Annotated in this window: 42 protein-coding genes (2 of these 42 cut by a window edge); 15 read left to right on the top strand and 27 right to left on the bottom strand. The window is 60.4% G+C overall.

Annotated elements, in window-relative coordinates:
* Positions 1-1,401: the 5' portion of a hypothetical protein gene (locus tag HUU46_13640; protein ID NUM54682.1), read on the bottom strand. Its footprint begins 204 nt before the window's first position; the window shows 1,401 of its 1,605 coding nt (coding positions 1-1,401); it begins with the start codon at positions 1,399-1,401; its stop codon lies off the left edge, out of view.
* Positions 1,402-1,653: 252 nt separating this feature from the next.
* Positions 1,654-1,938: a hypothetical protein gene (locus tag HUU46_13635; protein NUM54681.1), complete on the bottom strand. Its 285-nt coding sequence runs from the start codon at positions 1,936-1,938 to the stop codon at positions 1,654-1,656.
* 473 nt (positions 1,939-2,411) lie between these two features.
* On the opposite strand from HUU46_13635, the gene HUU46_13630 reads away from it, so the two are divergent.
* Positions 2,412-4,031 carry a tetratricopeptide repeat protein gene (locus HUU46_13630; protein NUM54680.1) on the top strand — a complete coding sequence of 540 codons (1,620 nt, stop codon included), beginning with the start codon at positions 2,412-2,414 and terminating at the stop codon, positions 4,029-4,031.
* Positions 4,028-5,470, top strand: a complete 1,443-nt coding sequence (locus HUU46_13625) for a hypothetical protein (GenBank protein NUM54679.1) — start codon at positions 4,028-4,030, stop codon at positions 5,468-5,470. Before HUU46_13630 ends, HUU46_13625 begins: the two co-directional genes overlap by 4 nt.
* Positions 5,471-5,476: 6 nt before the next feature.
* Here the strand turns inward: HUU46_13625 and HUU46_13620 are convergent, their stop codons facing one another.
* The 4 genes from HUU46_13620 to HUU46_13605 form a co-directional block, all read right to left on the bottom strand.
* Positions 5,477-6,265 carry a sugar phosphate isomerase/epimerase gene (locus HUU46_13620; GenBank protein ID NUM54678.1) on the bottom strand — a complete coding sequence of 263 codons (789 nt, stop codon included), beginning with the start codon at positions 6,263-6,265 and terminating at the stop codon, positions 5,477-5,479.
* 66 nt (positions 6,266-6,331) lie between these two features.
* A complete protein-coding gene (locus HUU46_13615; GenBank protein ID NUM54677.1) occupies positions 6,332-9,718 on the bottom strand; it encodes a PQQ-like beta-propeller repeat protein in 3,387 nt (1,128 codons plus the stop codon).
* A gap of 78 nt (positions 9,719-9,796) precedes the next feature.
* The gene (locus HUU46_13610) at positions 9,797-10,936 is read right to left on the bottom strand and encodes an exo-alpha-sialidase (GenBank protein NUM54676.1); all 1,140 of its coding nucleotides are present in this window, start codon (positions 10,934-10,936) and stop codon (positions 9,797-9,799) included.
* A gap of 33 nt (positions 10,937-10,969) precedes the next feature.
* Positions 10,970-11,359 carry a hypothetical protein gene (locus tag HUU46_13605; protein ID NUM54675.1) on the bottom strand — a complete coding sequence of 130 codons (390 nt, stop codon included), beginning with the start codon at positions 11,357-11,359 and terminating at the stop codon, positions 10,970-10,972.
* Positions 11,360-11,461: 102 nt separating this feature from the next.
* Here HUU46_13605 and HUU46_13600 point away from each other — a divergent pair, with 102 nt between their 5' ends.
* The 6 genes from HUU46_13600 (at position 11,462) to lpdA (ending at position 20,603) form a co-directional block, all read left to right on the top strand.
* Positions 11,462-13,297, top strand: coding sequence for a PAS domain-containing protein (locus HUU46_13600; protein NUM54674.1), 1,836 nt, complete (start codon positions 11,462-11,464; stop codon positions 13,295-13,297).
* 9 nt (positions 13,298-13,306) lie between these two features.
* The gene (locus HUU46_13595) at positions 13,307-14,227 is read left to right on the top strand and encodes a diguanylate cyclase (protein ID NUM54673.1); all 921 of its coding nucleotides are present in this window, start codon (positions 13,307-13,309) and stop codon (positions 14,225-14,227) included.
* 78 nt (positions 14,228-14,305) lie between these two features.
* Entirely contained in the window at positions 14,306-14,821 is a 516-nt protein-coding gene (locus HUU46_13590) for a peptidylprolyl isomerase (protein ID NUM54672.1), read from the top strand.
* Positions 14,822-15,143: 322 nt separating this feature from the next.
* Positions 15,144-17,828: a pyruvate dehydrogenase (acetyl-transferring), homodimeric type gene (aceE, locus tag HUU46_13585; protein ID NUM54671.1), complete on the top strand. Its 2,685-nt coding sequence runs from the start codon at positions 15,144-15,146 to the stop codon at positions 17,826-17,828.
* A 20-nt stretch (positions 17,829-17,848) separates the two neighbouring features.
* Entirely contained in the window at positions 17,849-19,132 is a 1,284-nt protein-coding gene (locus HUU46_13580; protein ID NUM54670.1) for a 2-oxo acid dehydrogenase subunit E2, read from the top strand.
* 43 nt (positions 19,133-19,175) lie between these two features.
* Positions 19,176-20,603 (top strand): dihydrolipoyl dehydrogenase, encoded by a 1,428-nt coding sequence (gene lpdA, locus HUU46_13575; protein ID NUM54669.1) that lies wholly within the window; start codon positions 19,176-19,178, stop codon positions 20,601-20,603.
* A gap of 5 nt (positions 20,604-20,608) precedes the next feature.
* Here the strand turns inward: lpdA and uvrA are convergent, their stop codons facing one another.
* The 4 genes from uvrA to HUU46_13555 form a co-directional block, all read right to left on the bottom strand.
* The gene (uvrA, locus tag HUU46_13570) at positions 20,609-23,464 is read right to left on the bottom strand and encodes an excinuclease ABC subunit UvrA (GenBank protein ID NUM54668.1); all 2,856 of its coding nucleotides are present in this window, start codon (positions 23,462-23,464) and stop codon (positions 20,609-20,611) included.
* Positions 23,465-23,620: 156 nt separating this feature from the next.
* Complete coding sequence (locus HUU46_13565; GenBank protein ID NUM54667.1) at positions 23,621-24,931, bottom strand: BNR-4 repeat-containing protein; 1,311 nt, start codon at positions 24,929-24,931, stop codon at positions 23,621-23,623.
* A gap of 13 nt (positions 24,932-24,944) precedes the next feature.
* On the bottom strand, positions 24,945-25,718 hold the full coding sequence (locus tag HUU46_13560; GenBank protein ID NUM54666.1) for a 3-ketoacyl-ACP reductase: 774 nt from the start codon (positions 25,716-25,718) through the stop codon (positions 24,945-24,947).
* A 24-nt stretch (positions 25,719-25,742) separates the two neighbouring features.
* Complete coding sequence (locus tag HUU46_13555; GenBank protein ID NUM54665.1) at positions 25,743-26,030, bottom strand: hypothetical protein; 288 nt, start codon at positions 26,028-26,030, stop codon at positions 25,743-25,745.
* A gap of 125 nt (positions 26,031-26,155) precedes the next feature.
* Between HUU46_13555 and HUU46_13550 the strand changes: the two genes are divergently transcribed.
* A complete protein-coding gene (locus HUU46_13550) occupies positions 26,156-26,932 on the top strand; it encodes an ATP-binding cassette domain-containing protein (GenBank protein ID NUM54664.1) in 777 nt (258 codons plus the stop codon).
* 47 nt (positions 26,933-26,979) lie between these two features.
* Entirely contained in the window at positions 26,980-28,959 is a 1,980-nt protein-coding gene (locus tag HUU46_13545; GenBank protein NUM54663.1) for a CPBP family intramembrane metalloprotease, read from the top strand.
* 31 nt (positions 28,960-28,990) lie between these two features.
* Here HUU46_13545 and HUU46_13540 read toward each other — a convergent pair whose 3' ends face one another.
* Both HUU46_13540 and HUU46_13535 read right to left on the bottom strand, forming a co-directional pair.
* Positions 28,991-30,301, bottom strand: a complete 1,311-nt coding sequence (locus tag HUU46_13540) for a Gfo/Idh/MocA family oxidoreductase (GenBank protein NUM54662.1) — start codon at positions 30,299-30,301, stop codon at positions 28,991-28,993.
* Between the two features lie 87 nt (positions 30,302-30,388).
* Positions 30,389-31,648, bottom strand: coding sequence for a diaminopimelate decarboxylase (locus HUU46_13535; protein NUM54661.1), 1,260 nt, complete (start codon positions 31,646-31,648; stop codon positions 30,389-30,391).
* 131 nt (positions 31,649-31,779) lie between these two features.
* Here HUU46_13535 and radA point away from each other — a divergent pair, with 131 nt between their 5' ends.
* The 4 genes from radA (at position 31,780) to HUU46_13515 (ending at position 35,363) form a co-directional block, all read left to right on the top strand.
* Positions 31,780-33,141, top strand: coding sequence for a DNA repair protein RadA (radA, locus tag HUU46_13530; GenBank protein ID NUM54660.1), 1,362 nt, complete (start codon positions 31,780-31,782; stop codon positions 33,139-33,141).
* Positions 33,142-33,183: 42 nt separating this feature from the next.
* The gene (disA, locus tag HUU46_13525) at positions 33,184-34,269 is read left to right on the top strand and encodes a DNA integrity scanning protein DisA (protein NUM54659.1); all 1,086 of its coding nucleotides are present in this window, start codon (positions 33,184-33,186) and stop codon (positions 34,267-34,269) included.
* A complete protein-coding gene (locus HUU46_13520) occupies positions 34,238-34,432 on the top strand; it encodes a hypothetical protein (GenBank protein ID NUM54658.1) in 195 nt (64 codons plus the stop codon). The genes disA and HUU46_13520 overlap by 32 nt, the downstream gene beginning before the upstream one ends.
* Positions 34,433-34,553: 121 nt before the next feature.
* Positions 34,554-35,363: a dihydroorotate dehydrogenase electron transfer subunit gene (locus HUU46_13515; protein ID NUM54657.1), complete on the top strand. Its 810-nt coding sequence runs from the start codon at positions 34,554-34,556 to the stop codon at positions 35,361-35,363.
* A 160-nt stretch (positions 35,364-35,523) separates the two neighbouring features.
* Here the strand turns inward: HUU46_13515 and HUU46_13510 are convergent, their stop codons facing one another.
* Complete coding sequence (locus HUU46_13510; GenBank protein NUM54656.1) at positions 35,524-36,441, bottom strand: hypothetical protein; 918 nt, start codon at positions 36,439-36,441, stop codon at positions 35,524-35,526.
* Positions 36,442-36,480: 39 nt separating this feature from the next.
* Entirely contained in the window at positions 36,481-36,942 is a 462-nt protein-coding gene (gene bcp, locus HUU46_13505; GenBank protein ID NUM54655.1) for a thioredoxin-dependent thiol peroxidase, read from the bottom strand.
* 188 nt (positions 36,943-37,130) lie between these two features.
* Here bcp and HUU46_13500 point away from each other — a divergent pair, with 188 nt between their 5' ends.
* A complete protein-coding gene (locus HUU46_13500) occupies positions 37,131-37,988 on the top strand; it encodes an HDOD domain-containing protein (GenBank protein NUM54654.1) in 858 nt (285 codons plus the stop codon).
* 11 nt (positions 37,989-37,999) lie between these two features.
* Here HUU46_13500 and HUU46_13495 read toward each other — a convergent pair whose 3' ends face one another.
* From HUU46_13495 to HUU46_13435, 13 genes are all read right to left on the bottom strand, one after another.
* On the bottom strand, positions 38,000-41,032 hold the full coding sequence (locus HUU46_13495) for a hypothetical protein (protein NUM54653.1): 3,033 nt from the start codon (positions 41,030-41,032) through the stop codon (positions 38,000-38,002).
* Between the two features lie 177 nt (positions 41,033-41,209).
* On the bottom strand, positions 41,210-43,678 hold the full coding sequence (locus HUU46_13490; protein NUM54652.1) for a hypothetical protein: 2,469 nt from the start codon (positions 43,676-43,678) through the stop codon (positions 41,210-41,212).
* Between the two features lie 10 nt (positions 43,679-43,688).
* Entirely contained in the window at positions 43,689-44,225 is a 537-nt protein-coding gene (locus tag HUU46_13485; GenBank protein NUM54651.1) for a hypothetical protein, read from the bottom strand.
* A 237-nt stretch (positions 44,226-44,462) separates the two neighbouring features.
* Positions 44,463-46,487: an ABC transporter ATP-binding protein gene (locus tag HUU46_13480; protein NUM54650.1), complete on the bottom strand. Its 2,025-nt coding sequence runs from the start codon at positions 46,485-46,487 to the stop codon at positions 44,463-44,465.
* Positions 46,488-46,564: 77 nt separating this feature from the next.
* On the bottom strand, positions 46,565-46,918 hold the full coding sequence (locus tag HUU46_13475; GenBank protein NUM54649.1) for a DUF2752 domain-containing protein: 354 nt from the start codon (positions 46,916-46,918) through the stop codon (positions 46,565-46,567).
* 172 nt (positions 46,919-47,090) lie between these two features.
* Positions 47,091-48,557 carry a trypsin-like peptidase domain-containing protein gene (locus tag HUU46_13470; protein NUM54648.1) on the bottom strand — a complete coding sequence of 489 codons (1,467 nt, stop codon included), beginning with the start codon at positions 48,555-48,557 and terminating at the stop codon, positions 47,091-47,093.
* A complete protein-coding gene (gene glnD / locus HUU46_13465) occupies positions 48,554-51,250 on the bottom strand; it encodes a [protein-PII] uridylyltransferase (GenBank protein ID NUM54647.1) in 2,697 nt (898 codons plus the stop codon). The genes HUU46_13470 and glnD overlap by 4 nt, the downstream gene beginning before the upstream one ends.
* Positions 51,247-52,026, bottom strand: coding sequence for a tetratricopeptide repeat protein (locus HUU46_13460; protein NUM54646.1), 780 nt, complete (start codon positions 52,024-52,026; stop codon positions 51,247-51,249). Before HUU46_13460 ends, glnD begins: the two co-directional genes overlap by 4 nt.
* On the bottom strand, positions 52,023-53,741 hold the full coding sequence (locus HUU46_13455; protein ID NUM54645.1) for a protein BatD: 1,719 nt from the start codon (positions 53,739-53,741) through the stop codon (positions 52,023-52,025). The genes HUU46_13460 and HUU46_13455 overlap by 4 nt, the downstream gene beginning before the upstream one ends.
* Positions 53,741-54,742 (bottom strand): hypothetical protein, encoded by a 1,002-nt coding sequence (locus HUU46_13450; GenBank protein NUM54644.1) that lies wholly within the window; start codon positions 54,740-54,742, stop codon positions 53,741-53,743. Before HUU46_13450 ends, HUU46_13455 begins: the two co-directional genes overlap by 1 nt.
* An 85-nt stretch (positions 54,743-54,827) precedes the next feature.
* Positions 54,828-55,940, bottom strand: a complete 1,113-nt coding sequence (locus HUU46_13445; protein NUM54643.1) for a VWA domain-containing protein — start codon at positions 55,938-55,940, stop codon at positions 54,828-54,830.
* Between the two features lie 3 nt (positions 55,941-55,943).
* Positions 55,944-56,996 carry a VWA domain-containing protein gene (locus tag HUU46_13440; protein NUM54642.1) on the bottom strand — a complete coding sequence of 351 codons (1,053 nt, stop codon included), beginning with the start codon at positions 56,994-56,996 and terminating at the stop codon, positions 55,944-55,946.
* A protein-coding gene (locus HUU46_13435) for a hypothetical protein (GenBank protein ID NUM54641.1) crosses the window boundary here: on the bottom strand, positions 56,993-57,671 show its 3' portion. It continues 263 nt past the right edge of the window; the window shows 679 of its 942 coding nt (coding positions 264-942); its start codon lies off the right edge, out of view; it ends in the stop codon at positions 56,993-56,995. Before HUU46_13435 ends, HUU46_13440 begins: the two co-directional genes overlap by 4 nt.

Raw genomic sequence — 57,671 nt, 5'->3', positions numbered from 1 at the left:
TGAGGAAGGAGTGTCGGCCCACTCAACAAAATGAACGATGATTGGGGCTGTTCCGCTTTGTGGAACGGCGCGGACCGACATGAAAACCGACTGCGAGTCTCCGTCCAGCCGTACCGGGGGTGCGTTTGATTGCGCCCCCTCGGCGATTTCAATTCCAGCGCCACTCGCGAATACTTCTTCATGATCATCGAGCAGCGCGCGGTTGTCGGCGATGCCATTGAAGAGACCGCCGAATTCATCGATTGTGCCGAAGAAACGCGGTGTGCCTTCGCCGCGGCGCCAGACATCCCATGGGACGAGAGTGGCGGAGCCGCATGCATAGCTCATTGCGATGAGTTTGCGGGTAATCGAGACATACGCTTCGCGCGTTGGGATGATATCGGGTCCGTCGTTTGGGGGGCTGAATACCTGCACTTTGCCGAGCTTCTCGGCGTTGCGGACCTTTTCATAGATTCGTTTGGCGGTTGGCGGGCCGAATTTCAAGCTGGTCTCGCCAACCCAGAAGTCGAAGTGTTCGCGGAAGGGAAAGGCATCCTGCTCGTTTGTCGACCAGTTGTTGCATGAGAAGGGAACATGGCGTCCCGCGTACGCGTCGATTTCGGAACGAATGCGATCGTAGAAGTTCGTCAACGATTCGCGATGAAATGCGACGAACAGTTCGCGCACCGCAGCAGGCGCCGTGTCGCTACGTTCGCGCACGTAGTTGGCGTAATTGAAATCGGAGATGTCCTCGGGAATGCCCCATTCGACGCGCTGGTGTGGCATTGAATGCAATGCGAGGTATTCCCGGAATCGTTTCATGCTTTCGTCGCCGTAGCCCCCACCAAGATGGAGCGTGTTGTGGTAGGTCATGCCGGGGTCGTCAACCTGGACGCCATCGGCGCCCCCGTCGATAAGGCGTTTGAGATGGCGCATGACGATTTGCGCGTATGCGTCGCTGTTCACGTCGCCGCGCGCGACCATATGAGACAGTTCCGGGTTTCCAATGATTTCGCCCGCCGCGTTCTTCTCGCGGCCCCTGCCGTCCGCGCCTCCCTCCAATTCCGAGGATATCGCGCCGAAAAACGTATAGCCTGCCGCCTTCACGTTCCTGATGTATTCAGTGTCTGGCGCGTAACACCAGTCGAACCGTGTAGCACGAAATGCCTTCGCGGCGGCGAACGTATCGTGCGGGTCCCTTGGAGATTCCGGCCGTGGCCACCGGCTGGAGAAGCAGATGTCGCCCTGCTGCGGTGCGCCTGGGGGGCGGTTAAATGGCACCGCCACGCGGGCGAGGGGTGGAACGTCCTCGTTTGCGGTGGCAACGCATGCCGACCCTGCGGCATACGTCACCGCCAGGGCGAACACGATACAGGCGGAACGCCGCATGCCGGACGGAAACTTCAGTTCAAGACCTTCCAACTTCGTTTGCTCTCTCCTTATCGCTGGTTAGGCGATGCCCTCACGTGCTTGATCCAATGAGCCGCACACCCAGAACGTGCGAGAGCATGATAGCTTGGCACCAGTGCGCGGCACATACCCCGGTCAGCGCGTACGTAATGCTCGATATCGTCACCCCGTCTTGGATGTTGGGGTTTTTCAGTACGTAAAACCTGTCGTCATACGTGTCGATGAAGCCGTTGGAGAGCGATCCGGCAAAGGTGGCGAAGGTAATTATTGCCAAGCCGGCGGAAACCGCAATGGCACGCCGCCGTTCCGCCGCGGGTCCGCCAAGGTCAGACTTTGTTCGGGATCGCTTCGCATTCGGATGCCGCTTGTCCCCATGCATTGATTCTCGACTCCTGCCGTCCGCAACGCAGGCGTCGGCACAACGTCCTGCGTCCGCGCCATCGTAAAGTCCGGACCGCCGCCGCCGCAATGGAACGAGGCGAATTGGGTTGCGCTGCTGCCGACTGCGCTGGCGCCACGGTACTGGAGCGGGGCAAGCATTTTCAGCATTTTGCCCTGGACGCCTAAGCCTTGGAAGTGTCCAGTGATACTGACGGGACGACGGGTTAATCATTGACACTTGTTGGCCGCGTCGTTAGAATTGCGGTATAATGAGTAGGCAACGCGCCGAGTTGCGGTGGCCCAAGGCAGTTGGACTGGATGGGCGATGGACAAGACCATCTATCTTGCTGTGATGCTGGGCGTTATCGCAGTGATGTGCGCGGTGACAATACCGTCTTTGTTTCGCAAGAAGTGTTCTGAGTGCGGGGCCAGAAACTCGCTTGATGCAAAGGAGTGCGCTCGTTGCAGAGCGCCTTTCCGGGATGACGACTAGCGGAAAGCGTAGGCCGGGTCGAGACATCGCGTATCTTACCGCACTCATAACCCTTCGCAGTAATCCGGTCATGCATTGTGACATGCGGCCGGCGCATACGTCGTGAATTGGCGGGCCGTGTGCCCGGCAACCGAATGAGGTGCTTAGCGTGCCAACCATGATCAATTGCCCGTATTGCGGCAAGCTTACCGACCCGCAACTCGATAGTTGTGTGCACTGCGGTGGGTTTCTGAAGAAGCAAACGGGCCCGAGGCCTGCGCGCCGCTCGTCGGCGTCCAGCCAGACCTGCACCAACTGTGGCGCGCTCATTCAGGAAGGCGACATTATTTGTGTCGCGTGCGGGACGAACCTGCTCACGGGGCAGAAGATAGCGGACGAACGGAAGCAGCAGGCGGCGAAGGCGCCGGTCGTGCAGAGCAATACGCGATACTACGTAATCGGCGGCGTGCTTGCCGCGTTAATCATTCTGGTCGCGATCATCGTGGCCATGTCGATGATGGGCGATCCAGTCGCACGCGCGAAACGGCTCGCGAACAGCGGCAGGACGCTCGATGCGATCCGCTTGTTGGAGACGCACACCGCGAAGAACACAGGGGATGCGGCGGCCTTCTTCGAGATGGGCAAGCTGTTCTGGTTGTCGAACGACATGGCAGCGGCGGCGCAGAATTTCGAGAAGGCGGCGCGGCTCGATTCGTCGGACGGTGAAGCGACGCGGCTTGCGGTTGTGAGTTACGCGCAATCGAAAACGCCGGGAAGCGCAAGTTCGCAGATCGATTTGCTCGAGCGGGCGGTGCAGGCAAACCCGGGCGACGGAGACCTGCAGTACCTGTTGGGGCTCGCGCGCGGCGTGAATAAGGACGTCGCCGGGCAGGCGCAGGCGCTCGAGGCCGCGCAGGGTCTGGCGGCGGGCAATCCGGACGTGCAGCGTGCATCCGCCATTGCGAAGGCCCTCCAAAACGATTTGCCCGGCGCCGAAGCCCAATTGCTCAGCGCGGACCCATCGTCGCCCGACAGCCTGGCGGCGGCGGGTATTGTCGCCTCGTTGAAAGGGGACAAGGCGTCCGCAAGCAGGAATCTTCAGGACGCAGTCGCAAAAGGTACGGTAATCGAAAACGAATCCCTTACGCGGCTTGGCCTGCTGCTTATTGAAGAGGGTAATTACGGAGAAGCGCTCAACAAGCTGAACGATGCGGCGACCAAGAATCCAGCGAACGATACGGCGAAGTATTTTCGCGCGATCTGCCTGGATCGTCAGCGGTTGACGGCGCAGGCGCTCGCCGACTACGAGTCGCTCGCGGAGCAGGCGGGTCCGTACCAATCCAAAGCGGCGGTACAAGCTGCGCGCCTGTACCTTACGCAGCAAAATCCCGATCGCGCGCTGCAAATCCTGGGTCGAGTGACTGCGCCGACCATTCCGAGCGACGTTGCGGAGTTGGAGACGGTGCGTGGCCGCGCCACCATGCTGTTGAACGATCCGGACGGCGCGCAGGCGTCGTTCCGCAAGGCCACGCAGGCGGACCCGAATTACGCGCCGGCGCATTTGGAGACGGGGCTGCTGCTGATTCAACGGCAGGACCTCTCGGAGGGCATCCGAGAATTGGATCGGTATTTGAAACTTGTCGACCAAAACGACCCTGATGCCGGCGCATCGCAAGTGAAGGCGCTTATCGAGCAGTTGCAGCGGTCGGTCGATTCGGGACGAACGGCGGGCGGGCCCGGCGTCGCCATTGAACCCGCTGCCAGCGCGAACGAAAGGGGCGTCTCATGAAGAGGGCTGTAGTCGTCGCAGTAACCGCTGCGCTGTTTGCGGGCGGAGTGGTGCCGGCGTGGGCGTGGGGGCCGCGCACGCGCGTTGCGATCGTGTCGATGGCGTCGCGCATTATCGCCAGGGAATCCGGGGCGAATCTGACCAAGCTCGACAAGGACATCCGGGCGGGGGCCTCGATTTCGCCCAGCGATCTGACTACGCTCGTTCCGGTTGCGATTACCGACCCCGTCGGGGCAGTCGAAACGGAAATGTATCTGTTGCAGGCGGTGGGCGGCGGACGCGTTGACCCGTATTTCGCGTACCGGCTTGGCGTCTTGGGCATGCTCGTGGCCGAAGTTTCCTCGCCGCTTGCCGACGCCGATCCGTCGGTCCGCGATGTCTATTACGCGGACGTGGAAGGCATAATCGAGAAGGTGCAGATGAAGCCGGCCCCGAGAACGAAAGTCGATCCGGTGACGTACTTTGCCGAAGTGCGATCGGACGCGGCGGACCGCCGCGACTTGATCATTACCGATTACCGGTCGGGCATCGGGTTCGACGGTACGGCGCGTTCGGCGATTTCCGACGACGCGAGCCGTTCGGTAAATTCCGTCGCGGACGTGTACCAGAGCGTGCTCACCGGCCGGGTCACATCCGCGAACATCTCCCCGTCGCAAATTCGCGATTACATCCTTCGCGCGATCCAATTCTACATCAAGCGCGGGAACGACGCGGAGACCGAGTCCGCGTATAAGCGGTTAACCGATTTGAACGTGTCGACGGTCGATTTGCAGAAACAAATCGGGGACATGTTCTACGACGCAGAAAAATACGAACGCGCGATGCAGGAGTATCAGGCGGTACTTGCGCTCGATCCCGCGAGGCGCGACGTGACGGAGCGCATCGCCGCCTATTACGTCAAGCTGGGTGACGACGCGCTGGCCGAGCAGAAGCTCGAGGACGCGCGTGAGGCGTATCAGAAGGCCTTGGACGCCGACAAACTGCAACCCAACGCGCAACGAAAACTGCTCGATGCGGAGAAACTGATCACAGAGCGCGACGCGCGCCTCGAGGATACGCGCGAGACCTTGACAGCCGCCGACGAGAAGTTGAACCAGGCGGACCAACTTGCGTTTCGTAAGGACTACGGCGGCGCGATCGCGCTGCTGTACGAGGCGCAGAGCGGCTACGGCAAGGTCACTGATGAGTTCGCGAGCGAATACAGGATCGCGCAGAATGGCATGCTGATGGCGGAGTCGAAGTTGACCCAACTGCGCCGAGACCTCGTCAGCAATGCTCCGTCGCTTAGTGGACTTGGCGCGGGGTATTCCACTCGCGAGCAGGCCGAGAGCGCCGCGAAATCGCTGGATGAACAAGCCCTCCGCGCGTTGCTGGACCGTCAGTACGAGAAAGAAATCGAGAAGATCAAGAGCGAAAAAGCGGGGTCGATCATTCCGTAGTTCCTGTCAGGGATCGACACCCTCCTGGCGCTTGAGCCAGGTAACGGCTTCGACCGCGTATGCCGCAAGGTCTTCGTCGCGGTCATACGCGACCGTAAGATACCCGTCGTACTCCGCCTCGCGCAGGCGAAGGAGGGCTTCCTCGATTTGTGCGTCGCCCTTCGTCAAGCCGCATTCGGCGCCGGGCTCCGCCGTGGCGCCGCGTTGCGCGTCCCTCGCGTAAACATGCGCGATGAGCCTGCCGATGGTGTCTACCTGTGAAACCGGATCGTTGCCGACCCTGCGCAATCCCGCGGGATCATATGTGATACGCAGTCCTTCGCTTTTGACATGGGCGACAAATGCTGCCAATCGCGACACATCCTCCGTACCGGTCGTCAACGCCAGGCGCACATCGCGCTCGATTGCGTGCTGGGCCAGTGCGCGCACGGTGTCTGTCAGTACGTCATATGGACGCGAGCCCGCATCCGGAATCGCACCGGCGTCCGCGGTCAGCAGTGGAGCGCGAAGTTCGACGCACATATCCAACATGTCTCGCGTCCGGCTGACCCGCTCGTCGACGGCCGAGGAGTCGCCAAAGCCGCCGAGTTCTCCTGACAACGCAGCAACGTCAAATTCGAACGAATCGATGTAGTCCGCCAACTCTTCGCGGCCACTGCGCGACAACGTACGTGGATCGATCTCGGTGTCGACCACGCGCAATTGGACGCCGTGCACGCCGATCGCCAATGCACGTTGCAGGTCTTTCTTGAGACTGCCCGTTCCCAACGATCCCAGGCGTATACCGACTTTCATGGTTCCCCTTCGGTGTGGTGTGGCGCGCGATCGCCCGTGCCGATACGCGCATGAGAATAATACGGCCTAACCGGACGACGCACTTCGCATTTGCACGATCAACTCCGCGATTCGCTCACGGTAGTCCAGGAGCAATCCATAGTCGAGTTCGTAGTCGCGGGTGAAGCGTGTGATCTCGTCGATAGCGCCGATTTGCCAACCGACTACTTTCGATACCGCTTCGTCAATGAGTGTTTCCGCCTTGATTGCTTCCGCGTTCCGCCCAGCCGCGCGTGCTTTCTTGGCTTCTTCGCGCAAGAGGTACAGCGCGCGGTAATCTTCGACGCCGTCGCGGTCCGCTTGGAAGCGCCGCGAAGGGACGACGAATTCGTTCGACTGGTAGACCGCGGACCAGTCGCCGCCGCCCACCGGCCACCATGTGTCTTCTCCGCGGTACACCCAATACCCCGCGCCCTCGGTGCCCAACGACCATGCCAACCACGCGTACGCCCGGTAGTAGCCGAGCGGTAACATTTCTTTGCCTGGCCCGGTGGCCTCGTAAGCCCAGAAGTGTTTCGAGTTTTCCTGGAACCACTTCACGAGCGCCGGGTCGCGTTTGAGGATATTCATCTCCGGCTGCCAGACGTCAATTAGCCCTTTGAACTCGGACACATACTCGATGCGCGTGCTGCCCGCCGGATCGGCGTAAATCTGCGCCGATGGCTCGGCCTTTTTCACGCGACTGCAAAAGGCCTTGAGTTCGGGGATGCCGGTGAAGCCTGTGTTCCACGGCTCGTCCATCGGGTAGAAGGCCCACTGGTCATACCCAAAGCCCAACGGATCGAGATGCCTGTTCATTTCGTGGATTGCAGTTCGTATGCCGGCGATGTGTGTTTCGCTGTCCACAGCCGGTACATCGCCCGGCCACTTCAACGGGGCCGGACTTCCCCACATGAGAAAGAAATGCTTCGGAATGCGCGACATGACCGCATCGAATGCACTCCAATCAATTTCCCCTGCGAGTTCGCCGGCCGCGTTGACGGGAATGGTGGGGAGTCCGGGGCCATAGATTGTGTTGATGCCATGATCGATCATGTCGCGTATGGCTTGATCGGAGGCGTCCGAGAAATTGAAGTTGCTCCAATTCATCTTTCGATACACCGTGCCGGGCAACGCGACGGGCCAAACCGTGAATTCGATGGGCACCTGCCGCGTGAACGGTTCTGTGCCCAGGGTCGAGAGATATAGCGTGAAGGTCTGCGTGCCCGGCTGCATGCCGTGCGTGTTGAGCGTCAGCCAAAGTTGGCGGCCTTCGCCACCGGGAATGGTCAAGGAGCGCGAATGGTCCAGTTCCGGCAAGGCATCCCATACGCGATCGCCGGAGGCCGTTCGGATAGGCAACGCGCGCCGCAACGTAACGGCGCGGGTCTCCTTCGGGTCCCCGGGCGGACGGCCCTGCGATGTTGCGGGTTCAAAGAATTGGCAGCGCACATCCAACGATTCTGATGTCAGGTTGAACAGGGACAAGGCGGCGTCCTCGAACTCGTCCTGATACGCTGTAATGCGAAGGACCTCGGATTCGGCGTGTGGCGGCGTGGGCGTTGTATGGTCAAACGTGTCCCACGGGTTCTCGTCTATCGAGCAAGTGAACGTGGCGGGATTGTCCGGACCGAGTGCGTCAAATGCCGCGATGGTTGAGCGCAACGCTTCGGCGCTGCGGCGGAGCGCCGTCGCGGCGTCAGCAAGTTCGTCGTATGGCGCGCGCGCACCGGCACGTTGCCGTACCGCATCGGCTTCCGTCCGAAGGCTTGCCAGCTTGGCCGACACGAGGAGTGCGTCCAGTCTCGCGCCTATGCGCGCCTGCGAAACACGGTCGGCTTCCTTAGCGAGTTCCTGCAAACCACACGCATCAACGGGTCCGGGTATTACGTTCGCCGTGATGATGAACCGCGACTGGTCCCTGTCGAAGTGGCGTACATCGACGAGCGCCCGCTCACCGTGTGCGTACGACCAGCGTAAATCCACCGCGGTTTGTCCGGGCTTGATGTCGTAGACGCGCGTAGTGTGTGGCTGGCCTTCCGCCTGAACGGCAATTTCAATAAAGGTCGACGATGACGCGGGGAACGGCAGATCGACGTGCCACGTATTGTCTCCCCACACGACGCTGCGCTCTTCGCGGGCCCGGCGGTCTTGCGGAGTTCGCAAAGGCACGTCCGACGGCGCGCCCAGCGGAACGCTCGAATTCGCGGTCATCGCGGACTTCCCGCGGATCGATGGCCATCCGATCGCACCGGACTTTCCCCAACTGTAGCATTGGACTTCGTTCTTCGGGCCTTCGGCTACGACGATGAGCTCGATAGCGCCATCACTGTCGATGTCGGCGAGCGCGGGCGAGGCGTTCGTCGAGCTGCCGGCTTTGATGGTCGATTCAATTGCGCCGTCCGCGCCAATAACGAAAACGGTTGCCCCGGTCTTCGCGTCGGTGCCGCGCATTCCCGCGACAATCTCCGGTGAGCCGTCGCCATCTACGTCGCCAACCGCCGGCGCCCAGAACAGCCCGCGCCCGCCCAACTCCACCTGCCAGCGGCGCGAGCCGTCTGCGTTCTCGCAATAAAGAAAGTTGCCTTTGTCTCCATGAAGTATCTCCGACTTGCCGTCGCCATCGAGATCGACGATGGCGTTTGAGACATAGCCCTGCTGAATATCCTTGGAGCGCCATAGGAATGCTCCGGTCGCCGCGTCAAGCGCCATAATGCAGGTCGCGTTCCCGACATTGCTGCGAGTGATGTAAACCTCCGGCTTTCCGTCGGCATTCGCGTCGGCAATGTTTGGTCCGGAACGTCCGTAGGGCGCGAGTTCGTCGTAACGCCACTCGACGCGCCCATCGCCGGTGAGACAATACACGTGTCCGTTGTCCGTCCCGTACACGATTTCGGGGGCGCCGTCTGCGTCCACGTCCGCTGCCGCGATTCCGCCGACGCGGCCTCTATCGCCGAAGAAGCGCCACAGCACGTCGCCTTTCGCGCCAACGCAATTGAGCCAGCCATCGTCAAACCCGATGACGAGTTCCATGCCCGGCGCGGCCACTAGGTCCGCCGCGACCACATTCTTGAAACCGCCGGTGGGCGTATTGAAGTCGCGCTCCCACAGTGGTTGTCCCGTAGCGGTTAGACAGATGAGCTTCCCATTGACAGACATGACGAGCAGTTCGGACTCCCCGTCGCGGTCGATATCCGCGACGGTCGCAGGCCCCGCGAGATCGTCCGCAAGGTCCGCCGTCCATTTTGGCGCGCCACGGCCGTCGAGCAGCGCAACGAGTCTGCCAGCGACCACGGCGATGCCGGTCGGCCCAGCTTCGTTTGGATACAGTGTCGGCGCGGAACCGGGCGCGTCAAGAGGAAACGTCCATTCGAGTTCTTGCGCTAAACCGCATAGGCACAGAAACGACGCGGCAAGTGTTGCAGCAATTCGCACGGAACAACTCCCAGTCGCACGGTTTGGAGGTATCGGTATCGATGATTGTGTCACCCTACCCGCCGGTGCGCGGCAAGATCAACGGTCGAGCCAGCCCAGCGAGAACCGAGCGAAGTAGACGCTTTCGTATGGGCCCTTCTTGCCGCGCTCGTACAGACATCCAATAGTGCCGTCGCTGAGTTCCGAGAGATCGGAATAGGCTGAAGGGCCTTCGTGCAGCACCCTCCCTTTTGACCATGTCTCGCACGCGTCCTGGCTCACGCGCACGGTCATGCGCTCGCGTTTCGTGCTGGCCGGGTTGCTGAACAGGAACCGCGGCTTTCCGCCTTCGAGGTCGAGACGAAGGCAACCCGCCTGACACACCGGCTCTACTAACGCGCTGTCCGGTTCGGGTTCGCTCCAGGTAACGCCACCGTCGGCGCTGCGCGAAATGTGCCTGCGGTTCTTTCCATGATAGCTCCTCATGTTGAGGTAGAGGCCGCCATCGGGAAGTTCGAGCAGTGTGGATTCGTTGCAGTGCGGTCCGGCTGCGCCAAGCAACGTCCACGTCTCGCCCATGTCGTCGCTCGCGATCGCGTGCGAATACCACGTTGAAGGGTTTGGCGCCAGCGAATGGTTGCAGGGCACGACGATGCGCCCATTGCGTTGCGTTCGAATCCCGTGACATGGGCCTGTCGCATACCACCGCCATTCGGGTTTGCTAACTTGTTGCGTGATCTCGCGCGGCGTTGTCCACGTGTTCCCGTCGTCTACGCTTTTCATTGTCCATACGGTGCATGGCGCCGCGCTGCCGTCGAGGATTTCGTCCTCCCGGTCGTCGCCCGGATGTTTCGTAAAGACCAAGATGACCGTGTTGCTCCTTAGATCGACAATTGGGGCCGGGTTGTTGCAGGACATTGTGCCGTCGTCAACGATGACCTGGTGTTGCGACCATGTCGCTCCTTTGTCATTGCTCCGTTTCAGTACAATGTCGATATCGCCGTAATCGCTCGCGCTGTTCCTACGCCCCTCGCAGAAGGCGAGCACCGTACCATTCGCAGTTGTGACTACGGCGGGAATGCGGTACGTGTCGTACCCTGCATCGCCTGCGACGAAAACGGTGACTTGGACAGGTTCGTGTTTGGGGCCGCCGGCATGTGCAGCGGGAAGAGTAATCACAGCCACTGCGAGCAGCAGGGTGAGGCAACGTTCGAAGCGGGAAAAGGCACGCGTACTCATGCGGCGAAGATTAGCATGATGACATTGCAGAACTCACTCCGATGACGCGCCCGGCGCGAGTGCCTTGCGGTGCGCGAACGATCCGGTCGCGACGCCAAGCGCGGCAAGAATCGTCATGATTGCCATGAGAACCAAGATGACTGGGCTTTTGCCAAACGCTGCGTCGCCCCTGCGAATGCCGTCGAGCGTCGCGAATAGCGCAATGTAGAACACTCCGAATGCGAATGCCCACGCCGTGGTTAGCGCGTGGGCCCGGCGCGGGTCACGCGATGCCACGAATCCGTAGAGCAGCCAGACCACGATTCCGTAATCCACGACCCAGAGGGGCCACCATTGCCAATGGCCCCAGTTGATTACGGCCTCGCCGATCGCGAGACCTATCGCGAATACCAGTGCTGTGTAGCGGCTCCATGCAAGCGCCATATCGAAAACTCCTTGGTCAAGCCGGGACCATGCATACTTCGTTTATCTCGCTCCCCGGATTAGGGTACAGTGTGGCATCTGAGGGGTTCACACGGAATTGTCATGACGAAACGCCGTTCGCTTCCGCCGATTGATCAACACAGCCCGATACCGATATTGCGCGTCGACGAGAGCGGCATTATCTGCGACCACAATGCCGCCGCCGCGGCACGGTTTGGCCTCAGCGGACATCGCCGCCGCCGCGCCGTCTCGCTTATACCCGAGCTGAAAACGATTTCGCTTGCCGAGATTATCGAGAACGGCGTGGAAACCGAGTTGACGGCGACCGCGGGTCCAGGCGCGGCGCATCTAACGATTGTTGGATATCCCGCGGATCGCGTGCTACAGGTGTATTGCGTTTCAAGCGGAACTTCGCGCGCTCTCGACGAGGCATCAGGTGAGTCCGGAGGCCAAGCCCAACAACTGCTCCTGTCATACCAGCAGCAACTGAAGGAGTTGTCCTGTATCTACGGGCTGGCCGAACTGCTTCGCACGCGGGACACCATCGAGGAAATATGCGAAGAGCTTGTGCGCCTGATTCCGCCGGCGTGGCGGCACCCGGATTGGGCGCGCGCACGAATCTTGTTGGATGGCCGCGAATACGTGAGCCAGCAGTTCGAGGAGACGCGGTGGGGACAGTCCGCCGCGGTGGTCGTCAACAATCGCGCGCGCGGCATGGTGCAGGTGTTCTACGTGCGCGAAGTGCCGGGCTCGCGCGAACACGGCCCGTTCCTCGCCGCGGAGCGCAAACTGCTCGACGCCGTGGCGCGGACGTTGGGGGAGAGCATCGAGCGGCGCGAGTTCGAGGCCGATAACCGCCGCAAGGCTATCATTCTGGCGCAGGAGCGTAACCGCCTCGAAACAATCCTGCGCGGCATGGGCGAGGGCGTTGTCGTTTCCGACACAAACGACATCGTTCTTATGATGAACGCCGCGGCCATCGACTTGCTCGGCCTTCCCAGGCGCGAACCAATTGCCAAGGACTTCCTGTCCTTGCTCACCGACCGTGATTTTTGCGCCGCGTGGCGCGAACGGGGAAGCGACGGGGAAGATTTTGCCAAGCTCGATTTGCGCGTGGGGGACCCGCCCGTCCGCACGCTGTCGGTCTCCCGTGCACGCATCCCCGAGTTGGTGCAGGGGGAAGACTGCTTCGTTACGATTCTCCACGACGTGACGAAGGAGCGCGAGATCGATCAGATGAAGACCGATTTCGTGTCTGCCGTCTCGCACGAACTGAGGACGCCGATGACGTCCATCAAGGGATTCGTGCGCACGATTCTGCGCGATCCCGACATGTCCCGGGACGTACACGAACATTTCCTCACCATCATCGACGAAGAAACCGATCGCCTGATGCAACTCATCGAGTCCCTGCTGGAAATGGGGAGCATCGAATCGGGGCGTGCCGTGCTCGACCTTGCGCCGCTCGATCTCGCGCGTCTGGTTGAAACCATCGTGTTATCGCTCAAGCCCGCGATGGTCGCGAAACGCATTTCGTATACTTCAAACTTCCCGGACGATCTCCCCGCGATCAGGGCGGACGCGAAACGGGTGTATACGATTGTCTGCAATTTGCTCGAAAACGCAACCAAGTTCACGCCGGAAAAGGGCAAGATTTCGTTGTCGGCTTCAAAAGAAGGGGACCATGTCGTGATTCGCGTCGCGGACACCGGGCCGGGCATCCCGGCCGAACACGCGGAGCGCATCTTCGAGCGGTTCTATCAGGTCCGCGGTGGCAGCGAAAAGGCCCCCGGCGCCGGCCTCGGATTGTTCCTCGTGCGCGAAATGGTTACACTGCATGGCGGCACGGTCAGCGTCGAAAGCAAACCGGGGAGCGGCGCGACGTTTACCGTCCGCTTGCCCATTGGCGGGCCCGACAGCGGCGGAACTGGGTCATAGGGGACGAGGATGAGCACCGACTTGCCGGACGAACCGCGGCACTATGCCGTGCTGGTGGTCGAAGATGATCCGCATACCGCAGAGCTGCTTTCGTACACCCTTTCGTCCGCCGGTTTCCAGGTGTTCACCGCCGCCAGCGGTCCCGAAGCCCTGAGGAAGCTTGAGATTGTCATGGTCGATCTCATTGTTTCCGACGTCATGATGCGCGATATGGATGGGTTCGTCATGCGCGAACGGATTCTTCAGGACGGCGTTTTGCGCGACATCCCGTTCGTATTCCTTACGGCAAAGGGAACGTCCGAGGATCAGATTCGCGGATTGTCCACCGGAGCGGACGAATACGTGACGAAACCGTTCGATCCGCAGGTGCTGGTTGCGCGCATCAACGCCATTATGCGCCGCCGCGAGAATTTCTCGCGCGTCGCGCGCCTGGACACGCTTACGGGACTGCTGAACCGTCAAACGTTGGAGCGCGATGTGCAGCGTGAACTCGCCCGCATCAAACGTTACCCCTCGCACGGCTCGCTGGTCTTCCTCGACATCGACGGGTTCAAACAGGTCAACGATCAGTTCGGGCATGCGGCGGGCGATCGCGCACTGTTGCACCTTGCGTCCGCGTTGACGAAAGACATCCGCAGCGTCGACATCGTCGGTCGATACGGCGGTGAAGAATTCGTGCTCTACTTTCCGGAAACGCCCGAGCCCGTGGGCGTTCGCATTGTCGAACGTATGATGGCCATGTTCCGCAATCTCTCGAAAAACGAACTCAACGGTCCGCTCACGTTCAGTGCGGGCGTGGCCGAGGCGCCGCGCGACGGCGCCGATTTCGCCACACTCGTCGAAAAAGCCGACCAGGCGATGTACACGGCGAAACGCCAGGGCAAAGCCCAGGTGATTGGCTGGCGGCCGGACATGGTGCCGCGCACCTAACCGGAGAGCGGTCAGTTCCCCCGGACAATCGACGTCCCGATTCTGTTACACTGCCGAGCCGGAGGGTATTTCATCACCATGCAAGCAAACATTCGTACAAATAAGGGCACTATTCGCCTGGACCTCTTCGCGGAGCAGGCGCCGATCACCGTTGCGAATTTCGTCAATCTCGCGCAGCGCGGATACTACGACGGGCTGACGTTTCACCGTGTCATCGCGAACTTCATGATCCAAGGCGGCTGCCCGCAGGGTACCGGCACCGGCGGGCCGGGATACAAGTTTCAGGACGAATGCACGCCCGCGTTGAAACACGATCGCCCGGGAATTCTTTCGATGGCGAACGCGGGGCCGCGCACGAACGGCAGCCAGTTCTTTATCACGCACGTGCCCACCGACTGGCTCGACGGCAAGCACACCGTGTTTGGCGCGGTGGTGGCGAAGGAAGACCAGGCGGTCGTGAACAGCATTGCGCAAAACGACCGAATCGAGTCCATCGAAATCTCGGGGGACACCACGTCGCTGTTTGCAAAGACACAGACCTATCTTGACGACTGGAACGCGGTCCTCGACAAGCGGTATCCCAAAAAGCGGTAGCGCATCCGCGCGCGGCGCGCCTAGCCAACGCCGTTGTCTACCGCTCGTTAGGTTGTTGTGACGCGCCATTTCTTGATACTTCCGCCGCCAATCGCATACAATTTTGCATGTATGTGCGGGTAACTCATTTGCCTGCAAATGTCTTGGTACAAATTGCCGCTCTCCGGGGGGACGCGCGGCGTTGTTTTGGCGCGGAAGCGCCGTGTTTGCGCGAACTTGCGCACGCCCGGCGCGCCGTGGCCGGCACGAAACAAGCCGCCCATCCTCGGCGTTATCTCACTGAAGAAAAGCGCCGACGACGGCGAGGAAAGGCCCATCAACCGTGAGCACCGAAGCACGCGTAATAGACGATCCCGATGGCGTACTCGAAGACGAGATTCGCGAGTGGATACAGTCGCTCAACTACATTCTCGAACATCAGGGCGAGGAACACGCCGTCGCGCTGATCGAACGGCTTCGCACACACGCAGAGGCGCGGGGCGTGCAACTTCCCTTCACGGGCAACACGCCTTACGTGAACACGATTCACGCGGACGATCAGCCGCCCTACCCGGGGAACCGGGACATCGAGCGCCGCATCAAGAGTTTTATCCGCTGGAACGCGATGGCAATGGTCGTGCGCGCGAACCGCGAAGAGAGCGGGATTGGCGGCCATATCTCGACCTTTGCGTCGGCCGCGACGCTATACGAGGTGGGATTCAACCATTTCTTCCGCGGCACGGGAAAGGACCATTCCGGGGACCAAATATACTTCCAGGGTCACGCCGCCCCGGGTATCTATGCGCGCGCGTTCCTTGAGGGACGCTTGACGCAGGAACAACTCGAAAACTTCCGCGCGGAACTCCAGCCGGGCGGTGGACTGTCTTCGTATCCGCACCCGTGGCTCATGCCGGAGTTCTGGCAGTTCCCAACGGTCTCGATGGGCCTCGGCCCGATCATGGCGATTTACCAGGCCCGGTTTAACCGGTACCTCGAAGACCGCGGATTGAAACTGGACGCCGGAAACAAGGTGTGGGCATTTCTTGGCGACGGTGAAACAGACGAACCGGAATCGCTCGGCGCGATTACCCTCGCCGCCCGCGAGAAACTGGACAACCTCATCTTCGTTATCAACTGCAATTTGCAGCGTCTCGACGGTCCCGTGCGCGGCAACGGAAAGATTATCCAGGAACTTGAAACCCTGTTCCGCGGCGCGGGATGGAACGTTATCAAGGTTATTTGGGGCGGCGACTGGGACCCCCTGCTGGAGAAGGACAAGGACGGCTGGCTGGCGACGCGCATGGGCGAAATTGTCGACGGCCAGTACCAGAAGTACACGGTCGAGAGCGGCAAGTACATTCGTGAGCACTTCTTCAAGGGCGATCCCAAGCTCATGGCGCTCGCGCGTTCGATGTCTGACGAACAACTCCGCAAACTGAAGCGCGGCGGGCACGATCCCGAGAAGGTTTTCGCGGCATTTCGAGCGGCGGTGAATCATCAGGGCCAACCGACGGTGATCCTTGCGAAGACCATCAAGGGGTACGGGCTTGGCGAGAGCGGCGAGGGCAAGAACATCACCCACCAGCAGAAAAAGCTGAACGAAGACGAGCTGCGGGAGTTCCGGACGCGGTTCGCCATTCCGATTTCGGACGAAGACGTCGCGCTCGCGCCGTTCTACAGGCCGGCGGAGGACAGCCCGGAAATCGCGTATCTCCGCGAGCGCCGCGAAGCGCTTGGCGGATGCGTGCCCACGCGCGCGACGCAGTGCGCGCCGCTCAAGACGCCGGACGTATCAGTGTTCGAGGAATTTCACAAAGGCAGCGAAGACCGCGCTATCTCGACGACCATGGCGTTTGTGCGCATCCTGTCGAAGCTGCTACGGGACAAGGAAATCGGCAAGTACGTCGTCCCGATCGTTCCGGACGAAGCGCGCACATTCGGTATGGAAGCGCTGTTCCGCCAGATCGGCATCTATTCGCACGTGGGCCAGCTTTACGAGCCGGTCGATTCGGATACCCTTATTTACTACAAGGAAGCCAAGGACGGCCAAATTCTCGAAGAGGGAATTACCGAAGCGGGATCGATGTCGTCCTTTATTGCCGCGGGCACCGCGTATTCGACGCACGGCATACCGACGATTCCGTTCTTCATTTACTACTCGATGTTCGGTCTTCAGCGTATTGGCGACCTCATTTGGGCGGCAGGCGACATGCGCTGCCGCGGCTTCCTGCTCGGCGCGACCGCCGGCCGCACGACGCTTGCCGGCGAGGGCCTTCAACATCAGGATGGACACAGCCACGTATTGGCGTTGCCGGTCCCCAATCTGATCGCGTACGACCCGGCCTTTGCCTACGAACTCGCCGTCATTATCCGCGACGGCATCCGGCGCATGTACGAAGAGCAGGAAAGCGTCTTCTACTACATCACAGTCGGCAATGAAAACTACCCGATGCTTGCGATGCCGGAGGGATGCGAACAAGGCATTCTTCGCGGCATGTACAAACTGCGCGCGTCGTCCCACAAGAAACTTAAGCTTAAAGCGACACTTCTCGGCAGCGGCGCGATTTTGAACGAAGCGCTCAAGGCGCAGGACCTGCTCGCGGAGAAGTTTGGCGTAAGCGCGGATGTCTGGAGCGTGACGAGCTATAAGGAACTGCGCAAAGACATCGTCGACGTGGCGCGTTGGAACATGCTTCACCCGGGCGATGCGCCGCGCGAGTCGTACGTGACGCAGTGTCTAAAGAACGAGCCGGGCCCGATCGTGGCCGCGTCCGATTATTTGAAAGTGCTGCCGGACGCGCTCGGCCAGGCGATGTCGCAACGCCTCGTCGTGTTGGGCACGAACGGCTACGGACGCAGCGAGTCCAGGAAGATGCTGCGCGATTTCTTCGAGGTCGATGCGCGCTGGATCGCATTTGCGACGCTGCACGGGCTGTTCCTCGATGGTAAAATCAAAGAGGACATTGTAAAGCAGGCGATGAAGACGCTCGAAATCGATCCGAACAAACCGAATCCCATGTACAGCTAAAAGGGGCCACAACGCAGAACATGTCAGTCGAATTCAAACTGCCCGCGCTCGCGGAGAACGTAGACAAGGTAACGGTCACGAAGTTGTTGGTTGCCGTCGGCGACGATGTCCGAAAGGACCAGCCGGTGATGGAAATCGAAACCGACAAGGCGTCTACGGAAGTTCCGTCGTCGGTTTCTGGTAAGGTGACGGAAATCCGCGCGCGGGAGGGTCAACCGCTTCGCGTAGGCGACGTTGTGATGGTTGTTTCCGGTAACGGCGCTCCCGCAGAAGCCGCCAAACCGGCGCCGCAGCCGCAGCGTCAGGACGCGCCGGTGAAACTCGAGGCGGTTCCCGCGCCGCGTGTAACGGCCCCCGCGCCTGTGGCCGCACCAGCGGCGCGTGTGTCCAACACGCCCGTGCCTGCATCGCCGTCCGTTCGCCGCCTGGCGCGCGAAATCGGTATTGACGTCAGCGACGTTCCAGGTACCGGTCCTGGGGGACGTGTGACCATCGAAGACGTCAAGTCGTTCTCGCGGCAAGCGCGGAATGATGTGCGTCCGGCGCGCGCTCCGGCGCCGGTCGCGGCGAGTCTGGCTTCGTCGTCGGAGGCGACTGCGTTCGGGGAAGTCGAACGGATTCCGATGAACAGCGTCCGGCGGCGCACATCCGAAAACATGACGCACGCATGGACCACAATTCCACACGTGACCCAGTTTGACAAGGCGGACATCACCGGCGTCGAGCGCTTCCGCCAGCAGTATGGAAAACGCGTCGAGGCCGCCGGTGGAAAGTTGACGGTTACGGCGATTCTCGTCAAGCTTCTTGCCACGGCGCTGAAAAAGTTCCCACAATTCAATGCGAGTATCGACGTACTGGCGCAGGAAATCACTTACAAAAAGTACTATAACATCGGCGTGGCGGTGGATACCGACCGCGGACTGCTGGTGCCGGTCGTGCGCAACGTGGATACGAAGAGCGTAATCGAGATCGCCGTCGAGCTTCAGGAAATGGCGGCCCGTGCGCGAGAGAAGAAGAACCGCCTCGAGGAAATGCAGGGCGCGACCTTCACCATCAGCAACCTTGGCGGTATCGGCGGCACGTCCTTCACGCCAATCATCAATCCTCCGGAAGCCGCGATTCTCGGCGTGTCTCGTGGACGGATCGAGCCGGTCTACATCGACGGAGCATTTCAGCCCCGCACGATGTTGCCGCTTTCCCTATCCTACGATCACCGCGTGATCGATGGCGCGGATGCGGCCCGGTTCGTTCGGTGGATCGTGGACGCGCTCGAACAGCCGCTGTCGCTACTTCTCGATAACTAATCGCCCCGGGGCCACATCGGGCAATCTTCTTCAAGGAACCAGAATGAGCACGAATAACGGCAAACGGACCGCCATCATCGGTGGCGGGCCCGGCGGATATGCGGCAGCGTTTGCAGCCTCCGACCTTGGACTTGACGTCACGCTTGTCGACGTCGAGCAGAACCCGGGCGGGGTCTGCCTCTACCGCGGTTGTATTCCCTCGAAGGCGCTGCTCCACGTCGCCAAGGTGTTGAACGAGGCGAAAGAGGCCGAACACTGGGGCATCCATTTCGAGCAACCTTCGATCGAACTCGCCAAACTGCGCGCAAGCAAGGATGCCGTCGTCGCGAAGATGACCGGCGGACTTGGGCAGTTGTGTAAGGCCCGCAAAATAAAGTTCATACAGGGCCGCGCAAGCTTCGACGATTCGACGACGATTAAGGTTGCGAGCGACGACGGAAAAGAGCAGACGATCCAGACCGACTTCACGATTCTCGCCGCCGGGTCGCGGCCTGCGACATTACCGGACCTGTTCATCGAGTCGGATCGAATCCTGAACTCGACGACCGCGCTCCAACTTCCCGACATACCCAAGACGCTGCTTGTAGTCGGCGGCGGGTACATTGGCCTGGAATTGGGATCGGTGTACGCCGCGCTCCGGTCCACTGTGACCGTCGTGGAGATGACCGACGCACTGCTTCCCGGAGCGGACGACGATCTAGTGACGGTCCTGTCGCAACGCATGGAGAAGGTGTTCCACAAAATTCATCTGGGTACCAAAGTCTCCGGCGTCGCTGAAAGCAAGGAAGGCATCACGGTCACGCTGCAATCCAAGGACGGCAAAGAGTTCAAGGAGACTTACGACAAGATTCTCGTGAGTGTCGGGCGCAAGCCGAATTCGAGCGGGTTGGGACTGAACAACACGAAGGTCCATGTGGACGCCCGTGGGTTTGTCGAAGTGGATGCGCAGCGCCGCACGACCGATCCCGCGATATTCGCGATTGGCGACGTCGCCGGCGAACCGATGCTGGCGCACAAGGCGTCGCACGAAGGGCGCGTTGCCGCGGAAGCGATCGCGGGCCATAACACCGCGTTCGAGCCGGCGGCGATTCCCGCGGTTGTATTTACGGACCCGGAAGTCGCTTGGGCGGGCCTCACCGAACGCCAGGCGCAGAAGGACGGGCGCAGCGTGAATGTGGCGCGGTTCCCGTGGGCCGCGTCCGGCCGCGCGACGACGCTGAACCGTCAGGATGGACTCACGAAGTTCATCACCGACCCGGAATCGGGCATGGTGCTCGGCGTCGGAATCGTTGGCCCCGGCGCGGGCGAACTAATCGCAGAAGGCGTGTTGGCCATTGAAATGGGCGCAACGGCAACGGACCTCGGCATGTCGATTCATCCGCACCCGACCCTCAGCGAAACGCTCATGGAGTCGGCCGAGTTGATCTTTGGAACCGGGACGCACGTCTACCGGCCACGCAAAGCAAACTAATAGCGTTACGACAGCATCCTTTTCAGGTGCTGCCCGGTGTAGGAGTTTTTCACCTTCGCGACCTGTTCAGGCGTCCCCGTCGCCACGACCTGACCGCCACGGTCACCGCCTTCCGGCCCGAGGTCAATAATCCAGTCCGCCGTTTTAATGACGTCGAGATTGTGTTCGATGACCAGCACCGTATTTCCGGATTCCACAAGGCGATGCAACACGTGGAGCAACTTGTCCACGTCAACGGCATGAAGCCCCGTCGTCGGCTCGTCGAGAATGTACAACGTGCGTCCAGTCTGGCGCTTCGACAACTCGGTCGCGAGCTTCACGCGTTGCGCTTCGCCGCCGGAGAGCGTTGTTGCCGCCTGGCCGAGCTTGATATACCCGAGCCCCACGTCGTTGAGCGTATCCAATTTGGCGTGCGCCGCGGGAATGTTTTTGAAAAACTCGCAGGCCTCCTCGACGGTCATGTCGAGCACTTCGAAGATATTCTTGCCCTTGTAGCGCACCTCGAGTGTGTCCCGGTTATAGCGCATACCCTTGCACTCCTCGCACGGCACGTACACGTCGGGCAGAAAGTGCATCTCGATACACAGCACGCCGTCCCCCTCGCACGTTTCGCAACGCCCGCCCTTCACATTGAAACTGAAGCGCCCGGGCTGATAGCCGCGTGCGCGCGCTTCCGGGACGCGGCTGAAGATATCACGGATGGGCCCGAACAGCCCGGTGTACGTCGCAGGGTTCGATCGCGGCGTGCGGCCGATGGGGGACTGATCGATGTCAATGACCTTGTCGATATGTTGAAGACCGTCTATCTTGGAATGCCTGCCCGGTTTCATCGGCGCCGTGTCGTACACAGCACGGTGCGCGGCGGGATATAGCGTCTCGTTGATGAGACTCGACTTGCCCGAACCGGACACCCCGGTGATGCAGGTGAAAAGCCCGAGTGGAAATTCGACATCGACGTTTTTCAGGTTGTTGTGCTGCGCGCCTCGGATGGCGAGTGACTTACCATTGGGCTTGCGCCGGGTCTTGGGCGCGCGAATCTGGAACGTGCCGGAAAGGAATTTGCCGGTCCAGGAGTCCTTCACCTTCATGACCTGCTGCGGCGTCCCTTGCGCGACGATGCGCCCGCCGTGCACGCCGGCGCCGGGGCCGAGGTCGATGACGTAATCCGCCGTACGGATCGTGTCCTCGTCATGCTCGACAACAATTACGGTATTGCCCAGGTCACGCAGGCGGGTGAGCGTGGCGATCAGTTTCTGATTGTCGCGTTGGTGCAGGCCGATGCTTGGCTCGTCGAGAATGTAGAGCACGCCCATGAGACCGGCCCCGATCTGCGTCGCGAGCCGAATGCGCTGCGATTCGCCGCCGGAAAGCGTACCGGCGTTTCGCTCCAACGACAGGTAGTCCAGTCCAACATTGACTAGGAAGCCAAGGCGCTCGCGAATCTCCTTGAGTACGCGCTCGGCGATCATTTTTTCGGTCTTGGACAGGTCAAGTCGCTTGAAGTAGTCCAATGCCTCGCCGATCGAAAGGCCCGTAACATCGAGTATCGATTTTCCGCCGATGGTCACCGCGATCGACTCTGGCCGCAGGCGCGCGCCCTTGCATGCAGGACAGGGCTTGCTGGACATGAACTCGCTAATGATCTCGCGGGCGCGCGCACTTTCCGTCTCCTTGAACCGGCGTTCCAAGTTGGGAATAACGCCCTCGAATGGCCGCTTGATCTCGACCGTCTTTCGGTCGTTCGAGTAGGAGAAATCTATCAATTCTTCGTCGGAACCGTAGAGAATCTTCTGTTGCACGCTCTCGGGCAGGCGCCTCCACGGCGTATGTGCGTCCTGCCTGTAATGCTTGAGCACGCATTTCAACGCGCGCAGATACCACGCGTCGACCATTCGCCTGGGGCTCCACGCCGCGACCGCGCCGTCTTCAACCGACAACGAGGGGTCCGGTATAACGAGTTCAGGATCGACTTCAATTGTCGTCCCTATCCCGGTGCACTCCGGGCACGCGCCGTGAGGGTTGTTGAACGAAAACATGCGCGGCGCGAGTTCCTCAAAGCTAATCCCGCAGTCCACGCACGCAAAATGCTCGCTCTGAAGCGTCTCAGAGACCTTCTTGTCCGGAGACTCCTGCCATATCCGAATGATGCCTTCCGCCAACCGGAGGCACGTTTCAACGCTGTCGGAAAGGCGCCGCGCAATTCCCGGTTTGACGACCAGCCGGTCGACGACCACGTCGATATCATGTTTCACGTAACGTTCGAGATCGATCTTCTCGTCAACCGTTCGAAACTCGCCATTCACGCGGACGCGGGTGAATCCTTGGCGCTTAATGTCATCGAATACTTTTTGGTACGTGCCCTTGCGCTGCCGAATCAGCGGAGCGAGCAATTGAATCTTCGTCCCGTCGGGCAGCGTCTGAATGTGGTCCACGATCTGCTGCGCGGACTGCGCTTGAATCGGTTTGCCGCAGTTATAACAATGCGGCCTGCCGATGCGCGCGAACAAGAGGCGCAGATAGTCGTAGACCTCGGTGACGGTCCCGACCGTCGAGCGCGGGTTTCGGTGTGTCGTCTTTTGTTCGATCGAGATTGCCGGGCTCAACCCCTCGATGTAATCGACGTCCGGCTTTTCCATCTGTTCCAGGAACTGGCGCGCATACGCGGAGAGGCTTTCGACGTACCGCCGCTGCCCTTCCGCGTATATCGTGTCGAACGCGAGGCTCGACTTTCCCGATCCGCTGAGGCCCGTGATGACCACCAGTTTGTCCCGCGGGATGCTGATATTGATGTTCTGAAGGTTGTGCTCGCGCGCACCGCGAATAACGATATTGTCGCGAAGCGAATTCTTCTTTGAGGGCATGGGTCTAAAGGAACTCCGGAATGTGTCCGAGCCGACCGCAGGCTTTTGAATTTGCAGCAAAGGAAGTTAATCAGCAGGGACGTTCCAAGAACTTATCATACACAATCGTCACGGAACGGATCGAGCGTCTGTCGGCCGAGGACAAGTACCGCCTATCTACTTTGCGATCCGATATACGCAAAGCATTGACGGGTCCGGCCACGGCGGATCGCGCGGACGATCTCGGTTATGCCCCAAGGTCTCCCATCGAATAATGTAATAGTGATTTGTCGAGTCCGATTGGCCGGAATCCCGCTTGATACGTACGCCAACGCCGGGAAATGAAGACACCACGTTACGCAACGTCCCGGGCAGTGGCGATGGTTCATCGGGCACGCGTTCCTCCGGCGTGAGCGTGGCCGGATTCAGCCGCCACCGCTGCGAGCCGTGCTTCACGTGTGACCACGCCTGGGTCAATGAACCGTCGCTTTCCACTTGCACCGGGCGCACGTGAATCTCACTCGTGATACTGCCGGGCCCGCGAAACTCCCAGCGGTACTCCCACGTTGTGAGTTGGCGAACCTGCCATTTCCCATTCTCGACCCGCGCATTGTAGATTTGCGTGTTCCCATTCGCGTCGAACTTGTGGTACGCGACAACCGCGCTCCGCGCGGCATCAAACCCGATTTGTGTGCATCCGTTTATCACGCCACCATTTACCGGTATTGGGTCGACAATTTCGGACGTCGCCAGCGTGATAGGGAGTTGGTAGGGTGTCCCGTCGCTTCGTTCCCAATGCACAAGGTCTTTGCTGCGCGCATACGATAGATCGTGGTTTGTGGTGCAGTCCGGTGTGTCGCGCCACACCCAGCAGACGTGGTAGTAGCCGTCCGGCCCCGTAACCGGTCCGACAAAATACGCATTGCGTTGTCGCTCGCCGTCAGTCAACGGCGTATCCATGAGCCGATTCCAACGCTGCGATACCGCGTCAAACGCGTTGTAGATTTGATTGCCGCCACCGCTGCTGCCGTCGCGATATGTGAAAACCAACTTTTCGCCCGGGCCGCGAAGGAACTCCGGATAGGTTACCCGATCTTCGTTTGCTCCGATCATGGATGGGACGCGAGTCAGAGTAGTAGCGTCGCCCGGCTGCTCGGAGCGAAAGTATTTCAGCGGAGCAACATGCATGTTTCCGGCCAAGTGCAGATTCCCCGCCGAATCAATGGCCATTACAATGCCGTTGTGGCTATCCCATTGAACGTGCTCGTCGAGCCGCGTAAAGCTCCAGATGCGCGAGTCCAACGTGCGCGACGCCACCGTAAGCTGCCTGTTGGCGTCGAAATACGCGACGTACTGATTCGGGGGCTTGGTGAGTAGGCAGAACCCGACGGGGTGACCCGCCCACACGGACTCGATATCGAGCGCTTCTTCAACACGCTGCGCATGCACCGCACAGGAAAAAATCGCCGCGAACAAGACGCAGCCCACTTGCACCTTCGTGTTAGAGCCGCTGCACGCCGTACCCACCGCCAACCTCGATGACCGCGCCTGTGGCGTACTCGAAGTACCCTTCACAAAACGCGACGACCGCTTTCCCTATGTCCTGCGGCGTGCCCCAGCGCGGAGTGAGCAGAAGGCCTTTCGCTATTAGGTCGTCATACTTCTTCTTTGCGGGCGCGACCATGTCAGTATCGGTCATGCCCGGGCGGATTTCGTAGACGTTAATTCCGTACTCGGCCAGGCGCACGGCAAACGTTTGTGATGCCATGCTGAGTCCCGCCTTGCTGATGCAATACTCAGCACGGTTCGTACTCGCAACGTTGGACGATATGCTGGTAATGAACACGATCTTCGGCGCGTAGGTGGCCCCGGCCCTGACCTGCGCGATCATCTGATTGGCCACGCGCTGAGTCAGAAAGAACGGCCCGCGCAGGTTGATGTCGATGAGCCGGTCGAAACTCTCGTCGTTCGTATCGAGGATATCGAGCCGGACCTTCGGCGCGACGCCCGCATTGTTCACCAGGACGTCGATACGTCCGAAGCGGCCGAGCACGGCCTCAGTAATACGGCCATGCTCTTCCAAGTTTCCGACGTCGGACGCAATCGCCAGAAACTGCTGGCCGCGCCCGACGACCTCGCGTTCCGTTTCCTGAATCCCGCTGGTCAGGCTCGTGGCCACCCCTGCGATATCGTAGCCGTTGGAGGCCAGTTCCAAGGCGATTCCCTTGCCGATTCCTCGGCTGGCCCCGGTGATTAATGCGACTGCTTTGCCCAAACGATCCCCACTTTCGTATTCGCGTCAGTCATGGCGGTAGATATCGACCCGCCGCGTCGTCCGTGCCGAGCCGCCGTGGCTTCCCAGATCGAAAACGACGCCTACGATCAAGAGCAAAAGGCTCCATCCCTGGAAGCCGCCGGTCTCATTCATGCCGATGGCGTACGCGCAGGTCGTGTAAGGCATGAAAAAGAAGCCCAGGATCGGCCATATGCGCGTCTCGAATGCGGGCGCCATATATGCAAGCAGCCACATCAGGAACAGCGCGAGCCGCGGCGCGATGACGGCGATCAAAACAAATAGACATGGCATGGTACGGACCTCCACATGCCGTTCTCGCTCCACTGTAACCGGTTGCGCGGTGGACGCACAAGCAGGCTTGACACAGCTTCGATCCGGATGCGACGCTCTTGCCAGAGCCGGGTATCGAGTCAGACATGGACAGTTTTTCAACAGACCGCAGCGGGCCGCTAATCCAAGCCGAGCGCCTTCGAAAGGAATTTCATGGGCACGCCGGAATGCCTATTGTCGCCGTGGCCGACGCGTCCTTCCAAGTAGACGCCGGCGAAATATTTGGGCTTCTCGGTCCGAACGGCGCAGGCAAAACAACTCTGTTGCGCATGCTGGCTACAATCATAACCCCCACGTCCGGGACCCGATTCATCGCCGGACGTCCAGCCGATGAAGCGCCGAACGCCGCGCGTAAGCACGTGGGGTTTCTCTCCGGAAACACTCGGGTATATGGACGTCTCACTCCGCGCGAGTTGCTTCGGTACTTTGGCCAGTTGTACGAATTGGATCATGCAAGCATCGACAAGCGCACGCGTGAGCTCTCTGACTCGCTTAATATGGGCGCATATCTTGATCGGCGGTGTGACACGCTCTCGACCGGCCAAACTCAAAAGGTCTCGATCGCGCGCGTGCTGCTTCACGACCCGGACGTGCTGATTCTCGACGAGCCTACCCTCGGACTAGACATCATGGCCCGCAGCACCATTCTCGAGTTCGTTCAGTCAGCAAAGCGCCGCAATCACTGCATTGTCTTTTCCACGCATGACATGGGTGAGGCCGAAATGCTCTGCGACCGTGTCGGCATTATCTTCGACGGCGAAATGCTTTCAATCTCCTCGCTCGGCGATTTGTCGCGCCAGACCGGCGCCTCGAACCTGCACGACGCCTTTCTCGCGGTCATTCGCCAGAAAGCGGCGGCCTGATGCGCCTCCACACGGTTTTGGTCATCTTCCGCAAGGAAGTTCTCGACATGCTCCGGGACAGGCGGACGCTTATCGCGATGATCGGCATTCCACTGATCCTGTATCCGGCACTGTTCGTATTCGGCTCCCAAGCAGCCATTATGCAGCAGGACAAACTTGACGAAGCGAAGTCGCGCATCGCGGTGGGCGGCGTCGATTCCGAACTGGTGAAAGGTTGGCTGGCGAAAGACCGAAAGCTGCTGGTGCTCTCGCCGATAAATCCGGATGACGCGCTGCTCAAGGGCGCGTTGGATGCCTACGTTATGTTGCCGGACGATTTCGCGCAACTTGTCGACGATGGCAAGACCGCGCGTGTTACTGTCCGATACGACGCGTCTGACACAACGTCGCAAGAGGCTTCGCGCCGCGTCGCGGATACGCTGAACGATAGTTTTGATGCGCTATTGCGCGAGCGGCTAGCGCGGGCCGGGCTTTCGGAGGAGTACGCGCGACCGATTGAAGTCGAGCGGCATAACGTAGCGCCGCCGGAAAAGACGACCGGGGCCATGCTGGGCCTTCTCATGCCGCTCATCATGATCGTTATGGTGGGCGTCGGCGCGTTCTATCCCGCGATCGATCTAACGGCGGGGGAGAAGGAGCGCGGTACGTTCGAGACCCTGCTCTCGACGCCGACGCAGAGCATGGAAATCCTTGCCGGGAAATTCCTCACCGTATTTTCGATTGCCGTTATAACGGGGCTGACGAATCTCGGCAGCATGCTCACAACGCTCGCGTTTCAATTTTCGCAATTGCAGGACGACAACATCCCATTTTCCATTCGCATTCCCCTGGGCAGTTTTCTACTTATCTTCGTCTCGATCCTCCCGCTCGCGTTTCTCATTTCGGCGGTAATGATGTCGGTCGCCGTGCTCGCGCGCAGCTTCCGGGAAGGGCAAAGCTTGTTGACGCCGGTCCTGATTCTCATCGTGTTTCCGGCGGCCATCGCGACCATCCCGGGAACGCGCTTGACCACGGCCACGCAACTCATGCCGATCGCCAACTTTTCCCTATTGTTCAAGGACCTCATGATTGCGCAGGCGTCTGCCGAGTCGGTCGCAGTCGTGCTCGTAAGCACGACGGTCTATGCGGCAATCGCACTCATCATCGCCGCTCGCATGTTTCAGCGCGAAGACGTCGTGTTGTCGGTCGACGCAGGATTGCCCATTACGCTGCGGCGCTCGATGATCCCGCCGCGCGCGGTGCCGACGCCGGGGATGTCGCTCCTGGTTCTATCGGTGTGCCTCCTGCTGTTGTTCTATGCGGGCACATATATTCAGAGCAACTACGGGCTCGCAGGTGTCGCGATGACGCAGTGGTTGCTGTTCCTTGCCCCGACGCTGTTCATGCTGTGGTACGCGCGCGTGAGTCTGCGCGAAGCGCTCGCGATTAAGGCGCCGGCCGCGACCGCTTTCGCAGCGGCGCTCCTGATTGGTTTGGGGTGGTCCGTTTGGAGCCAACAACTGAGCGTATGGCAGGACTGGATTTGGCCGTTTCCCGCCGCCCTCGCCGAAGAGATGACGAAGCTGCTGCAATTTGACGACGCGCCGCTCATTATCCTGTTGCTTGTGCTTGCCGTTTCTCCGGCGATTTGCGAGGAGTTTTTGTTCCGTGGCGCCCTGTTGTCCGGTTTGCGCAATGCGATGCCCACGTGGGCCCTGATTCTGTTCGTAGCGGTAGCATTCGGAGCGTCGCACCTTGTTATCCAACGGATGACAGTCACGGCAGTGAGCGGCATAGTCTTGACGTATATGGTTTGGCGGTCGGGTTCGATTTTCACGGGTATGATTGGCCACGTGCTCGTTAACAGCATCGCAGTACTCATTCAAACCCAACAATTGCCGGCCGCCGCGCAGGCCATTGCGAATACGGCCTTAGGAGATGGGGCCGGGTTTCCCGCGTATGTCCTCGCGATATCAGCCCTACTCTGCGCAATCGGGATCGGGCTGATCGAATTTGGTTCAAGAAAAAAAGAGGGCGGATCGCGCTGATCCGCCCTCCGCTCAGTTGGACTCGGATGCGTTACGCTTCGATCGCGGGCACCGCAAACGGTTTGCGGTAGTTTCGCGTCAGCATGGCGTTCGCTTCATCGTCACCGATGACCTGCTCCTTCACCGGATCGAAGTCGAGGCTTCTGCCGAGGCGCGCCGACAGCAATCCGAGGTGGCACAATGCGGACGAATAGTGTCCTTCGACGATCGGCGCGTACAGACTGTCTGCTTTCCGCGACTTCACCGCCTCAAGGAAATTGTTGAAGTGTAACGCGTCGTTGCCCTCCTCGCGGCTGGGTCCCGGTTCGCCCTTCTCGCCCAGGTACGTGACATATTTGTCGTATGTCGGGACAACCATGTACCCCTCCGAACCATAGAACAGGGTGCCGACACTGGCGCCTGCTTCGTCGTTAATTTGCGGTGTTCGGAACGGGCGCGTCTCGAATACAAGCATTTTGCCCATAGGTCCCGCATTCGGATAGTGGAAAGCTGTCGTGATGACGTTCGGTGTTTCCTTGTCGTCATCGTACAGGAACTTCCCACCCATTGCGCTGACCTTGCTGGGCAGCTCGACGCCTAGCCCCCATCGCGCGATGTCCATTTGATGGACGCCCTGGTTGCCCATGTCGCTGTTGCCGTAAGCCCAGAACCAATGCCAGTTGTACGGCACGATGCTCTTGTTGAATTCGCGCTCCTGCGCGGGGCCCTGCCAGAGGTTCCAATCCAAGTCCGCGGGGGGCGCCTCGTTTGGGTTCTTCCCAATCGATGCGCGCCGCTTGTAACACAGCCCGCGCGCCATGTACACCTCCCCGATGACGCCTTCCTTCAGCTTTTGCATGCCTTCCTGAACAGCGGCGCTGCTGCGGATTTGCGTGCCGTGCTGGCAGATGCGGCCAAACTTCTTCGCGGCATTGACCAACTGCCGGCCTTCCCACACGTTATGCGAGCAGGGCTTCTCGACATAGACGTCTTTGCCCGCCTCCATCGCCCAAATCGCCGCCAAGGTATGCCAGTGGTTCGGGGTCGCGATGCTTACCGCATCGACGGATTTGTCCTCGAACAGTTCCCGCATGTCGGTGTATGTCTTGGGCTTCTTGCCCAACTTCTCGTTCAACATCTTCGCGCCGCCGTCGAGCACACTCTTTTTTACGTCGCACAGCGCCACGAGTTCGGACTGGCTGCTGTCGCACCACTGGCCGATGTGCTCGTTTCCTCGGCTGTTAAAACCAATGACGGCCATGCTGACGCGCTCGTTTGCGCCCCAAACCGAGGACGACGCCATGGTCCCCGCGATCATCGCCGCGCCGGACCGGCCCATGAATTGTCTGCGTGATAGTGGCATAGGAAAATCTCCGTAAATTGCCCGGTTTCGGTGTATCCGCCCAAACGCTTATTTTGGATCAATCCGGATTGAGAGGGCAAATGAAAGCTAGGGGAGAGGAATCTCGTTTTGAATGACTTGTTTGAGCGTTTGCCGTTGTCGAATCAGACGGAAATCGTCCTTCGACGTGAGCAGGACCTCGGGGGCTTCCGGGAATGAATTATAGTTCTTCGCGGACATGCCCGCGCAGTACGCGCCCGCGCCGCCGATGACGAGCAAATCGCCAATCTTGGGTTCCAGCAACGTGCGCGGCTGAAGTCCCTCGGGGTTGCCCGGCTCCGGCGTCAGAATGTCGCCGCTCTCGCAACAATGACCGACGACAATGCAGTCGCGTGCGCTCCGCTTCTCGGGCGTCGCGGGCACGACCACGATGGGGTGTTGCGCGCCGTACATGCTGGGCCGGATCACTTCGGTCATACCGGTGTCCGTCTTGATGAAGTCATAGCCGTTTGGGCCTGTATCCACGACATCGATGATCGTGCAGACAATCGCACCGGCATTGGCGACGAGGTACGTGCCGGGCTCGAGTTCGAGGTGCAGCTTGCGGCTGTATTTGGAGTAGAACTCCTCGAAATCGCTGACGATGCGGCGGCCAATGACCTGCAAGTCCGCGGTCGGTTCGAGCGACATTCGACCGACCTTGAACCCGCCGCCGAGTGACAGGGTGCGCACGTTCGGCAATTGCGCGGCGATGTTCAACGATAGTTGCGCGCACGAATGCCACGCGTCCGGGTCCGCGCCGGAGCCAATGTGCGTGTGCATGCGCGAAATGGTCAGACCGTATTGGCCCCGAATGGCCTCGACTTCGTCCAGGTGTTCGTGCCAGATGCCGAAACTTGCGCTGGGTCCGCCCACATTGGTCCGGTTACTGTGCCCGGAGCCGAGGCCCGGGTTAACGCGAACGCAAACCTCGGTGTTGGGAAAGAGACTCCCGTACGTGTCGAGCTGGTGCAACGAACACGCCGTAAACAGCACACCCTGCTCCACAAGTTCCTTCAGATTATGGGGCAACTGCTGCGCCGTGATCTGGAGGTGATTGGGAGGGACCCCGGCACGCAACGCGCGCTCGGCCTCATACCCGCTGCTGCAATCGAAGTGCAGACCCATTCCCGAAAAAATCTGGAGTACCGCCACGTTCGGCAACGCTTTCATGGCGAATCGCGCCGTCAACCCGTACGCGTTCGGCACCGAAAGCAGCGACTTTGCATACGCCCTAAGCGTTTCCTCGTCGTACACGTACGCCGGCGTGCCGAACTCGCCGCGGATGCCGCGAACGTGCGCCTCGGTCAAGAAACGTAGCTTTTCCATGGTATTCCTGAAGTTGGCCGACTGCTGGAAGTGGCCGTATTTATAGCAGATCGATGCGTATGCAGGCCAATTGACTGGCCCCGCGCAGTAGAACCGGCGGTACGGCAGCGACTACGATACGCACACATCCCATGGCAAAATCGAAAACGACATTTGTATGCCAATCCTGCGGCGCGGTACTCGTGCGCTGGGCGGGACGTTGCCCCGAGTGCAACGAGTGGAACTCCGTCGTCGAGGAGCAGGTCATCGAGCCCGGCTCGCACGTGCGCGCCGCGTTCAAGGACGGCGCGGAACCTACACCCATTACCGACCGTTCGCAGCCGACTCCGAATCGGCAGGTAACCGCGCTCGCGGAATTTGACCGGGTGCTGGGCGGCGGGATTGTGCCGGGCTCGCTCATCCTCATTGGCGGCGATCCCGGCATCGGCAAGTCGACGCTCATGCTCCAAATCTCCCACGCAGTCGCTGAGGCCGCCGGGCCAGTCCTGTATGTGTCCGGGGAAGAGTCCTTTGACCAGACGCGCATGCGCGCGGGGCGGCTCGGCACGCTCAGCGACCGTCTCCTGATCTACACCGAAACTTCGCTTGAAGCGGTGCGCGGTCAAATCAAGGAAGAGGACTATGCGCTCATCGTCGTCGACTCTATTCAGTCCATGTACACGCCGGAACTGGCTGCCGTGCCGGGTAGCATCAGTCAGGTGCGCGATTGTGCGAACGAGTTTCTGCGCCTGGCGAAGGGCAGCGCCATCCCAATTTTTCTCGTGGGACATGTGACGAAGGACGGATCGATCGCCGGGCCGCGGCTGCTCGAACATCTCGTCGACACCGTCCTGTACTTCGAGGGGGAGGGCAAACAGGCGCTCCGCATTCTGCGCGCCGTGAAGAACCGGTTCGGCTCGACGAACGAAATTGGCGTCTTCGAGATGACCGAAACGGGCCTGCGCGAAGTCCCCAACCCAAGCGCGCTGTTTCTGAGCGAGCGCCCCAAAGGCGTCAGCGGCTCCGTCGTCATTCCCAGTGTTGAAGGCACGCGGCCGTTGCTGGTCGAGGTGCAGGCGCTTGTGGGCGATACGCCGCTTGCGTCGCCGCGCCGTACGGTCGCCGGAATCAATCCGAACCGCGTCGCGCTAATCCTCGCGGTGCTCGAAAAACGCGCGGGCGCGCACATTGCGGACAAGGACGTATTTGTGAACGTTGCCGGGGGCGTCCGGCTGGACGAACCCGCGGCCGATCTTGCGGTCGCGGTGGCGCTCATGTCGAGCTTGCTCGAAGCGCCCGTCCCCTCGGATATTGCGGTCTTCGGCGAGGTAGGGCTGGCGGGGGAAATCCGCGCCGTGGACATGGCGCGCAGCCGGGTCGCCGAAGCCTCGAAGTTTGGCTTCTCACGGTGTATCCTACCCAAGTCCTGCGCCGCCGACGTGCGCGAGGGGGACATCGAGATTGTACCGGTGAACACCGTGTCGCAGGCACTCGATATCGCCCTCGATCGTTAGGACCGGAGAATCCCCTAAACCCGCGACCAATGGGACACAAGAATGGCAAGGAAACCACGTAAGAAAGACAAGGCGGCGCTGCGCGACGCGTTGATGATGGTATCGCCGGGGACGGAACTGCGCGAAGCCATCGCCGCGATTATCCAGAGCCGCAACGGCGCGCTGATCTGCATCGGCGATCCAAAACGGCTCGCGGATGTCTCCGAGGGCGGCGTCGAGATCGACGCAGAACTGACGCCGCAACTGCTGTACGAACTCGCAAAGATGGACGGCGCGATCATCCTCAATCAGGAGGGAACGCGCATCGTCTACGCGAACCGTTTCATCAAGACCGACACGTCCATTCCCACGGACGAAACCGGTACTCGCCACCGGGCAGCAGAGCGGCTTGCGAAGCAAACGGGCTGCATCGTGGTTGCGGTGTCCGAGCGGCGTTCGACCGTTACCCTGTACGCACACGATGCGAAACAAATCCTGGACAGCATTTCGACGCTCTTGAACAAGTCGATGCAGGCCCTCAATACGCTCGAAAAATACGTGCGTGCGCTGGACCAGGCGACGACCGATCTCAGCACTCGGGAGTTCGAAGACGTCGTCACCATTTTCGACGTCTGCAAGACGGTACAGCGCTGCGAAATGGGCACGCGCATCGCCCGCGAGATCGAACCCTATATTGTCGAATTGGGCAGCGAAGGGCGCCTCGTGGACATGCAGTTGCAGGAACTGCTGATTCCGTTCGAAGAGGCGCAACTTGTCGTCAAGGACTACTACCGGGAAAAAGCGGGCATCAAATACGATCAAGCGCTCGAACGCGTGGGGGAAGTCACCGCCGAGGAACTGCTCGAGCTGTCGAACATCAGCAACGCGCTCGGTTACAGCGCAAATCTCAAGAGCATCGACACCTACCTTTCCCCGCGCGGGTACCGCATCCTGACACAAACGCGGCGGCTGACGCCGCAAATCATCGAGAACCTCGTTCAGAAATTCGGATCGCTGCAGCAGATCATGCGCGCTCCAAAGGAAGAATTGTGCACGGTGGACGGCATCGGTGAGATTCTTGCCGAGCGAATTCGCCTCAGTCTGAACAGCCTGCGGAATCAACTCGCAATGGACCGCGTGCGGCGGTAGTCACAGTAGATCGAGAAAGCGGGGACGGCAATGCGCAAGTCAGGGGTCTGTCCGAAATGCGGTTCAACGGAGGTGCTCGTTGGAGCGGAATTGTCGGATCGTGGCGAATCGAATGTCCGTAAACCGGCAACCGTGCGCGTTTACACAAACCCCGACGCACTGATTTTCAAGGGCGCAAAAGACGCGAATGTTTCCGCGGATGTGTGCATGAGCTGCGGGTTCCTCGAGTTTTACGCCGCGAACCCGGGCACTCTTTACGCCGACTAAGATGAAAGACGGAATGAATGCGTTATCTTCTCGATTGTGAAGTTGTCGAAAACGACGAGGTCGCCCCGGAACAGTATCGGATGCTGATTCACGCACCCGAGTTGTCGCGTTCTGCGGTCGCCGGGCAGTTCTGCATGCTCCAGGTCGCGGATGGTCTGGCGCCTTTCCTGCGGCGCCCCATGTGCTTCGAGCGGATACTCCGCGACCATGTGTCTATTCTCTACAAGATAGAGGGGGAGGGCACCCGGCTCCTATCGAAGATGCGCCCCGGCACAACCCTGGGCGTGCAGGGGCCGCTCGGCAACGGCTTTCCGATTGACCGGAGGTTCGAGCGGCACATCATCGTTGCCGGCGGGATCGGCGTTGCCACGTTTCCTGCGCTGGCGGAGGCGCTCGTGCAAAAGTGCGACGTTGCTCCGGACGTAATTCTCGCAGCGCGCTCGAAGCACCTCATCCTCTGCGCGGACGAGTTTCGCGCGCTGGGCTGCAAAGTACACATCGCTACCGACGACGGGACTGCGGGCGAAAAACTCTTCGCGTCGCAGATGCTGGCAAAGCTCGCACCCGGGCCGGCATCGCGCGTGTACGTGTGCGGCCCGATGATCATGATGAAGACGACGTCGGATGTCGCAATCGCCGCGGGAGCGGACTGCGTCGTTTCGCTCGAAGCGCAGATGGCTTGCGGAGATGGCGCGTGCCTGGGGTGCGTCGTCGAGTCAAAAAGCGAGAAGGAAGGCGAGAAGATGGTACGCGTGTGCCTGGATGGTCCTGTGTTCGACACGATCCTGATCGACTGGGAAGCGCACAACATGGCCTACGACCGCTAGAGCGTTTCAAGGCCGGCTGCACCGCGTGCTCGTGCTCCTGGTCGTCATCCTACTCGATCTTTTCGAGTATCGAGTGCGAGTACGACGACGACTCACGAGCTAGAGCACGAAACAGACGGTGTGCTCAAACTTGAATTGCTCTAGCCAGTCGCAACAGGGGCTACTCCGAAAACTGGAACGTATTTGCGTCCGCGGCGCCATTCGGCATTGCATATTCGTACGTGCCTTCCATCGCCCGCGTAAAGCGTCCGCTTGGGTCGTCGACGTAATAACTTCCCGATATTACTCCGACCACAACGCCGTCCGCGTTCGCCAGCACGCCGCGAAATTGGTAGGTGTTCGTCTGAGCGAGAATGACATCCACCGCCGGCACGCGTATTGGCATGTTGTTTGCCGTCAACTTTTCGTTCAGCCATTTGGGGACGGCGTACCACGGCGTGGCCAGCCACTCGTACGCGCCGGGCATATTGAACGGCTCGACATGCGCCAGCGTTCCCTGATCGCTGAACAACGCAGCAATGTACGAACCGTCCGGGTTCGGCCAGCGCACTTCGTACCAGCCCGCGGGGGTGTACGCCCCCAGCTCGTCCTCGGGCGTCTCAACTCCATCCGACCCCATCGTCGCGATTACGTCCGCTTCAGTCATGCCGGTGATGAGTTGTCCGAGCTTCTCCGGCGTCGCCACGTTTTGCGCCGCGGGCACGGCAATCGGCGTGTCCTCACCGGGCGTGGATTGCGCCGCGCTTGTCGGGGTGGCAGGCGTCGGTGTTGGTGACAGCGGCGTCGTGGCGGTGGTTGGAGCCTGAGTGGGCGGAGCGGCCGGTTTCGTGTCTGCCGGCCGCGTCGTCGTTGCGGAAGGCGCGGACGCCGCCGCATCGGATTTCGCCGCGGGCAAATCCACCGGCTTCGGTTTCTCGTTCGTGGCGCTGCGAGTGGTTGGCATTGTCGGCGTCTGTGTCGTGCTTGTTGGCAGCGCCGCCGTCCGCGTCGACTCATATTGTTGCCAGCCGTACACGCCCGCCACGACGGCAATGCCCAGACCCAGCGCAATTGCGACCATCGTCAACACAATCTTCATGATGAAAATATCCGGTTGCCCATATCGTTTCGTGCGTGATTACCGCGATTTGATCGCGTCCAGAACTTCCTTCGCATGACCTTCCGGCTTAACCTTCGGCCAGACCTTTGCAATTCTCCCATTTTCGTCGATGAGAAACGTTGCGCGCTGGACACCCATGTACTTCCTCCCGTACATGCTCTTCTCGACCCACACGCCATATTTTTCCGCCACCTCGTGCTTTTCGTCGGCCAGCAACGTAAGTGTCAGCCCGAATTTGTCGGCGAACTTGCAGTGCGACTTCTCCGAGTCCGGGCTCACACCAATCACGACCGCGCCCGCCTTCTCAAAGGCCTTTGCGTTCGCTTGGAACTCATTCGCTTCGACTGTACATCCCGGCGTGTCGTCCTTCGGATAAAAGTACAGCACGACGCATTTCCCCTTGAAGCCGGACAACTTGACGGTCTCGCCGTTAGCTGACTTGAGCGAAAATGCCGGGGACTTCGCCCCTTCCGTCGGCATCGCCGAATTCCCTGCGGCCATATAAGTTGCTCCTTTCAAGCAGCATATCGACGGTGTAACGCGCAACAATACTTTACCGCCTCGGGCGGGAATGCCGCCACTTGCACAAAATGGAGAGCGTAGTCTATGGTGCTTCCTCCACGCGCGCGTGACGGCCTGCCGTGCGCTTACAAGACAGGAGGATGGACTTGGACGCCCCAGACGTTCGCGATGCTGTGTCGCGCATCAGCCGTTTGCCGACGCTCCCGACCGTACTGGGGCAGATCATGGAAGCCTTATCCGATCCGGACAGCTCGGCCCTCGACCTGGGCAAACACATCGCGGCGGACCAAAGTCTTTCGGCGACGCTGTTGCGTCAGGTCAACTCGGCGTACTACGGTTTCTACCGGAAGATCACGACCGTGAAGGACGCCGTCGTGATTCTTGGGTTTCGCGAAGTCCAAAACCTTGTCCTTGCCGCCTCCGCGTTTCGCAGTTTCGCGAAGAGCAACTCGCCCTATAACCGCAATCAACTTTGGCGGCATAGTCTTGCCACGGCGATGGCCGCCGAACGAATTGCCAAACGGCTCTCGCTGGAAGCCGACGGCAGCCATTTCAGCGCGGGGCTTCTTCACGACATCGGCAAGGTCGCGCTCGACAGCGTGTATCCCGACAACTTTCAGGAGGCCGTGAAGCGCGCTGTCGACGGGCAGCGTCCGCTGTACGAAGTGGAGCCGGAAGTCTTCGGAATGGACCATGCCGAAGTGGGGGGCGTGCTCGGTGAACATTGGAACTTGCCGCCGCTATTGACCGAGGCGCTGCGCCGGCACCACACGCCCGATCAGGCGATGCTGTCCCCCCAATTGGCGCACGTCACCGCGCTCGCCAATCATCTCGCATACGACGCTGGCTATGGCGAAGCGAGCAACGCGGGAGACCACGCCTATCCCGCGTCGTCCGCTGCGGCGCTAAAAATGGACGCAGGCAGATGCCAGCCGATCGTCGACGAACTCAAGGAAGCGGCAGAACGCATAGATTCCATGCTCGGCGCTGTCGCGGCTGTATAGGTAAACTCGCCCTACCGCCTGAGAGCTACTAACCGGAACGGTTCCATCAATCCATATTCGACCGATTTGTATGCCGAGCCTTCCGGTGGCCCCCCTTCCGGCGCGCTGCGAAATGACTGTGGCGACGCAAATCCCAGCCGCATCTCCCCGAAGTACGGCCCCAACGTGTTCTTGAGCGTGCCGATTACAGTGACTTCAATGAAGTTTTCACCAGCCGTAAGGAAAGGCGTAACGTCGCACTCCGCCGGTTTCCACGCGATATGCCCGGCGCGCCGGCCATTGACGATTACCTCAGCCACGCTTCCGTGCCACTTGGGAAGCTCCACCAAGTAGCGGCCGTTGAGTTCCGGTATGTTGAATCGTTGCGCATAGGATACGCCGTGCGCGTAGAACGGGCAGCCTTGCTGGTTCCACGGACCGTGCGCGAAGGACGCCGGGGGAACGATCACATGACCCGATGCCGCGGGTTTCAGGGCGAAGTCGCCGAGAATGTAGACGGCGGCAATCTCGTGAAACATGTTCATCGGCCAGGCCTTTAGCGTAATCGAGTTTTCCCCGTTTCGGATTGTTGACGTGATGTCGATCTTCCCAAACGCGCGGTCGAGCCACCATTCGCCGGGCGTCGCTCGAATTGGCGTACCGTTACACGTAATCAGGTAAAGGTCCGGCCGCTCGACCACGGCGTGAATCGCGCCGGGAATTGGGCCGTCTATAGTGAATCGGTAGGTCGCTTCGAATCCGCTCTCTTTGGGAAGGTCCTCGCGGATCAATTCATCATTAAATTGCACGGCATGGTCCCAGGGGTTCTCCTGAAATCCAACACTCTGGAAGGCGAGCCGCGCCGCCGCATACATGTACTGCTTCGGATAGGACTTTTCGCCAATCGAGAGATCGAGATAATCGAGCGTCAAAACATTCGGGGCGACCCGTGCGATTTTCGGTTCCTCCATTGGCTCAATGGACTCCCGCCGCAGTGACTCCTGCGCGGCCGATTCGCCCTTCGATTTGTTCAGAAACAGGAGCAGGCTTCCACACGGTGGCAAATCAAACGCGACGGATGCCGTGCCCTCGAAATTCGTGTGCGGATAGGGTTCCGCGGCCCCCGATTCCAGGTTCCAACGCTGAACGTAGGACGCTCCCGCGGCAATCGATCCCTTTGCAGTCGCATCGTTGCGGGTATTCACAAGGAACACCAGGTCGCCATCATCGAAACGCCGGCGCATGTGATAGACGATCGCGTTCGTAGACGCCGGATCGATGGTCACGCGAGGCAACCGCTCGCGGTCGTTGGACCACTGTTCGATAAACTGTCCGCTCGTCATCCGCGTTGCGCCGGCGATGAGCGCGGTGGCTTTGTCCGATGGGCGTCCGTCCACGTACTGCAGTTGGGCGTCGCCAATACTCACCAACGTTCCCTTTGCTTTGACGAATGCGTCCAACAACTCGACCGTTTTCGCGTCGAGAGATTCGGTCCGCGGCGCAAGGATGACGCGGCCGTACGTTCGCGCGCCAATCCGCAGCTTGTCGCCTTCTACAGCGCCGTGGCGCGCGAGAATGTCTTCGGACCCCAGGTCGAATTCGACTTGCGCCTTGGCCAGGTTCGTTACCAACTCCTGGAACTCGATACCGATGCTCTCGCGGACCTCGCGATCCTCGTCGGTCTGATACATCCACACGGTCGTTGTTGGCTCGATAAGCAGAGTTTCCGCTACCGGTTCGCCGTGGGACAACGCGGCCGACAGGCGCGTAAAATACTTCGCCATGACGTGATAGCTGTTCCACCATGGCTCGTGATACGAGAACGACTGCGGATAATCGTACTTTCGCGCACCGCGCATCGTGATGTAGGAGAGGTGTTCATTGAGCGTGTTGACACCCAGCACGAACAGCCAATCGCCGATGCGTTTCATGTCCTCGAAGCGCAGGTCCCATCCGGCGCCTCCGTACGCTTCGCACAACGTGCGCCTTACGCCGGTCTGGTTCGCCGCGCTCGCCAGTTCCAACACGGCGCGGACGTTCCCGAACTGCGCGTGGGGACCTTCGTTGTACTCGTTGAACAATGTATCGATAGCCGGCCGTTGGTGCCACGCGTACATCGCCATGTTGTCCGGCGCCTGCTTGCAGTTTGGCCACTCGTGTTCCCAGTAGTGACCGGTAAACTCGAGATCGTTCTCCGCGCAGTAGTCGTGATACGGTTTGGCCCATCGCTCGATGAACAGGTGCAGCAAGGTTTGGTAGTAGTCATGCCGCACCGCGCGCCAGTCTCCGACGCGCTGCGAAAGACTGGGCAACGTATCGAGAATCGAATACCCATATCGCTCCTGCATGACGTCCGGAAGGTCGGTCGTCCAGTGAAACCCGCCCGCCGGCGCGAGGTGCGGTTCGTCCGTGAACGATCCTGGCACGCGTTTGCCAAGCTCGTCTCCGATCTCGCGCTTGTATGCGCCTAACGTGATATCGAGAAACTTCTCCGTTACGCCGGGCCTCAGTAAATCGACGTAGTACTTGCCTCCGAACCACGGTGACGACTTGGACTCATTGACCGTCGCCACAATGTAGGCGCCCTCCGGCAACTCGGTCCCGGCGCGGACCGTTTCGCTCACGTTCTCAAGAGATTCGCCATTCAACCGGAAGACGGCGATTGTCTTGTCGTCCCACGTGGGTGGTTTGGGCAGCGCATTGAGAAACAGGCCGATTCCGTGCGACTCCGGCATCGCCTCCGGCACGAAGCCCCCGGCGAAACCGGAAGGATACGAGTTCTCGTCGTATATCCACACGTTCATATCGAGGGTTTCGGCTTCGCGAAGCGCGGCTTTCCACAACTTGAACCAGTCCTCGGACAAATACGGCGTCATCAAGCCCGGCCGTGGATGCACGAATACCTGCTTGACCTCCTGCGCGGCAAGATCGCGCAGTGTCGCCAACACCTGCTCCTCGGTGAGCATGTCGTTCCATACCCACAGTGGGCCGGAACTGTACTCTCGCGGCGGGTCGGCGAAGATATCGAGGACCGCGCGAGACGATTCGGCGTCCGCAGACCCCATCAGACAAGCGATTCCAAGTGCGATAGATAGACCCCTGGCGCCCATATTTTCCCCCTTGTGCGTTCGGTGGCTGCGTCCGAGCCATTGGCGAAAGCGAGACCTTCGCGCATAGAAACGATTCCCCCACGCACGATCATCGCTCCGAACGTGAGGAAAACGCAAGCTTGCTTGGGTAAGTCAACCTTCCTGCGGTGAGGCCGCCGACCACGTAATCGTGGCCGGTCCGGAGGATGTAAGCGGAACTGTAAATATCAGGTCATAGGACTTCGTTGTCGGACGATATCGCGCCTGCCACCAGTCCTTGCCTGCCGACGGCGGCATCGGCTGAATCTCGCCGTCGCAGAGTACTTGCAGTGCAAAGTCCGCATTGATGCCGGCGTCCGCTATTGTCAGCGGGATAAAGCCCGATCCGCCCTCAATCGTGACCGATGCCCGTTTACCGTGGTGTGCGCGAACGATGACCGGCCATTCCGACAAGATCACGCCGGTCTCGGCGCGCGCGCGGATGTTGGTGTTCACGGCTTCGCGATGGACCATTCGCCAGTTCCCGCCGTAATCGCGAAGCGCCTCGCGAAACGATTCGTTTGGGCCGTAGTAGTCGTCCGCGCACTGGGGCAGGACGACCATCTCGACGACGCACTCGACGAAGTCGCCCCGCTCGAGCGCCGCGACGCCGGGTGGCGGGGACAATTCTACGATTGCACTTGGTATTCTCCCGTCTTCGGTCCCAAAGACCGAGTAGTGGGGGAGACGCATATCCTTCCCGCCAATCCGCGCTTTCCAGCGATGAACAATGAAGCCCCGATCCGCCCACGCGCCTTGATCGTCCTCCTTGATTACAGGTGGCGGGTTCTTTGTATTGCCGGTAACGGCGATCCACGGCTTCTCACCGTTTAACGGCACGCAGTGGCGGCTGTACTTCTTGCCGCCCATATCCGGAGTCCACGTTTCCTTCACGCCATCCAAATCGCCGCGCGAAAGGTGCGTGAACAGATTGTGGTTGTATCGGTCTGCTCCCAACTGGAAGAATGCCAGGCGCGTGAACGCGACAGGCTCTGCGACGTCGTATCGAAGCGTGTAAAGTCCCCGAACGAAGTCGTCGCTGCGCCAACTTTGCGTTGTGACATGCGATTGAATCGCGCCATCGGGTGTCTCGCCCGAGTACCGAACCGTCGTCAACACCGGCCCCTGCGATTCGTACTCGGTCTTCTGTCGCCCAAGATACTGCCGCTTTCCGTCCCGCTCGAGCACAAGAAAATCGCCGCCGCCCACGTTGTGTGTCCACGACCACTTTCGCTGCGGTTGTTTGCCCATACCCCAGACCATTAGCGGGCGAACATCGTCGATCATCGCACGGCCAAGATTCACGTCGGGGTCGTAGCAGATGCTTTCGCCGAAGGAGCCGAGAGCACATTCGTCCCACAATTGGTGCGTACCCCAGCCCTCGAGCGCGAGCTGCGCGTGCGAAACCGCGGGTACACCGCCCCAGTGCGCGTACGCGATCCGAAATTCGAGCGTATGTTTGGCCCTCGGCGCAAGCCGCAGCATCGCAATACCGTCAAACCACGGAGGCGAAACGTGCCAGTTCTTCGAGATTTGGACCGGCAAACCCATCGGCGCGCCGGTTTCGTCGCATAATACCGGCGACATGCCGGTTATCCCGAACCCGCCGCTTCGTTTTGAGAATGCGATGTGCAGCGTCTCTTCGGAATCGGCCGAATTCTCCACTTCGACGCGCACGCGCTCCATCGTCCAGATATCGGGATTGTCGCCAAGCAGAACCTGGTACCACCCAATGCTGGGATCTCGTGTGACGGACAGCGCACCGGTGTATGGCGCGATGCTCTCTGCACGCACCGTGCTCGTGTTTTGGACGGTAATTTGGGTGTTTGTTGGGACCAGTCCAATGGAGATCGACGCGGGCACGTCCTGCGATATGGCAATTACCGGGGTCTCTACTGTAAACGTCGTTCCTTCCGTATGGTCGCGTTGCGACTCGGGAATGAGATTTACCGCGCGAAGCGCGTTCCGGTGTTCCGCGGGGCTGTGACGCGCAACAATCGTTACATCACTCAAAGCATCGGCACACTCGACCCGGAATGTCGCGCGAACGTGGTCCGACCACGCGTAGATTGACAATTCCGCGCGCACATCATCGCGTGGAACTCCCGCTTGCGTTCTTAACGATATGTCACGGACGTCGATATGGGCAAAATATCTTCCAAGTCGTTGTATTAGCACGTCATCCGGGTTGGGCGCGCCTGTCTCGGCCTCATACATGGTATCGCCAATGCGCACCAGAAACGTGAGCGGCGACACCGCAAGTGGCGCCAGGACCTTGTCGTTACCGAGTTGCGCCGCCGTTTCTGCGTTCGGGCGCGTCCGGAATGTTCCAGTCTTTGTAATGCGCGCTTTGGATGCATTCAACAGAATCCCATAGTGTGGTGTTTGAATCGCGAACACGATGTCACCGTTCGCATCGCGGTTTCGCCAGCCGTAGGGATAGAAGCCGAAGACGTAGTCGTCCGCATGAGAAAGTAGACGATGATCCGGTGTGGTCGCGCCAACACTTGGGACGAACACGGCAATTAGAAAAGCGATGACGCGCAATCGACGAAAAACAACGAATATCCATGTCTTCTTCATCGGCTAAGGGCTACCGCAGCGTCACGGGGCCCGCGTGGGTAGTCTTCCCAGGCAGTAACACCTGCTCGACGAGATCGACACTTTTGTGGTCGCGCGTTTCAATGGTGATGGCATATCTCCCCGGTGGAATGGGTCCGAACTTCGCGCGTCCCTGTTCGTCGGTTGACGTTTCCGAAGGCCACCAGGGACCGTGCACCGGATGGCTCATCATCATGCCGACCGGTTGCGCGCCCACCGGAGCGCCATCGGCATTCATGACCTCGACGTCGAGCGTCGCGCCGGGAAGCATCGTAACGATCAGTGCTTCGTCCGGCGCTTGGTTTCCCGGCAACACGTCATAGTAGTTGTTCGCAAACCACTGTTTGGCCGGGTCCCACGCACGGACGTAGACGTATTGGTCGCTTGGTACGTGCAAAACACCCGATCCGTCCGTACCAGTCAATTCGCCCTGCGCAACGGGCGTGTCAAACGCGTTCGCCTGCTTCGTTGCAATGGGAAGCATGTTCGCCACCGGTCTGCCGTCCATATCGACGACTCTTACCTGCACTAACACATCTCGCTTCGTGGCAATTACCGGCGCGCTGGTAGTCTGCAACGGTTCCGGCGCAGGTGGGCGATCTGTTGCTGCATTGTCACCGCACGAGGCGAGTCCGGCCAGAATTCCCAAGGCGAAAAACAGACGTCGGTTCCTCGGACTGAGCCGCTTCCTGTACCCAGTGCTCGCAATGTTCAAGCACCGTTCCTTTCGCTCGTTCACACCTTTGCAGCGTCGAGGGATCACGTCTCAGTAAACGGCGTCTTCTCGCGAAGGGAGTGCGGCGGCCGTATCGCTGCCATTGTTGCCCGCGGACGCCTCCTCCTCGGCAGCAGGTGCTATTTCGGCTCCGTAGAGCCGTGTTCTGTACAGACTATCGGGGCGCTGCAAGAGTTCTTCGTGTTTGCCTTGCTCGACAACCCGGCCCTGGTCCAGCACGAGAATGCGGTCCGCCCGCTGCACAGTCGAGAGGCGGTGGGCAATTACGATGGACGTGCGCCCCACCACAAACTCCTCGATTGCTTTCTGGATAGCGCGCTCGCTTTCCATGTCAAGGCTCGACGTCGCTTCATCGAGAATGAGGATCGCCGGGTCTTTGATCAGGGCGCGGGCAATCGCAAGGCGCTGCCGCTGCCCGCCGGAAAGCGAACCGCCCGACTCGCCGATGACTGTCTCGTACTGCCGGTAAAGCTTCTCCACAAACTCGGTGGCATGCGCGGCCTTGACGGCTTGTTTGATCCGATCGTCGCTGTACGAGTCATTACCCGCAGCAATGTTCTCGCGCACCGACGCATTGAATAGAATCGTGTCTTGCGTGACGATGCTGATTTGCGCGCGAAGGCTCGATTGCGTCGCCTTGCGAATGTCGACGCCATCGATCGAAATGCTGCCCCCGGTAACGTCGTAGAATCGCGGAACCAACTTCGCCAGCGTGCTCTTGCCGGCGCCGCTGAAGCCCACGATCGCAATCATTTCGCCCTTCTTGACGTCAAACGTTACACCCCGCAGAACTTCCGTCTTGCCATCATAGGAAAAGTGGACATCCTCAAACCGAATGATTTCGCGCAACGGCTTCAAAGTGACTGCATCCGGCGCATCGACAATGTCCGGTTTAAGATCGATAAACTCGAATACGCGCTCGGCGCTGGCCACACTCGTTTGGACCGCATTGTTGACTGCGGTCAGTTTGCGCACGGGGTCCAGCATCATTGCCAGCGATAGATACAGTTTCAACAGGTCGTCCACCCGGAGCGAAGGATTCGGCTTGGTCACTTCGTAAACGCTGATCACAATGAACACAACGAAGCCAAGCGTCATCACAAACTCGGTCAGGGGGCCAATCGCGGCATCGGCCCGCATCATCTTCAGGCCTTGGCGTTGGAGTTTTGCGTACTCCCTGCGCACGAGCGAGCGCACGAAGTCTTCCATCAGGAACCCTTTGATGATGCTGATCCCCGCCACACTTTCCTTGGATACCGTCTGCAATCCCGCGATGCGTTCCAACGTGCGGCGCATGCTCTTGCGCACTTTTTGGCCAATCTTGATCATGATGAGCACGACCGGCGGCAGCACCCCCAGACCGATGATGGTGAGTGGCGCGTGGGCGCTAAAGGCGATCGTGAAAAAGACTATCGCCTTGAAGGGTTCGCGGAACAACTTCATGAATACCGCCGTCAGTCCGCGTCCCGCCGTGAAGCAGTCATTGGTCATGCGCGCGATGATTTCGCCGGAAGTGTGCTTCTCGAAGAACCGAATCGGCAGGCGAATGATGTTGTCGAACATTTCCAGCCCGAGCCGTACCGTGATAAACGTCGCAATGGACGCGCATAGGTATTCCTGGCCGAATCGCGACAAGCCGCCGATTAGCGCGAGAAGGATGACGATGGTGCAAAGCCAAACCATCGCCCGCGTTTGCCTGCCCTCCTCGCGGAGAAACCCTACGGCGTCGCGAAGCATTTGGTCGAGGTTGCTCGGCGCCCAGCCGACGATTGCCCGCATGTCTTCGACGCGGGCATTAATGCTTGCGGTATCGTCCGCCAACTGTTTCGCCGCTTCGCCGGGAGAGCTAAACGTGTAGGTCACAACGCTACCCGCAAATACGACGATGCCCCCCAACGAAAGCGCCACGAAAAAAGCCAGCACGACCGAAAGCGCAAGGCGCGCCTTGTATTCGAGGACGTAACCGAGCAGGCGCTTATAGATGCTCCACGAGTCGCCCTTGGGCTTCGCGACGTTCCGTTCTTCGTAATTCGTGTTTTCGTCAATACCGTACATGGGTTATCCGGGCGTTGGTGGGAAACATGCGGCAGATCGTACCACAGGGCGCGAGGCCCCTCAATGCGGGACCGACCTCAACGCACGTAGGAGACCAGTTTGTACGCCCACGCACCCAGCATCAGAGCGATGGTGACACTGCCGATCCATTTCGCGCGGACCAGGTATCCAACCCATCGGGGGGTGAACCCAAGTATGGCCGCAGTGAGAGCGCCTGCCAGTGCAAGCGCACAGATCACGAAGAAGACCACGCCCGCGGGTTGTGCGTTGAACGCTTCAACCGGACGCGCGTGCGCCATGAGCGAGAACGATGTCGTCATGCCGCACAGGGGACACGGTACGCCGATAAAGTTGGTGGAGATGCATGGGGGCAACCCCAATTGCTCATGCGTTCCGAACCCTCGCGGGTCCGGAGAAAGTGCAATGGACATCGCAAGCACGCCCGCGCAGCCCAGCGCAAGGAACAATGCATTTATTCGCACAGTGCCGGCGCTGCGTGGGCGTTCGTGGTCACTTGCGGAAATATTCACATCGACTCACCGCCTCGGTAAAAAGCAGCGCGCGGGACGGGCTCGCCGCGCCCGGCCCGCGCGTCGTCAATCATTACTGCGCGCCCGCTTCCGGCACCTTGACAAGGATAGGAAGCGTGTCGCCGCCTTGTTTCTGGACGCGAAATAGCACGCTCTTACCTGGCTTCGCATGCTCATCGAGCAATGCACGGAACTCATCCATCGTCTTCACCGGGTTTTGTTGCACCTCGGTAATGATGTCGCCCTGCATGATTTCCGCATCGTACGCGGGCGAATTCTTTTCGACGTCCATGACCACCATGCCTTCAAGGTCTTCCGCAAGTCCGGCCCGCTTCTTCAGTTCGGGCGTGAGCGGCTGCACACGCATGCCGAGGAACGCCTTGCCCAGCGCCGCCTTTCGCGCGTCGCCCGGGTATTCCGCCAGCGTGAGTTGTATTTCCGTGGGCGCCTTCTCGCGCCAGACATCCAGCTTCACGCTCGTGCCCGGAGACATTGCGGAGACTTTCTTGACCAAGTCCTGCGCGCTTACAATGGGATCGCCGTTGATCTTCCGGATAACGTCGTCCTTCTTTATCCCTGCCTTCTCCGCCGGCGAGTCCGGAATCGCGCCGCCGTTTACGTACGCGCCAGCCGTGTCGGGAAGCCCAATTGCCTCGGCAAACTCTTCGGCAGTGGTTGTGCCCGTGACAATATCCTTGATGTCCATGATGCCGATTACGCCCAGGAATCCGCGCGTCACCTTTCCGCTGGCGATGAGCTGTGGCGCGACTTCCTTTACCATGTTAATTGGGATGGCAAAGCCCAGCGACTCGCCTACCGCATCGATGGCCGTATTCATGCCGATCACCCTGCCGTCGATGTCCACCAACGGGCCGCCGCTGTTCCCAAAATTGATCGCGGCGTCCGTTTGGATGAAGTTCTGGAAGCGCAGCGTGATTGGTAGCCGCAATTCGTCTCGGCCGAGCGCGCTCACGTGCCCGAACGAGAGCGATCCCTCGAGGCCGCGCGGGCTTCCCAGCGCGATCGCGAATTGGCCAACCTTCACCTCATCGGAATTCGCCAATTCCGCGACGTGCAAGTCCGCCGGGGCATTCTTAAGTTTGATCACGGCGATGTCCGTATCGGCATCCCTGCCGACGACGTCGGCCGCGTATTCCTTGCCGTCAAAGAAACGCACTTTTATCGACTTGGCCCCGTCGATGACGTGATTGTTCGTGATGATGTGCCCGGCCTTGTCGAACACGAAGCCAGAACCGGATGCGACCGGTCTGCGCTGCATGCGCGGGTCTTCCGGGTCCGGCATGGGAATGCCGTAGTACTTGAAGAAGTCCTCGAGCCCCGGCGCGCGCGGGCCTTGGGCCGGGGCCTCTTCTTCTTCCTGCTCGGACTCGACGTTCACAACGGCGGGGCGCACTTGCTCGCCTATGCGGATGAACGCATCTTCCAACTCGCGCAACATCGGCGTGATCGCCTGCGCGGCGCCCGCGCACAGCAGTGTCGCCAGCACGACGTGGAAGATGGCTCGTGGGGTACTGGTCATACTTTACCTCCTTTGGTCTCGGCAACGGCCCGCGGGTGAATGGCATGGTGCATCGCCTCGCGAATGGCCGCCAATGTCTCTTCGTCTTCTACCTTGCAACCGTCCTTGGTGATGTAAAACGAGTCGCGCACGCGCTGTACATCTGTCACGATGCGCGCCGTGGAAATGTCCAGCCCAAGCTCGCTCATCACCCGGGTAATGTCGTACAGCAGGCCCGTACGGTCACCCGTTTCGATGTCCACAACAGTATGATACTTCGAGGACTGATTGTCGAATACCACGCGCGTCGGGACCGCCGCTCGAGGCTGCAACAACGCGAAGAGCCGCCGCATTCCCCGATCCACGTGTTCCTGCACGTCCTCGCCCTCGATTAGTACAGCGTGCAGCACTTCTTCCAGCTTGTGTTGCATGGCCGGTGTAAGCGGGCGCAGCGTGCGCGCGTCGGCCACCGAAAACCAGTCGATCACCCAACCGTCCTGGCGCGTGAACAGCGCCGCGCCGCTGATATCGATCAACTGCGACGAAAAGCATCCGGCAATCATTGAAAACAGGGCGTGGCGGTCCCGCGTGCAGATCACGATCTCGCTCTTGTGCGTCACCGAATTCGTCGCGCACCGAATCGCCAGACCTCGCTGTTCGGCTTCCGCAATGCACGCCATATGTTCCGCGATTTGTTCGGCCTGAAACGCGACGAAGTAGCGTTGGCTCAGGTATTGCAGATGCTCGGCGACGTGCGGTCGCAACTCCGGCGTCGCCGCGTCCCGGACTTCGTCGGCCTTCGTTGATTTCCAATACTCCTCGCCGGAGGTCTCGGCCCGGCCCATCAGCCGTTTCACCGCGCGCAGATACAGTTGAAGGAGCAAGGCGCCCTTCCACTCGTTCCATACACCCGGCGCCACCGCCGACAAATCGGCATACGACAGCAGGAAAAGCGCGCGCAGCCGGTATTCGTTCTGCATCGTATTCGCGAAACTCTCGACGATGTCCTCGTCGTCGATGTCGCGGTATTGGCTGATGGTGGTCATCAGGATGTGGTGTTGCACCAAAAACGAAATCCGTTCCGTGTCCCCTTCGTCCATTCCGATGCGTTCGCAAATCTGCCGCGTGAGTTTCACGCTTTCCTCGACGTGCACATCGCCCTGTACCTTGCCCAGATCGTGAAAGAGTATGGCCAGGACCAGAATATAAGGGTCGGAGAGGTTCTCCAGCGCCTCGCGCAGGCACCGCCCTACGGCGCCGGGCACCCTGTCCAGATTGGCAAGCGCCTCAATCGCGCGCAGCGTGTGCTCACCCACGGGGAACGAATGAAAGTCCTCGTAGCGAATGACGTTGTCTACATCCGCGAACTCGGGGATGTAACGGCCCAGCACGCCGAGCGACGCGGCCTGCCGTAACGAATGGCCGGCCTGCAACGGGTGATTGCAGATCGCCAGAAAAAAACGCCGGACGACGTCGCTCTCGCGAAACGCATCGTTAATCAAGCCAAGGCTCGCCGTAATCATCCGCTCGACGCTGTGGCTCAACGGCGCCTTGTGCCGCGCACACACCCAAAACACTTCCATGATCCGCGTCGGGCTGTGCGTGAACCACCGGTTATCGCCCACGCCGACGTAGAGTTCACCGTTCTCCGTCACGTAGTCTTGCGCAATCGGCATCCCGGAATCGGGCAGATTGATGTTCGAATTCGGACTGCACGCGCGCGCCGCCAGCCGCATGAACCGGCGCAGTTTGCCCGCGGCGGTATAGTAATCCTGCATAAACCGGCGCACGCTCGGGCCGGGCATGTAAGCGAACGCCTCCGCCAGGTGCGATTGGTTCGCATACGTCAAGCGATCGTCCGCGCGGCCCGAACGAAAATGCATCTCGTTCCGGATCCGCCAAATAAAGTCGATCGCGTCAATCAGCGAAAGGTGTTCGTCCTGCGTAATGATGTCCTGCGCGACCGCTTCGTCCAGCGTCGAAATCCCGTACGACATCATCAGCAGCCACAGCGCCGTGTGGAAATCGCGCAGCCCTCCGGCGTTTTCCTTGATGTTCGGTTCCGGCGCGTAAAGGTCCTGATGCTCGTCGTTCAACGTCTCGTACCGGTCGCGCACTTTCTGCTCGACAAACCGCTCCGCAAGCGGCCCCGACTGCAGTTCGCGAATATGCAGCTTCAGCCGGGCGAATACCATACTGTCGCCGGCAAGATGACGACTTTCGAGAAAACGGGTAAAGGTCAGTATGTCGTCCGACGCCAGTTCGTTGGCTTCCTGTATGCTGTGGATCGAGTAGCCAACGACAAACCCGCTGTCCCAAAAAAACGGAATGAGAAAACCGTTTATCGCCCGGATATGTTCGTCCAGTTGCCCCTCGTACAACAGGGAAATGTCGAGGTCCGAGAAGGGACTGAGCTCTCCGCGGCCGTAGCCGCCCAACGCGCACAGCGCCACGCGCGAATGCACCGCGCGGTGCAATCCGAGGGACGCGAGCGCAAAGTGGTAAATGCCGCGCACCACTTCGTCGGCGACGTCCGACAAGCGGTGGACAATGTTGCTGCCGGAGGCGCCCTCAATATGCTCCTGCCGCAACGCGCCGCGGCTTCTCGCTGCGAACTCGCGCGTTGCCACCAGACATTCGTCCCGTGTCAGTTCGCCGTGCGCCGCGTCCTGGGATTCGGCGATCGCAACGAGTTCTTCAAAGGTCCGGTTCATTCAACTCCTTGGCCGCGGTCCGGCGCGGTTGTCGTTTCCGGGCGCGGATACGGCGGCCCCACGATCGCCAGTTCGCTCTCCTCGACCCAGCCGCGCTCGCCATCGACATTGCGCACCCGGACCCAGCCATCGCGTCGGGAATCGATAACGACCCGGTCGCCCGGCATCAGCGCAAAGCTCGTGCTTTGCGATTCGCCCAACCCGAATCGAACGGGTGTGTCGTCGCGCAACGCCACCGCCAGCGGCGGCGGATGGTGCTTGACATACGCGGACGTGGCAAATGCCGCCGCCGCCAGCGCCAACACGATGGCGGCGCGCGTCAAGTGTGCGTTGGGTCGCCAGAGGCGCAGCGCCAGCACTATCCAAAGCGCCAACCAGCATAGCATAGCCAAGCGGTACACCGCCCGCGGGCTCCAATTGTCGTGCCACATGAGGAGACCCTCTTGCCATGCGGGGGGCAACGGCCTGCCCCATTGGTGCTTCGTACTCGCGATGCAGAATTCGAGATTACGTCGCGCGGGTTCGTACGTCGGCTCCGTATGGAGCGCGCGCTCGTAATTTGCGATGGCTGCGCCCAACCTGCCCATCCGGTAGTACGCGTTTCCAACGTTGTAGAAGATCGGCGCTTCGACAACGTCCTCGGCTATGAGTTGCTCGTATGCGGAAACCGCGGTCGCGTAGTCACCCTGTTCGTACGCAGCGTTACCGCGCTGAAACGCACCGTCGTAGGCGCTGGTTGCTCCGAACGCGATCGCAACGAGTAACGGTACGGTCACGCGGTTCGCCCTCCTTGCCTAAGGAACTCGTTCAGCCTGTGCATTGCCGACTCGGCGCCTTGAATCAATGCGTCGGTCTCGTCCGCGGACAACTCGGCGGCCGCATACCGCGCGCGTTCGCACGCTCTCAGGATGCGCGTGAACGCGTCTGCGACCTCGGACGGGACTCGGCGGGCTTCGAGCAGCAGGTGCGCTTCCGCCGAGGTCATTCCGGTCTCCGGCAAGTCGAATTGGTCGGCGATGTAACCCGTGACCGCGTGATATAGCCTGTCTGCCGCGTTTGTCGCGCGCCGCGCTCCCGCGAGCCGCTCAGTCCCAATCCGCAGCGCACCGTGTGCGCGCGCAAACGCGCGGTCTGTCGCGAACCGCCGCTGGCGGCGAAGGAATAACGCGAACGCCGCGTAGGCCGCCACAGGCGTTACGTAGCCCAGTGCGGTCGGAACGGCCAAATCGCCACGCGGACCCAGGGAACCGGCCGCAGTGTCTATTTCGAGTATGTCGGCCCCGATCGAATGCGCAGGGTTTTCTGTTCCGCCCGCACCCGCGATGATCTGCTCTTCCGCCTTGGCCGTAGACCGGACGTGAAGTACCAACGGCTCGGTCTTTGCCGTCTCATAAGCGGCCTTCTTGGGATCGAAGTAGACGTACGACAGCGCGGGAAGCGGAATGTCGCCGGCGCGTTGTGGAGTCAGCTTGTACAGCAGATTCTGGCCGTTGGGCCCCGACACCTGTGTGGCCAGATTCACACGCTGCGGCTCGTCGACGTATATCCCGTCGATCGACGGCAATCGTGGGGTCCCGATCGCGTCGGGGTTTCCGTCGCCCACGATTCCCACTGTCAGCGTGACCGGAACACCCACGTCCGTCGCCTTGCTCGAAAGGGACGCCGCCACTTCGTACTTGCCGACGCTGCCCGAAAATCCGTTCGGAGGAGGCGGAAGCGGTTTTACGGAAATGGAAAATGGATCGGTCTTAGCTTGCCGCCCTCGCGCGATGCCGCGATACGCCATCTCGCAGCTCCATGTCCACGGACCCACCCGCAACTCGCCCGACGACGTTGGAAAGAGAATCTGCGAAAACGTCACGACCTTGTAACGGCGCCCATCGCGCAACGCTATGCGCTCCACCGGCTGTCCCGGCTCGCGTGGAAGCGCATAGAACCCCGTCAGTTCTGGAAATCCCGTCGGTTCGTACCGCACGCGCGCGCCTTCGAGTATCCATACTTCCATTGTGAGCGTGATGGCCTCGCCTTGATACGCCTCCGTCTTGTCCGTCTTGATCTGCGTGAAGAGCACTTGGTCTCCCGCAACCGATCGTGACGAAACATCATCGGGCTTCGGGCTTTCAAGCACCGTGACCCGGATCGGTTGCGACTCGACCTTTTCACCGTCCACCTCGGCCTTGAATGCTGGGATGACGAGTTCTCCCGGGCGTTGGGGCGTGACGAGATATCCGTAGGTGAGCGTTGACGTCAAGCGTCCATTCACAAAGTTGACCTGCGTGCCGGAATAGTTCGGTTCCTCGGAAATGGAAGCCCCATCGATCGCGGGGAGTTCGATATTCGCGAGTTCGCGCCCTTCGATTACGACAATCACCTGAAAGGGCACGCCTTTGGTAAATGCCGAGGTGTCCGTAGAAGCACTGATAGACGCGGCGTGCGCGCAACACCCGGCCGCAAACCAAATCCAAATTCCGCACCGCGCCGTCCGCCGCATTACCACCAACCGGAAGATCGCACACGCGCCGTGCGCGAGCCCTTTCGCAGGTCCTTCTGCATTTCTTTGTCGAGGTTTTCAAGTGATTGCAGGAGCGCCTCGACGGACTGCTGGTCCGGCGTGGGCGATTCGCCGTCTTGCGGAGGTTGGCTCATTTCCTCCTCGGAGGCGCCCGATTCTTCGCGCTGGTTGTCGCCCGTGTTTTGCTGGTCCTTCGGTTGTTCCGTCCGATCGGGACTCGACTCGCTTTCCTCGTCTTGCTGCTCTCGGTCTTGCTGTTGCGGTTGGCTTTCCGGCTGCTGACCGCCGGGTTCCTCGGAGGAATCGTTCTGCTGTTGCTGCTGTTGGTCTTGACTTTCCCCGCTCTGGTCGTCCTGCTGCGGCGAGTCGTCGCCGCCCTGCTGCGGGGGCGTGGGAGGCGGCGTCTTCTTCAGCATGTAGCGGAGATGGTCGATGTTCTGTTTCGCGCCCGCGTTGTCGGGGTCGGACTTCAAGACGTCCTCGTATGCGCGGATCGCCTCCTGAAACGACTTGGCGCGGTCCGCGGCCGCGGCGCCCTCGCCGCTGGCCTTGGCGATTTCCGCCAAGGAATTGGCGCGGTTGAAGGCGGCGCGTGTGGCGACCGTGGAATCGCCACCTTGAATCGCTCGATCGAACGACGCGATGGCTTCCGACATCGCACCCGGTTCGTTCTTGGCCTCGTCGGAGTTGAGCGCGCGAACACCCTTCTCGTATTCAGCGCAACCGATGTTGTACTGCACGACCGGCGAATCGGGATGATCGACCTGGATTTGATGATAGGCGTCCAGCGCCTTGTCCACCTCGCCGCTGCGCAGCAGGCCGTTGGCGCGGAGAATGCGGTCATGAAGCGGCTCCGCCAGCGCATTGAACGATAGCGGCGCTACGGACGTGAACAGTACAAGGAGAAGGCGGAGCGTCTTGAATTCTGGATTTTGGATTTTGGATTGAAGACCGGTTCGCGAAACACGGCGATCGCGCATTTCTGTTGAAACATGGGCAACCGTATCACACGGTCGTAGCACGGCCGCGCAATCCAAAATCCAAAATCCAAAATCCAAAATTCCCTTACGCATATTCGGCCCCGTCAACACCTGCCGCGCGCTGCTTCCGTTCGCGCCAACGACGCCACCACGGCATGATCGCCAACCAAACCCCTTCCGCCGCGAACGCCGCTATTGCGGCGGCCAACGGCCATTGGTATCGATTTACCAAACGGAGGCGCAATTCGCTGCTGGTATCCCGCGTCGATAAGGTCGCGAAGCGCGAATAAAGTTCGTCGATGTCCCATGTGTCTGCCACGGAACGCGCATACGCGCCGCCGCCTTCGAGCGCAATCTGCTTCAACGTGCCCTCGTCCAGAGCGGAACGATGCGGTTTCGTTGGATCATGTTCGGATGTGCCGCGCCGCCCGTCCTTCAAGTACCGTGCCATGAAATCCGGCATCATCACCTCGGCCCCATCCGGATCGCCGATGCCCAGAACGAACACACGCGCGTAATTTGACGCTTCCCGGGCCGCCTCGATGCCGTCGCCCTCCAACTGCTCGCCGTCGGATATAAGTAAAATCGCCCGCGAGGCCCGATTGCTTACCCCCGCGTCCTCGTCTTCCTTCGCAAAGACCTTGATCGCCGCCTGCATGGCCGCCGCGATGTTCGTGCCTTCCTCGCTGATCACGTCCGTGTCCATGCTGTCCAACACCGTGCGAAAGTACCGATGATCCAGCGTCAGCGGACTCTGAAGTTGCGCCGCGCCCGAAAACGCGACCAGCGCAAAGCGGTCCGCCGGCGCCTTATCGAGCAGCAACGCGATCTTTTGCTTCGCGCGCTCCATGCGGTTTGGCAGCGGACTCTTCGCGCGCATGCTTTCCGATGTGTCCAGCAGAATGATGAAGTCCCGGCTGTGCTTGGTGATTTCGCGCAGCGACTGCCCCCAATGCGGCTGCGCAACCGCGACCGCAAGCGCGCCCACGCCCAATAGCGTGAACCACGCCAGCGGCCTGCGCGCGGATGCGTCCAACCCCGCGAGTAGACGGGGCGCAAGTTTCGCCTCGACGAACCGCGCAATACGGCCTTGGCGCTGGCGTTCCATGACGTTCAAGCTTACGTACAGGCAAACCAGCGCAAACGCGGTCCCTGCGAGCCACGCGCCGTAGTACGGTATGCCGAATTCGATTCCCATGGCTTACGGCACCGGCTCGAACCACGTGCGGCGGACCGCGATCGATCCCATCACGAACAGGCCGCCGAGGACCGCCCACGGAACGAACGCTTCCTTGTATTCGTAGTAGTCGCCCAACTCGATCGTCGTCGTTTCGAGTTGGTTGATTTCGTCGTACGCGCCTTCGAGCGACTCGTAATCCGTCGCGCGGAAAAAGCGGCCCTCCGTAATGCTCGCGATGCGCTCCAGCGTTTCCGTGTCGATAGGCATGCGTTGCGCCCCAAGCAGTCCCGCGAACCCCGATTGCGGGACAACGGCGTCATCGGAACTCCCCGCGGCGATCGTGTACACCTTGATGCCAAATTCTTTCGCAATCTGGGCGGCGGTAAAGGGATCGAGATCGCCGAAGTTGTTCCGGCCGTCCGTCAACAAAATAATGACCTTTGCCTTCGCCTCGGACTTCCGAAGTTTGCTCACGGCCAGGCCGAGTGCCGACCCGATGGCCGTCGCCTTTCCCGTATCGTCCATGTCGATGGATGCGTTCTGGATATCGTATTCCAGAACGTCGTAGTCGACCGTCAGCGGCGTTTGCGTCCACGCATACTTCGCGTACAACACGAGACCCATCCGGTCGAGACCGAACCGCTGCTCCGGGTTTTGCTTGCGATTCGAGATGAAATTCGTTACCGCCTCCTTCGTGACGTCAAGTCGCGACGCCCGTATTCTCCCGCCGACAATATCGAGGGCGGACATGCTTGCCGACACATCGATGCACAGCATGATGTCGATGACCTCGCCCTCGTCCTTCTGTACGGCGAGGCCCTGCAGCGGACGCGCGAGCGCGACGAGCAACAACAGCAGACCGATCGCCCGCGCGACGGCGGGCAGTCTGCGGAGTAAGAGTCCTTGCGGATGGCGTATGCGCGCGAGCGTTTCGCCCGTGGATACCGTCACCGCGCCCGGCGCGCGCGCCAACCATTCCGCGGCGATGAGCAACGGTATCGCTAGCGCGAACCACAGCACCCACGGGTGCATCAGCGTGTGAAATCGAAGCTGCTCCATCACGTTGGCGATCATGCCGCCGCCTCCTCGGGCGCCGGGGCGGGCACGGTCTCTTCGACAAACCGCTTCACGTCGGTATAGTTGCGCGCCGCGTCGTCCATTGTCGGCTCGAACTTCGCGAATTTTACGCGGTCCGAATAGCGCAGGAACGACGCAAGCATCCGCTGCTGGTCGTCGCTCAGCGCGCCGCCGCCGGCCGCTTCCGCAAGGAACTCGGGCGTCGTCCGCTCCGGCGCGCGAAGGTCGAATCGATCCTCGATGTAGTGACGCAGTATCGCCGACAGTTCAACGTAGTACGCATCAAGCCTTCCGCTGTCTCGCAGCCCTTTTGCTTCCAGCGCGGCCAATCGCGAAAGGGCCGTCTCCCACGGAGGCACGATGCGCTGCGGTTTCGCGGGACGCTGCCGCTTGAACCAGCGGTACAGCACAAATGCAGTCGTCGCGATGACTGCCGCCGCCGCGATTCCAGCCCAGAACTGCCAGTACTCCCAAAATCGTTTCTTCACGTTCAGCGGGTCAAGGATCGGCGCCATTTCCTGTGCCTGCGCTTCTTCCTCCGGGGTCAATTCGCGCACCTTAATCTCGGGGGAAGGTAGCGTGATCGTATCGCCGTCCTTTACGCGGATGATGACCGGCTCCGGCTGAAAGCTTCCGGGTTCAGCTTTTGGCGATTCCAGCGTGTATTGGTGC

This window comes from Candidatus Hydrogenedentota bacterium (assembly GCA_013359265.1).
Classification (GTDB): Bacteria; Hydrogenedentota; Hydrogenedentia; order Hydrogenedentales; family SLHB01; genus JABWCD01.
This window is presented reverse-complemented; position numbering and strand designations above follow the sequence as displayed.

What these genes read in the sequence shown, in the direction of transcription:
- HUU46_13635 (NUM54681.1), bottom strand. Translation starts at nt 1,938, where the DNA reads ATGCTGAAAATGCTTGCCCCGCTCCAGTACCGTGGCGCCAGCGCAGTC.
- HUU46_13625 (NUM54679.1), top strand. Translation starts at nt 4,028, where the DNA reads ATGAAGAGGGCTGTAGTCGTCGCAGTAACCGCTGCGCTGTTTGCGGGC.
- HUU46_13620 (NUM54678.1), bottom strand. Translation starts at nt 6,265, where the DNA reads ATGAAAGTCGGTATACGCCTGGGATCGTTGGGAACGGGCAGTCTCAAG.
- HUU46_13610 (NUM54676.1), bottom strand. Translation starts at nt 10,936, where the DNA reads ATGAGTACGCGTGCCTTTTCCCGCTTCGAACGTTGCCTCACCCTGCTG.
- HUU46_13605 (NUM54675.1), bottom strand. Translation starts at nt 11,359, where the DNA reads ATGGCGCTTGCATGGAGCCGCTACACAGCACTGGTATTCGCGATAGGT.
- HUU46_13600 (NUM54674.1), top strand. Translation starts at nt 11,462, where the DNA reads ATGACGAAACGCCGTTCGCTTCCGCCGATTGATCAACACAGCCCGATA.
- HUU46_13595 (NUM54673.1), top strand. Translation starts at nt 13,307, where the DNA reads ATGAGCACCGACTTGCCGGACGAACCGCGGCACTATGCCGTGCTGGTG.
- HUU46_13590 (NUM54672.1), top strand. Translation starts at nt 14,306, where the DNA reads ATGCAAGCAAACATTCGTACAAATAAGGGCACTATTCGCCTGGACCTC.
- HUU46_13580 (NUM54670.1), top strand. Translation starts at nt 17,849, where the DNA reads ATGTCAGTCGAATTCAAACTGCCCGCGCTCGCGGAGAACGTAGACAAG.
- lpdA (NUM54669.1), top strand. Translation starts at nt 19,176, where the DNA reads ATGAGCACGAATAACGGCAAACGGACCGCCATCATCGGTGGCGGGCCC.
- uvrA (NUM54668.1), bottom strand. Translation starts at nt 23,464, where the DNA reads ATGCCCTCAAAGAAGAATTCGCTTCGCGACAATATCGTTATTCGCGGT.
- HUU46_13555 (NUM54665.1), bottom strand. Translation starts at nt 26,030, where the DNA reads ATGCCATGTCTATTTGTTTTGATCGCCGTCATCGCGCCGCGGCTCGCG.
- HUU46_13550 (NUM54664.1), top strand. Translation starts at nt 26,156, where the DNA reads ATGGACAGTTTTTCAACAGACCGCAGCGGGCCGCTAATCCAAGCCGAG.
- HUU46_13545 (NUM54663.1), top strand. Translation starts at nt 26,980, where the DNA reads ATGCTCCGGGACAGGCGGACGCTTATCGCGATGATCGGCATTCCACTG.
- HUU46_13540 (NUM54662.1), bottom strand. Translation starts at nt 30,301, where the DNA reads ATGCCACTATCACGCAGACAATTCATGGGCCGGTCCGGCGCGGCGATG.
- HUU46_13535 (NUM54661.1), bottom strand. Translation starts at nt 31,648, where the DNA reads ATGGAAAAGCTACGTTTCTTGACCGAGGCGCACGTTCGCGGCATCCGC.
- radA (NUM54660.1), top strand. Translation starts at nt 31,780, where the DNA reads ATGGCAAAATCGAAAACGACATTTGTATGCCAATCCTGCGGCGCGGTA.
- disA (NUM54659.1), top strand. Translation starts at nt 33,184, where the DNA reads ATGGCAAGGAAACCACGTAAGAAAGACAAGGCGGCGCTGCGCGACGCG.
- HUU46_13515 (NUM54657.1), top strand. Translation starts at nt 34,554, where the DNA reads ATGCGTTATCTTCTCGATTGTGAAGTTGTCGAAAACGACGAGGTCGCC.
- HUU46_13510 (NUM54656.1), bottom strand. Translation starts at nt 36,441, where the DNA reads ATGAAGATTGTGTTGACGATGGTCGCAATTGCGCTGGGTCTGGGCATT.
- bcp (NUM54655.1), bottom strand. Translation starts at nt 36,942, where the DNA reads ATGCCGACGGAAGGGGCGAAGTCCCCGGCATTTTCGCTCAAGTCAGCT.
- HUU46_13495 (NUM54653.1), bottom strand. Translation starts at nt 41,032, where the DNA reads ATGGGGTCTGCGGACGCCGAATCGTCTCGCGCGGTCCTCGATATCTTC.
- HUU46_13490 (NUM54652.1), bottom strand. Translation starts at nt 43,678, where the DNA reads ATGAAGAAGACATGGATATTCGTTGTTTTTCGTCGATTGCGCGTCATC.
- HUU46_13480 (NUM54650.1), bottom strand. Translation starts at nt 46,487, where the DNA reads ATGTACGGTATTGACGAAAACACGAATTACGAAGAACGGAACGTCGCG.
- HUU46_13475 (NUM54649.1), bottom strand. Translation starts at nt 46,918, where the DNA reads ATGTCCATTGCACTTTCTCCGGACCCGCGAGGGTTCGGAACGCATGAG.
- HUU46_13470 (NUM54648.1), bottom strand. Translation starts at nt 48,557, where the DNA reads ATGACCAGTACCCCACGAGCCATCTTCCACGTCGTGCTGGCGACACTG.
- glnD (NUM54647.1), bottom strand. Translation starts at nt 51,250, where the DNA reads ATGAACCGGACCTTTGAAGAACTCGTTGCGATCGCCGAATCCCAGGAC.
- HUU46_13455 (NUM54645.1), bottom strand. Translation starts at nt 53,741, where the DNA reads ATGCGGCGGACGGCGCGGTGCGGAATTTGGATTTGGTTTGCGGCCGGG.
- HUU46_13450 (NUM54644.1), bottom strand. Translation starts at nt 54,742, where the DNA reads ATGCGCGATCGCCGTGTTTCGCGAACCGGTCTTCAATCCAAAATCCAA.
- HUU46_13445 (NUM54643.1), bottom strand. Translation starts at nt 55,940, where the DNA reads ATGGGAATCGAATTCGGCATACCGTACTACGGCGCGTGGCTCGCAGGG.
- HUU46_13440 (NUM54642.1), bottom strand. Translation starts at nt 56,996, where the DNA reads ATGATCGCCAACGTGATGGAGCAGCTTCGATTTCACACGCTGATGCAC.